Origin of the sequence: Burkholderia cenocepacia (assembly GCF_014211915.1) — a bacterium.
GTDB lineage: Bacteria > Pseudomonadota > Gammaproteobacteria > Burkholderiales > Burkholderiaceae > Burkholderia > Burkholderia orbicola.
Window position 1 is genome coordinate 1958968 of record NZ_CP060040.1, and the last position, 56544, is coordinate 2015511.

55 protein-coding genes and 3 pseudogenes (2 of these 58 cut by a window edge) are annotated in these 56544 nt (G+C 66.9%); 32 read left to right on the top strand and 26 right to left on the bottom strand.

Annotated features, from left to right (window positions below; all coding sequences use genetic code 11):
- The 3 genes from SY91_RS25140 to SY91_RS25150 all read left to right on the top strand — a co-directional run.
- Positions 1 to 305: the end of a class I SAM-dependent methyltransferase gene (locus tag SY91_RS25140; RefSeq protein ID WP_006480435.1), read on the top strand. Its footprint begins 553 nt before the window's first position; the window shows 305 of its 858 coding nt (coding positions 554-858); the start codon falls outside the window, past its left edge; its stop codon occupies positions 303 to 305.
- A complete protein-coding gene (locus SY91_RS25145; protein ID WP_006480434.1) occupies positions 302 to 862 on the top strand; it encodes a GNAT family N-acetyltransferase in 561 nt (186 codons plus the stop codon). The genes SY91_RS25140 and SY91_RS25145 overlap by 4 nt, the downstream gene beginning before the upstream one ends.
- 84 nt (positions 863 to 946) lie before the next feature.
- Positions 947 to 1474 carry a DUF523 domain-containing protein gene (locus SY91_RS25150; protein ID WP_249209735.1) on the top strand — a complete coding sequence of 176 codons (528 nt, stop codon included), beginning with the start codon at positions 947 to 949 and terminating at the stop codon, positions 1472 to 1474.
- A 100-nt stretch (positions 1475 to 1574) separates the two neighbouring features.
- Here SY91_RS25150 and pcaF read toward each other — a convergent pair whose 3' ends face one another.
- Positions 1575 to 2777 carry a 3-oxoadipyl-CoA thiolase gene (gene pcaF / locus SY91_RS25155; RefSeq protein WP_185921214.1) on the bottom strand — a complete coding sequence of 401 codons (1203 nt, stop codon included), beginning with the start codon at positions 2775 to 2777 and terminating at the stop codon, positions 1575 to 1577.
- A gap of 227 nt (positions 2778 to 3004) precedes the next feature.
- Between pcaF and SY91_RS25160 the strand changes: the two genes are divergently transcribed.
- Positions 3005 to 3793, top strand: coding sequence for an IclR family transcriptional regulator (locus SY91_RS25160; RefSeq protein WP_027813851.1), 789 nt, complete (start codon positions 3005 to 3007; stop codon positions 3791 to 3793).
- A 210-nt stretch (positions 3794 to 4003) separates the two neighbouring features.
- Here the strand turns inward: SY91_RS25160 and SY91_RS25165 are convergent, their stop codons facing one another.
- The gene (locus tag SY91_RS25165) at positions 4004 to 5119 is read right to left on the bottom strand and encodes a succinylglutamate desuccinylase/aspartoacylase family protein (protein ID WP_023475769.1); all 1116 of its coding nucleotides are present in this window, start codon (positions 5117 to 5119) and stop codon (positions 4004 to 4006) included.
- Between the two features lie 55 nt (positions 5120 to 5174).
- Positions 5175 to 5948, bottom strand: coding sequence for a transporter substrate-binding domain-containing protein (locus SY91_RS25170; RefSeq protein WP_006480429.1), 774 nt, complete (start codon positions 5946 to 5948; stop codon positions 5175 to 5177).
- Between the two features lie 136 nt (positions 5949 to 6084).
- Here SY91_RS25170 and SY91_RS25175 point away from each other — a divergent pair, with 136 nt between their 5' ends.
- Positions 6085 to 7005 (top strand): LysR family transcriptional regulator, encoded by a 921-nt coding sequence (locus tag SY91_RS25175; protein WP_006480428.1) that lies wholly within the window; start codon positions 6085 to 6087, stop codon positions 7003 to 7005.
- Between the two features lie 41 nt (positions 7006 to 7046).
- Here the strand turns inward: SY91_RS25175 and SY91_RS25180 are convergent, their stop codons facing one another.
- From SY91_RS25180 to SY91_RS25190, 3 genes are all read right to left on the bottom strand, one after another.
- Complete coding sequence (locus tag SY91_RS25180) at positions 7047 to 8378, bottom strand: MFS transporter (RefSeq protein ID WP_006480427.1); 1332 nt, start codon at positions 8376 to 8378, stop codon at positions 7047 to 7049.
- A gap of 56 nt (positions 8379 to 8434) precedes the next feature.
- Entirely contained in the window at positions 8435 to 9634 is a 1200-nt protein-coding gene (locus tag SY91_RS25185) for a M20 aminoacylase family protein (protein WP_006480426.1), read from the bottom strand.
- 186 nt (positions 9635 to 9820) lie between these two features.
- The gene (locus SY91_RS25190; protein ID WP_023475771.1) at positions 9821 to 10429 is read right to left on the bottom strand and encodes a short chain dehydrogenase; all 609 of its coding nucleotides are present in this window, start codon (positions 10427 to 10429) and stop codon (positions 9821 to 9823) included.
- 125 nt (positions 10430 to 10554) lie between these two features.
- On the opposite strand from SY91_RS25190, the pseudogene SY91_RS25195 reads away from it, so the two are divergent.
- Positions 10555 to 11429 (top strand): annotated as a pseudogene (locus tag SY91_RS25195) (LysR family transcriptional regulator).
- A gap of 140 nt (positions 11430 to 11569) precedes the next feature.
- Here SY91_RS25195 and SY91_RS25200 read toward each other — a convergent pair.
- Both SY91_RS25200 and SY91_RS25205 read right to left on the bottom strand, forming a co-directional pair.
- A complete protein-coding gene (locus tag SY91_RS25200) occupies positions 11570 to 12490 on the bottom strand; it encodes a type 1 glutamine amidotransferase domain-containing protein (RefSeq protein ID WP_229278325.1) in 921 nt (306 codons plus the stop codon).
- Positions 12471 to 13280 (bottom strand): SDR family NAD(P)-dependent oxidoreductase, encoded by an 810-nt coding sequence (locus tag SY91_RS25205; protein WP_023475773.1) that lies wholly within the window; start codon positions 13278 to 13280, stop codon positions 12471 to 12473. Before SY91_RS25205 ends, SY91_RS25200 begins: the two co-directional genes overlap by 20 nt.
- A 314-nt stretch (positions 13281 to 13594) precedes the next feature.
- On the opposite strand from SY91_RS25205, the pseudogene SY91_RS25210 reads away from it, so the two are divergent.
- A pseudogene (locus tag SY91_RS25210) lies at positions 13595 to 14555 on the top strand (GlxA family transcriptional regulator).
- Positions 14556 to 14682: 127 nt separating this feature from the next.
- Here SY91_RS25210 and SY91_RS25215 read toward each other — a convergent pair.
- From SY91_RS25215 to SY91_RS25265, 11 genes are all read right to left on the bottom strand, one after another.
- Positions 14683 to 15078: a tautomerase family protein gene (locus SY91_RS25215; protein ID WP_034175119.1), complete on the bottom strand. Its 396-nt coding sequence runs from the start codon at positions 15076 to 15078 to the stop codon at positions 14683 to 14685.
- Positions 15079 to 15255: 177 nt separating this feature from the next.
- Entirely contained in the window at positions 15256 to 16188 is a 933-nt protein-coding gene (locus SY91_RS25220) for an amidohydrolase family protein (protein WP_023475775.1), read from the bottom strand.
- Between the two features lie 2 nt (positions 16189 to 16190).
- Positions 16191 to 17513, bottom strand: coding sequence for an MFS transporter (locus SY91_RS25225; protein ID WP_023475776.1), 1323 nt, complete (start codon positions 17511 to 17513; stop codon positions 16191 to 16193).
- An 11-nt stretch (positions 17514 to 17524) separates the two neighbouring features.
- A complete protein-coding gene (locus SY91_RS25230; RefSeq protein WP_023475777.1) occupies positions 17525 to 18763 on the bottom strand; it encodes an MFS transporter in 1239 nt (412 codons plus the stop codon).
- Positions 18760 to 20040, bottom strand: a complete 1281-nt coding sequence (locus SY91_RS25235) for an MFS transporter (RefSeq protein WP_023475778.1) — start codon at positions 20038 to 20040, stop codon at positions 18760 to 18762. Before SY91_RS25235 ends, SY91_RS25230 begins: the two co-directional genes overlap by 4 nt.
- Positions 20037 to 21083: an amidohydrolase family protein gene (locus tag SY91_RS25240; RefSeq protein ID WP_023475779.1), complete on the bottom strand. Its 1047-nt coding sequence runs from the start codon at positions 21081 to 21083 to the stop codon at positions 20037 to 20039. The genes SY91_RS25235 and SY91_RS25240 overlap by 4 nt, the downstream gene beginning before the upstream one ends.
- 10 nt (positions 21084 to 21093) lie before the next feature.
- The gene (locus SY91_RS25245) at positions 21094 to 22245 is read right to left on the bottom strand and encodes a porin (protein ID WP_023475780.1); all 1152 of its coding nucleotides are present in this window, start codon (positions 22243 to 22245) and stop codon (positions 21094 to 21096) included.
- Positions 22246 to 22294: 49 nt separating this feature from the next.
- Complete coding sequence (locus SY91_RS25250; protein ID WP_023475781.1) at positions 22295 to 23674, bottom strand: MFS transporter; 1380 nt, start codon at positions 23672 to 23674, stop codon at positions 22295 to 22297.
- A gap of 86 nt (positions 23675 to 23760) precedes the next feature.
- Entirely contained in the window at positions 23761 to 24702 is a 942-nt protein-coding gene (locus SY91_RS25255) for an SMP-30/gluconolactonase/LRE family protein (RefSeq protein WP_023475782.1), read from the bottom strand.
- A 21-nt stretch (positions 24703 to 24723) separates the two neighbouring features.
- Positions 24724 to 25671 carry an NAD(P)-dependent oxidoreductase gene (locus tag SY91_RS25260; protein WP_023475783.1) on the bottom strand — a complete coding sequence of 316 codons (948 nt, stop codon included), beginning with the start codon at positions 25669 to 25671 and terminating at the stop codon, positions 24724 to 24726.
- Positions 25671 to 26369 carry a demethylmenaquinone methyltransferase gene (locus tag SY91_RS25265; RefSeq protein WP_023475784.1) on the bottom strand — a complete coding sequence of 233 codons (699 nt, stop codon included), beginning with the start codon at positions 26367 to 26369 and terminating at the stop codon, positions 25671 to 25673. Before SY91_RS25265 ends, SY91_RS25260 begins: the two co-directional genes overlap by 1 nt.
- Positions 26370 to 26534: 165 nt before the next feature.
- On the opposite strand from SY91_RS25265, the gene SY91_RS25270 reads away from it, so the two are divergent.
- From SY91_RS25270 to SY91_RS25290, 5 genes are all read left to right on the top strand, one after another.
- Positions 26535 to 27245 carry an IclR family transcriptional regulator gene (locus SY91_RS25270; RefSeq protein WP_006480413.1) on the top strand — a complete coding sequence of 237 codons (711 nt, stop codon included), beginning with the start codon at positions 26535 to 26537 and terminating at the stop codon, positions 27243 to 27245.
- A 203-nt stretch (positions 27246 to 27448) separates the two neighbouring features.
- The gene (locus SY91_RS25275) at positions 27449 to 28087 is read left to right on the top strand and encodes a TetR/AcrR family transcriptional regulator (protein ID WP_006480412.1); all 639 of its coding nucleotides are present in this window, start codon (positions 27449 to 27451) and stop codon (positions 28085 to 28087) included.
- Positions 28088 to 28132: 45 nt separating this feature from the next.
- Complete coding sequence (locus SY91_RS25280; protein ID WP_023475785.1) at positions 28133 to 29116, top strand: MDR family oxidoreductase; 984 nt, start codon at positions 28133 to 28135, stop codon at positions 29114 to 29116.
- Between the two features lie 33 nt (positions 29117 to 29149).
- A complete protein-coding gene (locus SY91_RS25285) occupies positions 29150 to 29728 on the top strand; it encodes a peroxidase-related enzyme (protein WP_011549018.1) in 579 nt (192 codons plus the stop codon).
- Positions 29729 to 29787: 59 nt separating this feature from the next.
- Complete coding sequence (locus SY91_RS25290; protein ID WP_260632440.1) at positions 29788 to 30105, top strand: hypothetical protein; 318 nt, start codon at positions 29788 to 29790, stop codon at positions 30103 to 30105.
- Between the two features lie 27 nt (positions 30106 to 30132).
- Here the strand turns inward: SY91_RS25290 and SY91_RS25295 are convergent, their stop codons facing one another.
- Both SY91_RS25295 and SY91_RS25300 read right to left on the bottom strand, forming a co-directional pair.
- The gene (locus SY91_RS25295) at positions 30133 to 31008 is read right to left on the bottom strand and encodes an SDR family NAD(P)-dependent oxidoreductase (protein WP_023475787.1); all 876 of its coding nucleotides are present in this window, start codon (positions 31006 to 31008) and stop codon (positions 30133 to 30135) included.
- A 152-nt stretch (positions 31009 to 31160) separates the two neighbouring features.
- Positions 31161 to 31739 (bottom strand): TetR/AcrR family transcriptional regulator, encoded by a 579-nt coding sequence (locus tag SY91_RS25300; protein WP_023475788.1) that lies wholly within the window; start codon positions 31737 to 31739, stop codon positions 31161 to 31163.
- 203 nt (positions 31740 to 31942) lie between these two features.
- Here SY91_RS25300 and zwf point away from each other — a divergent pair, with 203 nt between their 5' ends.
- Positions 31943 to 33418 carry a glucose-6-phosphate dehydrogenase gene (zwf, locus tag SY91_RS25305; protein ID WP_023475789.1) on the top strand — a complete coding sequence of 492 codons (1476 nt, stop codon included), beginning with the start codon at positions 31943 to 31945 and terminating at the stop codon, positions 33416 to 33418.
- A gap of 71 nt (positions 33419 to 33489) precedes the next feature.
- On the opposite strand, the gene SY91_RS25310 is transcribed toward zwf, so the two are convergent.
- The gene (locus SY91_RS25310; protein ID WP_006480405.1) at positions 33490 to 34431 is read right to left on the bottom strand and encodes a LysR family transcriptional regulator; all 942 of its coding nucleotides are present in this window, start codon (positions 34429 to 34431) and stop codon (positions 33490 to 33492) included.
- A 101-nt stretch (positions 34432 to 34532) separates the two neighbouring features.
- Here SY91_RS25310 and SY91_RS25315 point away from each other — a divergent pair, with 101 nt between their 5' ends.
- The 7 genes from SY91_RS25315 to SY91_RS25345 all read left to right on the top strand — a co-directional run bounded on the left by SY91_RS25315 (position 34533) and on the right by SY91_RS25345 (position 40836).
- A complete protein-coding gene (locus SY91_RS25315) occupies positions 34533 to 35735 on the top strand; it encodes an MFS transporter (RefSeq protein ID WP_023475790.1) in 1203 nt (400 codons plus the stop codon).
- 28 nt (positions 35736 to 35763) lie between these two features.
- Complete coding sequence (locus tag SY91_RS25320; protein ID WP_006480403.1) at positions 35764 to 36087, top strand: MoaF-related domain-containing protein; 324 nt, start codon at positions 35764 to 35766, stop codon at positions 36085 to 36087.
- Positions 36088 to 36103: 16 nt separating this feature from the next.
- Positions 36104 to 37054 carry an LLM class oxidoreductase gene (locus SY91_RS25325; protein WP_023475791.1) on the top strand — a complete coding sequence of 317 codons (951 nt, stop codon included), beginning with the start codon at positions 36104 to 36106 and terminating at the stop codon, positions 37052 to 37054.
- 151 nt (positions 37055 to 37205) lie between these two features.
- A complete protein-coding gene (gene dkgB / locus SY91_RS25330; protein WP_043887292.1) occupies positions 37206 to 38012 on the top strand; it encodes a 2,5-didehydrogluconate reductase DkgB in 807 nt (268 codons plus the stop codon).
- 69 nt (positions 38013 to 38081) lie between these two features.
- Complete coding sequence (locus tag SY91_RS25335; RefSeq protein ID WP_006480400.1) at positions 38082 to 39197, top strand: alkene reductase; 1116 nt, start codon at positions 38082 to 38084, stop codon at positions 39195 to 39197.
- Positions 39198 to 39216: 19 nt separating this feature from the next.
- The gene (locus tag SY91_RS25340; protein WP_023475793.1) at positions 39217 to 40179 is read left to right on the top strand and encodes a cyclase family protein; all 963 of its coding nucleotides are present in this window, start codon (positions 39217 to 39219) and stop codon (positions 40177 to 40179) included.
- Between the two features lie 138 nt (positions 40180 to 40317).
- The gene (locus SY91_RS25345; RefSeq protein WP_043887289.1) at positions 40318 to 40836 is read left to right on the top strand and encodes a DUF3455 domain-containing protein; all 519 of its coding nucleotides are present in this window, start codon (positions 40318 to 40320) and stop codon (positions 40834 to 40836) included.
- 122 nt (positions 40837 to 40958) lie between these two features.
- Here the strand turns inward: SY91_RS25345 and SY91_RS25350 are convergent, their stop codons facing one another.
- Positions 40959 to 41624 carry an O-methyltransferase gene (locus SY91_RS25350; protein WP_006480397.1) on the bottom strand — a complete coding sequence of 222 codons (666 nt, stop codon included), beginning with the start codon at positions 41622 to 41624 and terminating at the stop codon, positions 40959 to 40961.
- A gap of 48 nt (positions 41625 to 41672) precedes the next feature.
- On the opposite strand from SY91_RS25350, the gene SY91_RS25355 reads away from it, so the two are divergent.
- From SY91_RS25355 to SY91_RS25365, 3 genes are all read left to right on the top strand, one after another.
- On the top strand, positions 41673 to 42350 hold the full coding sequence (locus SY91_RS25355) for a TetR family transcriptional regulator (RefSeq protein WP_023475795.1): 678 nt from the start codon (positions 41673 to 41675) through the stop codon (positions 42348 to 42350).
- Between the two features lie 529 nt (positions 42351 to 42879).
- Positions 42880 to 44268 (top strand): NCS2 family permease, encoded by a 1389-nt coding sequence (locus tag SY91_RS25360; RefSeq protein ID WP_023475796.1) that lies wholly within the window; start codon positions 42880 to 42882, stop codon positions 44266 to 44268.
- Positions 44269 to 44475: 207 nt separating this feature from the next.
- Entirely contained in the window at positions 44476 to 45069 is a 594-nt protein-coding gene (locus tag SY91_RS25365) for a hypothetical protein (RefSeq protein WP_006480394.1), read from the top strand.
- Between the two features lie 9 nt (positions 45070 to 45078).
- Here SY91_RS25365 and SY91_RS25370 read toward each other — a convergent pair whose 3' ends face one another.
- Entirely contained in the window at positions 45079 to 45480 is a 402-nt protein-coding gene (locus SY91_RS25370) for a CopD family protein (RefSeq protein ID WP_006480393.1), read from the bottom strand.
- Positions 45477 to 45785, bottom strand: coding sequence for a DUF3817 domain-containing protein (locus SY91_RS25375; protein ID WP_023475797.1), 309 nt, complete (start codon positions 45783 to 45785; stop codon positions 45477 to 45479). The genes SY91_RS25370 and SY91_RS25375 overlap by 4 nt, the downstream gene beginning before the upstream one ends.
- Before the next feature lie 106 nt (positions 45786 to 45891).
- On the opposite strand from SY91_RS25375, the gene SY91_RS25380 reads away from it, so the two are divergent.
- The 4 genes from SY91_RS25380 (at position 45892) to SY91_RS25395 (ending at position 50169) form a co-directional block, all read left to right on the top strand.
- Positions 45892 to 46839 carry a GlxA family transcriptional regulator gene (locus SY91_RS25380; protein WP_124592023.1) on the top strand — a complete coding sequence of 316 codons (948 nt, stop codon included), beginning with the start codon at positions 45892 to 45894 and terminating at the stop codon, positions 46837 to 46839.
- A 60-nt stretch (positions 46840 to 46899) separates the two neighbouring features.
- A complete protein-coding gene (locus SY91_RS25385; protein WP_006480390.1) occupies positions 46900 to 47820 on the top strand; it encodes a LysR family transcriptional regulator in 921 nt (306 codons plus the stop codon).
- A gap of 226 nt (positions 47821 to 48046) precedes the next feature.
- Entirely contained in the window at positions 48047 to 48829 is a 783-nt protein-coding gene (locus tag SY91_RS25390; protein ID WP_006480389.1) for an ABC transporter substrate-binding protein, read from the top strand.
- Positions 48830 to 49053: 224 nt separating this feature from the next.
- Entirely contained in the window at positions 49054 to 50169 is a 1116-nt protein-coding gene (locus SY91_RS25395; RefSeq protein WP_027805884.1) for a succinylglutamate desuccinylase/aspartoacylase family protein, read from the top strand.
- Between the two features lie 157 nt (positions 50170 to 50326).
- On the opposite strand, the gene SY91_RS25400 is transcribed toward SY91_RS25395, so the two are convergent.
- Positions 50327 to 51133, bottom strand: a complete 807-nt coding sequence (locus SY91_RS25400) for a MetQ/NlpA family ABC transporter substrate-binding protein (protein WP_185921215.1) — start codon at positions 51131 to 51133, stop codon at positions 50327 to 50329.
- A 499-nt stretch (positions 51134 to 51632) separates the two neighbouring features.
- On the opposite strand from SY91_RS25400, the gene SY91_RS25405 reads away from it, so the two are divergent.
- The 5 genes and pseudogenes from SY91_RS25405 to SY91_RS25425 all read left to right on the top strand — a co-directional run.
- Positions 51633 to 52790: a porin gene (locus SY91_RS25405; protein ID WP_105798274.1), complete on the top strand. Its 1158-nt coding sequence runs from the start codon at positions 51633 to 51635 to the stop codon at positions 52788 to 52790.
- Positions 52791 to 53008: 218 nt separating this feature from the next.
- Complete coding sequence (locus SY91_RS25410) at positions 53009 to 53269, top strand: DUF2866 domain-containing protein (RefSeq protein WP_011548992.1); 261 nt, start codon at positions 53009 to 53011, stop codon at positions 53267 to 53269.
- A gap of 123 nt (positions 53270 to 53392) precedes the next feature.
- Positions 53393 to 53776 (top strand): DUF6232 family protein, encoded by a 384-nt coding sequence (locus tag SY91_RS25415; RefSeq protein ID WP_034175112.1) that lies wholly within the window; start codon positions 53393 to 53395, stop codon positions 53774 to 53776.
- Positions 53777 to 53966: 190 nt separating this feature from the next.
- Positions 53967 to 54193, top strand: a pseudogene (locus tag SY91_RS35180) (hypothetical protein).
- A 227-nt stretch (positions 54194 to 54420) separates the two neighbouring features.
- Positions 54421 to 56544, top strand: the 5' portion of a protein-coding gene (locus SY91_RS25425; RefSeq protein WP_185921217.1) for a TonB-dependent hemoglobin/transferrin/lactoferrin family receptor. It continues 144 nt past the right edge of the window; only the first 2124 of its 2268 coding nucleotides appear in the window; its start codon is at positions 54421 to 54423; its stop codon lies beyond the right edge, outside the window.

A 56544-nucleotide genomic window follows, 5' to 3' on the forward strand; every position in this document is an offset into this window, starting at 1 on the left:
CAGGCGTCGGCGATTACGTCGCGGCGTCCGGCACGGGGCTCGGCGAGCAGCACGATCATCCGGGCATCGTCGATTTCGCGAACCCGCATCCGAGCTACGAGTTCATGTGGGGCATCGGCGACGTCGTGAATGCGCTGATATCGGCCGGGCTCGCGATCGACCGCCTGAACGAATATCCGTACTCGAACGGCTGGAAGGGCTTCGACGGCATGCGTGAGCTGGAGGGCCGCCGCATGGTGCCGCCCGAAGGCATGCCGCGCCTGCCGTTGATGTACGCAATCGCCGCGCACCGGAGGGCCGCATGACCCGCCGCACCGCCGCCGAGCGCGACGCGCTGTCGGCCCGCCTGTTGGCCCGCGACGACGTGCCGCTCGTGTGGACCATCGACCGGCGAGAAATCATCGAACACCTGTACGTATTGCGCGACGGCGCGCTGCATCTCGTGCCCGAGTTCTACGACGTGTCCGGCTGGCCCGACGGCGAAGCCGACCACTACACGCCGATCCTGCTCGACTGCCACGACCGCGGCGGCTGGTTTCTCGGCCGGTTCGACGGCGCGCGGCTCGTCGCGGCAGCGATCGTCGACAGCCGGCCGCTCGGCCCGCGGGGCGACATGCTGCAGTTGAAGTTCCTGCACGTGAGCCACGACTGGCGCAGTTGCGGGCTCGGCGAACAGCTCTACCGCGCCGCGCAGGTGCAGGCACGCGCGATGGGTGCCGAGCGCCTGTATGTGTCGGCGACGCCGTCGCAGCGCACGATCGACTTCTACCTGCGGCTCGGCTTCACGGTCAGCACGGCGCCCGATCCCGAGCTTTACGCGCTCGAGCCCGACGATATTCACCTCGAAGGGCCGACCGCGTGACGGCTCAACACACGGATAAAGCGTAGAATTTTCCGCCCCGCCCCAGCCGTCATCCGTTGCCATCAGCCGTCACGGAGCGCGACATTGAACAACGACCCGCCATCGCCCGCCGCGCCGAAGATCCTCGTCAGCATGTGCGTGGTCGGCCATCCGGTCCGTTACAACGGCTCGGCGAAGACCGCCGCGCACGAGGCGCTCGAACGGTGGCAACGCGAAGGGCGTCTCGTGGCCGTCTGCCCGGAACTGGCGGGCGGCTTGAGCGTGCCGCGTCCGCCCGCCGAGATCGCCGGCGGCGCATCGGGGCAGCAGGTGCTGTCGGGGCACGCACGCATCGTCGACGTGAACGGCACCGACGTGACGGCGCCATTCGTTGCCGGCGCGCAAACCGCGCTGGCCCTCGCGCAGGCACACGATTGCCGCTTCGCGATCCTCGCCGACGGCAGCCCGTCGTGCGGCAGCACGTTCATTTACGACGGAAGTTTCGCGAGCCGGCGGCAGGCGGGCGCCGGCGTCACGGCGGCGCTGCTGCGCGAGCATGGCATCGAGGTGTTCGCGGACACCGAGATCGACGCGCTCGACGCGCGCCTCAGGCAACTGTCGCAGGCCGGTTAACGACGATGGGCGGCACGAGACACCTCGTGCCGCCCATCGTGGCGGGTACAGCACAGCGGTGAAGCGGCGCATGTCCGGCCGCTTCACCGCATCACGCCGGTCACACGCGTTCGATCGCGATCGCGATGCCCTGACCGACGCCGATGCACATCGTGCACAGCGCGAAGCGGCCGTTCGTGCGGTGCAGCTGGTACATCGCGGTCGTCACGAGGCGCGCACCCGATGCGCCGAGCGGGTGGCCAAGCGCGATCGCGCCGCCGTTCGGGTTCACGCGGGGATCGTCATCGGCCACGCCGAGCATGCGCAGCACGGCGAGACCTTGCGACGCGAACGCCTCGTTCAGTTCGATCACGTCGAACTGGTCGATCGTCATGCCGAGCCGCGCGAGCAGCTTCTGCGTGGCCGGCGCCGGGCCGATGCCCATCACGCGCGGCGCGACGCCGGCCGTCGCGATCCCCAGCACGCGGGCGCGCGGCGTCAGGCCGAAGCGCTTCGCGGTTGCTTCGTTCGCCAGCAGCAGCGCGGCGGCGCCGTCGTTCACGCCCGACGCGTTGCCGGCCGTGACCGAGCCGTCCGGGCGCACGACGCCCTTCAGCTTCGCGAGCGCCTCGAGCGACGTTTCGCGCGGATGTTCGTCGCGCGACACGACGATGGCATCGCCTTTCTTCTGCGGAATCGTGACCGCGACGATTTCTTCAGCGAGCGTGCCGTCCTGCTGCGCCCGCGCGGCTTTCTGCTGGCTGCGCAGCGCGAACAGGTCCTGATCCGCACGGCTGATGTTGTAATCGACCGCGACGTTCTCGGCGGTTTCCGGCATCGAATCGACGCCGTGCAGCTGTTTCATCAACGGATTGACGAAGCGCCAGCCGATCGTCGTGTCGTAAATGTCGGCCTGGCGCGCGAACGCGCTCGCGGCCTTGCCCATCACGAACGGCGCGCGCGTCATGCTCTCGACGCCGCCCGCAACCATCAACGCGGCTTCGCCCGACTTGATCGCACGTGCGGCCACGCCGACCGCATCCATGCCGGAACCGCACAGGCGGTTGATCGTCGAACCCGGCACGCCCTCCGGCAAGCCCGCGAGCAGCGCCGACATGCGCGCGACGTTGCGGTTGTCCTCGCCGGCCTGGTTCGCGCAGCCGTAGATCACGTCGTCGATCGCCGTCCAGTCGACGTCGCGATTGCGCTCGACGAGCGCCTTGAGCGGCACCGCGCCCAGATCGTCGGCGCGCACGCCGGACAGTGCACCGCCGTAACGCCCGATCGGCGTACGAATCGCATCACACAGAAAAGCTTCGGTCATCAGTGTCTCCGGTCCCGTGAAAGGCAGGGAAATGAACAGGGCGCGCCCCTTGCATTGCCCGCCGGGATGCGCTCGAATGTTCTACATACGAACATAAGATCGTGTATCGAACGTTCAACGCATCATAGGGAGTGCGGGGACGACCTGTCAAGGGCGCGGCCCGTCGGGAGGTTGGCGTGTCGGGCCCCATGCGCTATCTTCTCGGCTGCACGACATTCCAGGCGCTCATGACAACCGACGATATTCAGACGAAACCCGGCGACTCCTATGTACAGTCGTTCGCGCGCGGCCTCGCGGTGATCCGCGCGTTCGACGCGGCGCGCCCGGAGCAGACGCTCACCGAGGTGGCATCGGCCACCGGCCTCACGCGCGCGGGGGCCCGCCGGATTCTGCTCACGCTGCAGACGCTCGGCTACGTCGAGGCCGACGGCCGGCTGTTCCGGCTCACGCCGAAGATCCTCGAGCTCGGCTTCGCGTATCTCACATCGATGCCGTTCTGGAATCTCGCCGATCCGGTGATGGAGCAACTGTCCGCGCAGATCCACGAAAGCTGCTCGGCCGCGGTGCTCGACCGCACCGAGATCGTCTACGTGCTGCGCGTGCCGACCCGCAAGATCATGACGATCAACCTGTCGATCGGCAGCCGGCTGCCCGCGTACTGCACGTCGATGGGCCGCGTGCTGCTGTCCGCGCTCGACGATGCGGCGCTCGATGAAACGCTCGCGCAGAGCACCATCCGCGCGCATACGCCGCGCACGATCACCGACCTCGGCGAACTGAAGGCGGCGATCGCGCAGGTGCGTCAACAAGGCTGGGCCGTGGTCGATCAGGAACTCGAAGTGGGGCTGATGTCGCTATCCGCGCCGATCCGCAACCGGCGTGGGCAGGTCATCGCCGCGATGAACATCAGCGGCAACGCGCAGCGGCATACCGCGAAGCAGATGGTGAAGGAGTTTCTCGGGCCGCTGCAGCAGGCCGCGCAGACGGTATCGGAGCTGGTGGCGCGGCGCGGTTGAGCGCCGGGCGAGATCGTCATATCGGCGACGCGACAAAGCGCCCAATAAAAAGACGGGCGGCACAAGGCCGCCCGCTCAAACTCTGATCTCTGCAACGTTCTTCTCACGGAACACGGAGCGCACTCCGCGTCGCACAATTTAGTGATGCGCTCCAACACGGTCAATCTGACGAGAACGAAATTGCATCGCGTCGGCAGGACACCGCCCCGCTCACGCGCCCAGCAGCATCCCCTTTCGCACCGGCACCGTGCCCGTCACGCGGCCGAGCGGCGCGCCGGCCGTCACGAAGCGGATCGCGCGGCGCATGTAGAACACGCCATCGGTCGCGCTCGAGATCGTCGTGATCGCGTCCGTCAGCGGGTCGACGATGTCGAACAGCGGATCGCCCGCACGGATCGTCGCGCCGATCGCCGCGCGGTGCACGAGGATTCCGCTCACCGGCGCATAAAACTGCTCGCTGCCCGCGAGCGGCGTGGCCGGCGCGGCCAGCGGCGGCAGCGGCGCACGTTCGCCGCGCACCGCGCCGCACCACACGAGATAGTCGACGAGCGCGTCGGCGTCGCGTTGCGCATATTCGTACGTCACGTCGCGCTGGCCCCGACACTCGACCGTCACGGCCACGGTGCCGGCCGCCATCGGCGTGCCGTCCGGCAAATGCGCGCGCAACCGCGACCACAGCAGGTGATGCGCATCATCGAACGCATGGCCGCCCGAATCCTCGGCGAGCAGCGACACCTCGGCGCCGAGATACCGCGCGAGCGGCTCGACGTCCGGCCACGCGGTATCGCTCGTGTACACGTGCATCACCGCTTCGAGCGAGCAATGCAGGTCGATCACGACGTCGGCGTCATGCGACAGCTTCAGCAGCGCCAGTTGCAGCGCATCGAACTCGGTGCGCGGCGCGATTTCATCGAGCGCCGTGCCGACGCATTCGCGCACGATCGCGCGATTGCGTGCGCCGTCGTCGCCGAGCCGGTCGCGCGCATGCGCGGCGATCTCCGCGAGCGGCAGGAAGCCGCGATTGAAGTTGCGGCCGCTCGCGAGATCGAAACGGCCGATGAACTGCCCGAGCAGATGATGATTGAGGCCGATCGGGTTCGACACCGGCACGAGCACGATTTCGGCCGCGAGCCGGCCTTCGGCGTCGAGCTGCGCGAGGCGCTGCTTGAGCACGAACGCCGCGAGCATCGCGGGCGTCTCGTCCGCGTGCAGCGCGGCCTGCAGATAGATCTTGCGGCCGCTGCCGGCCGGCCCGAAATGAAAGCTCGTCAGCGTGCGCTGCGTGCCGATCGACGGCGACAGGAGCGGCGTGGTGCGAATCTGCATCGACGGTCTCGAATGGATGAAAGCGGGGAATCGGGAGAACGGGCCGGCACGGCGCTCAGTCGCCGTACGGATTGAAATCGAAATACTGCCTCGCGATCCGGTCGTACGTACCGTCCTTCAGCATCGACGCGATCGCGCCGTCGATCGACGCCTTCAGCGCGGTATCCGACTGCCGCATGCCGATGCCGACGCCGCGATCGCCCATGTCGAGCGGCGCGCCGACGAATGCGAAGCCCTTGCCGCGCGGCTGGCGCAGGAACCCGTAGTCGGCTTCCACGGTGCCGAGCAGCGCCGCGTCGAGGCGGCCGTTCACGAGATCGGCGAACACGTCGTCCTGGCTCTTGTACGGCACCACGCCGACGCCGGCCGGCGCCCAGTGCGCGAGCGCCCACGATTCGAATTGCGTGCCCGACTGCACGCCGACGCGCTTGCCGGCCAGCGACGCCGCCGTGCCGTCGAGCCCGCTGCCGGGCCGCGCGACGAGCCGCGACTTGAAGCGGAACAGCTTCGACGAGAACAGGATCTGCTTCTCGCGCTTCGCGGTGATCGCCATCGACGACAGGATCGCGTCGATCTTGCGCGCCTGCAGCGCCGGGATCATCCCGGAGAATTCGAGCTCGACCCACTGGCAGCGCAATTGCGCGCGGCGGCAGATCTCGTTGCCGAGATCGACGTCGAAGCCCTTCAGGCTGCCGTCGGGCGCCTTCGCGTCCATCGGCGGATAGGTCGGGTCGATGCCGAGCCGCACCACGTGCGCGTCGAGCGCATATGCGGACGTGGCGGCCAGGCCAATACACAGGAAAACGAGCGGGACGAGGAAACGTTTCATGGTCGACGACGGGCAGGAAGAGGAACGAACGGCATGAGCCGGACTGCCTGCGATCGTAGGGGCCGCGCGCGGCCGCCGGAACCATCGGCTGGCTTATCATGATCGGTATTTCCGATCACCGGCCTCGCTGCTTCCCATGGCGTTCACGCTGTCCCAGCTCCGCATCTTCCAGGCCGTCGTCGAGCACGGCAGCCTGCGCGCGGCCGCCCGCGCGCTCGATCTCGCGCAAAGCGGCGTCACGCAGCAACTGCAGGGCCTCGAGGCGACGCTCGGCGCGACACTGTTCACGCGCACCAACCGCGGGATCGTGCCGACGGCCGTCGGCCAGCGGCTGCTCGCGCGCTCCGGTTCGATCCTCGGCGAATGCGAGCAGGTCGAGCGGGAAATCCGTCAGTTGAGCGGCGCCTACGAAGGCACCGTCACGCTCGGCCTCGTGACCGAACCACTGATCGACGCGTTCGCGCCGGTGCTGACCGCGTTCCGCGCGCGCTTCGACAAGGTGGACGTGCACCTGCGCACCGGCACGTCGCGGATGATGATTGGCTGGCTGCGCGAGAGTGCGGTCGATTTCGCGATCGCGCTGGTCGCGAAGCAGACCGACACGACTGACCTCGCGGTCACGCCGCTGCGCACGTCGGCGCCGGTGGTCGTCTGCCGCAACGGGCATCCGGCGATGCACGCGCAATCGCTCGCCGAGCTGGCCGACTACGGATGGGTGTCGACGCGCTCGCCGAACCTGAGCGCCGACCCGGTCGTCAACCGGCTGCTCGCGTACTTCGACGCGCACGGCCAGCCGCCGCCGAAAATTCTCGCGACCGTCGAAGGAATGTTCGAGACGCTGCAGATCGTCACGCAGACCGATTCCCTCGCGCTCGAAACCGAAGCGATCACGCGGCACGGGCCGTTCGCCGGCGCGCTCGTGAAGGTGCCCGTGCGCGAACAGGCCGAAGCGCAGGACATCTGCCTGTTGCAGCGCGCGGCCGTGCCGCTGACGCCCGCCGCGCAGGAACTCGCGACGATGCTCGCGTCGTATTTGCGGGTGGTGCGCGGGCGGTAAGCGCACAGGGCCGCGCCGCGGCCCGCATCGCGCCTCGCGCGTCAGTCCAGCGATTTCCGCGCCGTCTCGCGCAGCATCGCGACCGCGATCAGCGACAGCACCACGCACGCGGCCACGTAGCCGGCCGGCGCGAGCTTGCTGCCGGTCGTCTTCACGAGCCAGGTCGCGATCAGCTGCGCGGTGCCACCGAAGATCGTCACCGCGAGCGCATACGCGATCGAGATGCCCGTCGCACGCACGTGGCGCGGCAGCGACTCGCACATCAGCGCCATTTCCGACGCCGAGCCGAGCGAATAGAACAGCAGCATCAGCGCGGTCAGCGGCAGGATCACCGACAGCGTCGGATGATGGTTCATCAGCCAGAACGCGGGGAACAGCAGCGCGACCAGCACGCCGCGGCCGACGAAGATCGGCAGGCGCCGGCTGCCGAGCTGGTCCGACAGCCAGCCGAACAGCGGGCATGTGACCAGCATCACGCAGCCCGACGCGACGCCGACGAACATCGACAGCTTCATCGGCAGGCCGAGCGTGTGGATCGCGTAGGTCGGCATGTAGAAGGTGAGGATGTAGGTCGACACCGTGCCGCCCATCACCGTGAGCATCAGCAGCAACACCGTGCGCGTGTGCTTCGAGAACAGCTCGCGCAGCACGCCGCGTTCGATGCCGTGATGACGGTCGCCGGGCGCATCGTCCGCGAGCCGGCGGCGCAGATACATGCCGACCGGCGCGATCAGCACGCCGACGAGAAACGGCAGCCGCCAGCCCCAGCCTTCCAGCGCATCCTTCGTCATCGTGTTGGACAGCAACGCCGCGAAGCCCGAGCCCATCAGCGCGGCGCCGCCCTGCGTCGCGAGCTGCCAGCTCGCGCGGAACCCGCGGCGCGACGTGCCGCCCTGTTCGAGCAGCGTCGACGTCGCCGCGCCGAATTCGCCGCCCTGCGAGAAACCCTGCAGCAAGCGCGCGAACACGACGAGCAGCGGCGCGGCGACGCCCACCTGCGCATAGGTCGGCGCGATCGCGATCAGGCCGGTGCCGAGCGCCATCAGCATGATCGTCAGGTTCAGCGCGGCCTTGCGCCCCTTGCGGTCCGCGTAAACGCCGAGCACGACGCTGCCGAGCGGCCGCGTGAAGAAGCCGGCGGCGAACGTCGCGACCGACAGCAGCAGCGACGTGGTCGGGTCGCTCGACGGGAAGAACAGCTTGCCGATCAGCACCGCGAAGAAGCCGTACACGGTGAAATCGAAGAATTCCAGCCAGTTGCCGATCACGGCCGCCGCGATCGCGCCGCGCCGCGTGACGGCAGGCGCGCCCGGCGTGCCGGTGTCGGCGGCGCCCGCCGACGCGGGGTGCAGCGCGAGATGATCTTTCTGCATCGCTATCCTCTCCTGTCAATGCGGCCGGAAGCGCCGGCCGCGCGCCGCCGCCGCGATTACTGTCCGAGGTAACGCTCGACGAGGCGCGTCCAGAACGCCGCGCCGATCGGCAGGTTGCGATCGTTGAAGTCGTATTTCGGGTTGTGCACCATGCAGCCGTCCTCGCCTTCGCCGTTGCCGAGCCGCACGAACGAGCCCGGCCGCTGCTGCAGCATGAACGCGAAATCCTCGCTGCCCATCAGCAGGTCGGTCTGCTCGACCACGTGCGCATCGCCGACGAGTTCGCGTGCGACCTGCGCGGCGAAATCCGTTTCGGCATCCGTATTGACGACGACCGGATAGCCTTCGATGTACTCGACGTTCGCGCTCGCGCCGTAGCTCGCGGCCTGCGATTCGGCCAGCTCGGTGATGCGGCGCTTGAGCAGCGCGCGCACTTCCGGGCTGAACGAACGCACGCTGAGTTCGAGGCGCGCGCCGTTCGGAATCACGTTGTTCGCGGTGCCCGCGTGCATCGAGCCGACCGTGACGACCGCCGGCTGCGACGGGTCGACGTTGCGCGCGACGATCGTCTGCAGCGCCATCACGATGCTCGCCGCGACGACGACCGGATCGACCGTCAGGTGCGGCCGCGCCGCGTGGCCGCCGACGCCCTCGATCGTGATGATCGCCTTGTCGCCGGCCGACATGAACGGGCCGCGCCGCGTGAGAAATACGCCCGGCGCCGCGCCCGGATGGTTGTGCATGCCGAACACCGCATCGCACGGGAAGCGCTCGAACAGGCCGTCGTCGATCATCTTCTTCGCGCCACTGTCGACGCCGTGCTCTTCCGCCGGCTGGAAATACAGGTGGACGGTGCCCGAGAAGTTGCGCGTCTTCGCGAGATGCTGCGCGGCGCCGAGCAGCATCGTCGTGTGGCCGTCGTGGCCGCACGCGTGCATCTTGCCGTGCGTGCCGCTCGCATACGGCAGGCCGGTCGCCTCGACGATGGGCAGCGCATCCATGTCCGCGCGAATGCCGATGCTGCGTGTGCCATCGCCCACCCGCAGCGTGCCGACCACGCCCGTCTTGCCGACCCCGCGCGTCACCTGCCAGCCCCATTGCTCGAGCTTGTCCGCGACGAGCGCGGCCGTGTCGTGCTCCTCGTACGCGAGTTCGGGGTGGTGATGGATGTGGTGACGGATCTCGCGCAGCCCGCCGGCGGCGGGCATCAGATCCTCGACTTCGGTGAAGCGGGTATCGGGGGTATCGGTGGTCATCAAGGGGCTCCTGCTGATTGTCAGCGTGTCTCGCACGCGGCGTTTGCATGCGGGAAAGCGAGCCACTATAGCCAGCCGATATCGGTTCAAGAAGATGCGGAATTTTTCACCGTGATAAGTGTTTTTAATCAGGGTTAATACGGAGGTGTCGGGCCGGCTTGTAGCTTTCGCCGCAAACGCTTCATTTCAGTGCCCGACCCGATAGATGCGGCCGCTATGCACACCCTCCACGCTGCGCCGATACGCCATTGCCACACGTGTCGCGGGCACGCCTTCGTAACCGGGAAAGAACGGCCCGAACCGTTCCGCGGATTCGATCAGCATGGTTGGACTGACCGCATTGATTCGGATACCCCGACGAAAATCGCACGCAGCGGCACGCACGAACCCTTCGATTCCGGCATTCGATGCTGCGGCGTGAGCACCCTGCGCGATCGGATCGTCGACGGCGATGCCAGACGTCAGCGTGATCGAGCCGCCATCGCTCAGGTAATGCTGCCCCACCAGCGCGACGCGCACCTGACCGAGCAGCTTGTCCTGCAGGCCTCGATGAAAATCGGCCGCCGTCATCTTTTCGATTGGGGCGAGCACGACATTGCCTGCGGCGACGACGATGGCATCGACGCGCCCGATCTGCCCGAACAGCGAACCGACGCTGTCGTCACGCGTGATGTCGACCTGATGGTCTCCGCGGGTGCGGCCAACACGAATGATTTCGTGCTTGCCATCACGCGCAAGCTCATCTGCCACGGCACGACCGACGTCCCCGCCGGCACCGATTACGACGATCTTCATCGAACACTCCTTTTCGCGTTCAGGTTGGAACGTCGCCATTCTTCACCGAACCGGGAACCCCATAAATATGCTCTAATTTCCGACACTCCTAACCTACAGTTCGCAATATGGACAGACTGCGTGCCATGGAAACCTTCGTTGCCGTCGTCGAAGGCGGCAACTTCACCGAGGCAGCGCGGCGGCTGGAAATCTCGGCGGTCATGGTCGGCAAATATGTGCGCGAACTGGAGGAGCGTCTCGCTGCGCGCCTGCTCGAGCGCACTACCCGGCGCCAGAACCTGACCGATGCCGGTCGCGTGTTCTACGAAGACGCCAAGCGTGCGCTCGAACACATGCGCATCGCCGAAACGTCGGTCGAACGGCTACGCGCGTCGCCCTCCGGTACGTTGCGAATCAGCGCGCCGATCACCTTCGGCGCCTGTGTCATCGCGCCGCTGGCCGCGACTTTCCGGCAGCGGTATCCGCTCGTGCGTGTCGAGCTGGAATTGAGCAATCGCAACGTCGACCTGATCGACGAGGGTTTCGATCTGGCGATCCGCATCGGCGAACTGGGGATGCCGACCTCGTTGCAAGGCCGTTGACCGGGTATCGGATGGTGATCTGCGCGTCGCCGGGCTATCTCGCTCAGTACGGACGTCCACAGACGCCACAGGGCCTGAGCGCGCATCACTGCCTGTTCCACACGGTGTGGAACAGCCGAAATGGCTGGAAGCTCGGCGACGATGACGGCACGCACTTTTCGGCTGAATCGGGGTTCGCTTGCAACGACGGCAACGGCCTGCGGATGGCCGCGATCGCAGGCGCGGGATTGCTGCTGCAGCCGGAAGTCCTGGTGAGCCACGATCTGGCGAGCGGCGCGCTGGTACAGGTGCTGCAAGGTTACGAGCCGAAGCCGCACCCCGTTCATATCGTGTATCGACAAGACCGGCGCCCGCTGCCGAAGCTCACCCGCTTCGTCGCGCATTTGCTCGAGCATGTGACGGAGCGCGACGCGTCGTAGCGTGCTTTTTCGGCGCCATGTCGATCAGCGCCTTCGCGACCGGTGCGACGTCGTCGTAGGCAGCCGCGCGCCCTGCACCACCCGCTCGATGTGCCATCCGAGGTTCGCGATACGCGCGGCCGCCGCCATCGCAGACGAACTCAGTTCGTACGGGCCTTCAGTTTCGCCACGAGGACATCGCCGAATTCAGGCGCCGACATTGGCTGCTGCCCCGTGATCAGTTCGCGATCGACGACCACGTTGCTGTGCCAGTTCGCCACCGTGTCGACGTGAGCGCCGGCTTCGGCCAACGCGTTCACCGGATAGAACTGCACGTTGCCGCCGAGCCCGCTCGGACCTTCGAGCTGCTGCTCCTCGCCCGTCGAGAAGACAGTCATCCGGTAACCGGCATACGGCCAGCCAGCCGCGAAGGCATTCGCGTTGCCGTCGTTGGCGGCCATCGATGCAACGAAGGCATTCGGGTCGCGCAGCATGGACAGCAACACGATCGGCCCGTGACAGATGATCCCGGTAGGGCGCCCGCTGTCGTGGAAGCTGACCAGGATCTTGCCGAGATTCCGGTCCTTGAGCAGGTCGACCATCGGCGCGTGGCCGCCGGGGATAAACAGGCCGACATAACCGCCGGTCCCCTCCGAGACGACGGAGGCCAGCGTCTTCGGATGCTTCAGTTGCGCGATACCTTGCGCGTATTTCAGTGCATCCGCGCGCGCTGCATCGTCGCCGCCGAAAAACAGCTTGTTGTTCGAGTTCGCGTCCATCACCGGCATGTCGCCGTTCGGATTGGCGATCACCGGCTCGTAGCCAGCCTCGACAAGCTTGCGGTACGGCACGACGAATTCGTTGAGGTAATAACCCGTCGAATATTTCCTGCCGTCGCGCAAATCGAGCGCGTGAGCGCTCGACATGACAACCAGCACCTTGCCGCGCGACTGCGCCGACGCGCCCACCGGCAATGCAAACGCGGTCGCCGTGGCGAGTGCGGCAGCACCGATCTTGAGGATGTTCATCATCAATACCTTCCGAAAAATTGAGTGAGCCGGTTCAAGCGCCGGTCCCGGCATCCACCACGTAGCGCGGAGCGGCCTTGGCGTTGGCGAATTGGGGCGTGAGTGCGCGGCGCGCCGCTTCCCATTGCGTCCAGCCGTCGCCGTCGTGCAGCGTCGGGATCGTCACGAGCTCGCCCTGATCGAGGCCCGCAAGCGCGGCATCCACCAAGTCGTCGGCCGTCATCGTGCTGGCGGCCTCCTTCTGCTTCGCATAGCCGGCCACATCCCAGAACTCGGTCGCCGTCGCTGCAGGCAGCACGGTCTGCACGCGCACGCCCTTGTCCGCCAGGTCGCGCTGAAGGGCGTGACCGAAGCTCAGAACGTACGACTTCGACGCGCTGTACACGCCATTGAGCAGTTCAACCGCAATACCAACGACCGAGCTGATGTTGATGATGGTTCCCGTGCCCTTGCTGGCGAACACCGGTGCGACGGCGTAAGTCAGACGGGTGAGCGCGGTGATGTTCAGATTGATCATCGATTCCATCGTGTCGACGTCACCGTTGAGAATCGACGCGACCGAGCCGATTCCCGCGTTGTTCACCAGCATCGTGATGGTGCTGTTCTCACGCAGGATGCCTTCGATCTTCGCGAGCGCGACCTTGTCGTTCATATCGGCGGCGACGGTCTCGACCGAGCGGCCGGTTTCGGCCCTGAGGCGGCGCGCGAGCGCGCTCAGACGGTCCTGGTTACGCGCCACCAGGACGAGGTCGTAGCCGCGTTTCGCGAGGCGGTCTGCGTAAATGGCACCGATGCCAGCCGATGCGCCGGTGATCAGCGCGGTGCCTTGCGTGGAAGTGGTCATGATTTTTCCTTTCCGTGAATCGAACCGACCGGGTGTCGGTTCGTGGAACGAATTCTGGCTTCGACCGAATCCATCCTCAATGTCATATATGCAATGATTTATGCCATCCGCATGCTGACCGGAAACCTTGCGGATTCGTCCTTTGGAACAGGCGCCCGATTACCCAAAATCGGTTCTGTAGTGGGTTCCGCCCGGCGTCTTGCTTCCCGAAGGCGGCCGCGCGCAAGGCCATCTGATGACACGCCGCCGCAGCCCGTGACGATGTCCGTTTTATGCTAGATTCAATTGATCGGGACACGCACATGGCGGACGTCATGCACACGGTAGGGCTCGTTGTTTACCCAAATTTCCAGTCGCTCGCGCTCGCGGTGGCGAGCGTGTTCGAGTACGCGAATCTGCTCCGCGGCGAGGAGGTGTACCAGTTCCGGATCGTGTCCGAGCACGGCGGCGCGGTCATGTCGTCGCAGGGTTTTTCGGTCAACACCGAACCGCTGGCCAAAGCGGGATATGACACGCTGATCGTCGCCGGCGACAACGAATGCCGGCTTCCATCGGCGACGCTGGTGGACTTCCTGCATCGCGCGCCCTTCCACTCTCGGCGTATTGCGTCGATATGCACGGGAGCCTTCGTCCTCGCGGCCGCCGGGCTCCTCGACGGGAAACGGGCGACGACGCACTGGTATCACGCGCGGGACTTCAAGAAACAATATCCGAACGTGCAGCTCGACGAAGATCGCATCTTCGTCGTGGACGGTCAGGTCTGGACTTCGGCCGGCATGAGCGCCGGATCTTGCCCTAGCGATCGTCGAAAGCGACTTCGGGCTGGAAACGGCGCGCATGGTCGCGCGCAAGCTCGTGCTGTACCAACGGCGCGGCGGCGGCCAGTCGCAATTCTCGACCTTGCTGGAACTGAACGCGCGATCGGACCGCGTGCAAATGGCGCTGACCTACGCGAGCGAAAACCTGGCGAGCGATCTGTCGGTGGAGCGCCTGGCAGAGGCGGCACGTTTGAGCCCGCGCCAATTCAGCCGCGTGTTCCGGGAGGAGACGGGGCAATCCCCCGCGAAGGCGGTTGAGCGGCTGCGCGTCGAAGCCGCCCGCCTGATGATGGAAACGACGCGCCATCCGATCGAAATCATTGCGAGAGAAACCGGATTCGGCGACCGCGAGCGCATGCGCCAGGCATTTCTGCGCGCGTTTGGGCAACCCCCGCAGACCATCCAGCGCGCCTCCGGGGTTGCGCCGCTCATGAAGCAGGGCTTGTTGAACCAATAGGCGGGCAGGTACGCGCAGTCTTGCTTGCCAAAACCGTAAGCGCTCGCTTCGCCCATCGAGAATGACGAGTGGGTTTCCGTCATTGAAGCGCCAGGGCTGCAAGCAGCCAGCAATCCAGGCGAAAAATCTACTGCTCGCCGGAAGACCACTCCGGGCTATAGCCGCCAAGCGCCGGGTGGTACATTTCATCGCCGGAATGCTGCGTGAATTCGACATTGAGCCGATCCTCGCGCAAGCCGAGAATCTCCACGCAATGCGCGCAAAGTGCCTGCGCCACTTCCATGCGCTGCCCGGGCGGGCGGCCCCGGCGGATATCCAGCATCATCACGGCGACCGGGACAGGCGCTTCGCCGACCTCGGCAATACGCCAGACACCGCCTTGCCCCAGCTCGCGGATCGCGACGCTGATACGCCGAATATCGACCGACATCATCCGCGCATAGGTCTCGCTCATTTTGGCGGCGAGCAATTGCTTGGTTTCCACCGAATAGTGGTCGTTCACGTCCAGTTGCAGATAGGGCATGGTATTCAGGATTCCGGGTGATTGATCGAACGCGTGCGGCATCGGCCTGTCCAGATGCCGCCAGCCGATTCTGGCACCCGGCTCGCCGCCCTCACCATGTCGAATAAGCCACGATTCCGGACACTGGTTCAAAAACGACGCCTGTTCGCAGAGGATTCTCGCGGCATCCTCCCCGCGCTATGCAAATCCGTACAACTTCGCCGGGTTCGTGACGAATATCCGCTGCTGCCAGTCCGGACGCCCGATCCACCCGGCGATCACGTCCAGCAAGCTTGCGTCGTCCGGCTTGTCCGTCTTCTGCGTCGGGTGCGGCCAATCGGTGCCCCACAGCATGCGCTCCGGCGCCATGTCGATCAGCGCCTTCGCGACCGGCGCGACGTCGTCGTAGGCGGGCGCGCCCGTCTTGCTGTCGACGTACGGCCCCGACAACGTGATCCACGTATGGCCCTTTTCCACGAGGCGTTGCGCGGTACGAAACGCGGCCGACGACAGCCCGCCGGGCTGCGGCACATGCGCGATATGGTCGATGACGAGCGGGCAAGGCAGCGCTGCAAGATGCGGCTCCAGCTCCGGCAGCCGCGCGCCCTGCACCACCAGCTCGATGTGCCATCCGAGGTTCGCGACGCGCGCGGCGAGCGGTGCCAGCATGTCGAGCGTCGTCGCGCCCGGATAGCTGAGGTTGAACCGGATCGCACGGATGCCGCCGCGATCGAGCGCCCGAAGTTCGTCGTCGCTCACGGTGCCGTCGACCACGGCGACGCCACGCGCGTCGGCGCCGAACTGCGCGATCGCCGCCAGCGTGCAGCGATTGTCCGTCCCGTACGTCGACGGCGTCACGACCACGTTGCGCTTCACGCCGATCCGCGCCTGCACGCTCCGGTATTGCGCGACGGTCGCATTCGGCGGGCGCAGCGTCGTGCCCGGCGCGACCGGAAACCGGTCGTCGTAGATGTGCATGTGACAGTCGATCGCCCCGTCGGGCAACCGGAACGCCGGCCGTTCGGTGCCGCTCGACCACGTTTCGTCGGCCGCGGCCAGCCTCGGCAATGCAGCCGAAGCCAGCGTCGCGCCGGCGATCCGGAGGAACCCGCGTCTCGCGATGCGCGCCATGATCAGATGGTCCCCGTCTTGCCGACCAGCTTGCCGGCCGCATGATTGCGCGTGAGCAGCAGCAGCGTCGCGACGCTCACGAGCGTGAGGATCGCGAGCGGCATCAAGGCGAGCGCGTAGCTGCCCGTCGCCGCCTTCACCCACCCGTACACGTTCACCATCAGCCCGCCGCCGAGCAGGTTCGCAATCGCGTTGACCGTCGCGAGCCCGGCCGCCACGGTACTGTTGGACAGCATGTCGGTCGCGAGCGCCCAGAACGGGCCCTTGAACGAATACGCACCGACCAGCACCGCACAGAGCATGCAGACCGTGGGCAGCAGCGATCCGCTCAGCGACGTCGCGAACAGGCCCACGCCGATCAGCAGCATCGGCACGACCGTGTGCCAGCGACGTTCGCCGACGCGGTCCGAGCGCCGGCCCCAGTAGACCATCAGGATCGAGGCCACCGCGTACGGCACCGAGTTCAGCAGGCCGGTTTCCATGACGGTCAAGCCGAACGACTTCAGCAACTGCGGCTGCCACACGGACAGCGTGCTGCCTGCCGCGGAAGCACACGTGTCGACGAGCGCGAGGCACAGCACGTAGCGGTTGCGGAACAGCTGCGCAAGCGGCAGCGATGGCACCTTCTTGCGTGTCTTGTGGCCGGCGGCCAGCGCGTTCGAGAGCCACGCGCGCTCGTCGTCGTCGAGCCACCTCGCGTTCTCCGGCTTGTTCGTCAGCATGAACAGGCACGCGATGCCGAGCAGCACCGTGGGAATGCCTTCGAGGATGAACAGCCAGTGCCAGCCGCGCAGGCCCCAGACACCGTCCATCTGCAACAGCAGCGCGGAGATCGGCGAGCCGATGAAGCTCGCGGCCGGAATCGCGACCATGAACGTCGCGACGATCCGCGCCCGGTACTGCGCGGGAATCCAGTACGACAGATAAAGCAGCACGCCCGGGAAGAAGCCGGCCTCGGCCGCGCCCAGCAGGAAACGCAGCACGTAGAACGTCGTCGCGTTGTGCACGAGCGCGGTCGCCGCCGACACGATGCCCCACGTGATCATGATCCGCGCGATCCAGATCCGCGCGCCGTATTTCTGCAGCGCGAGATTGCTCGGCACTTCGAAAAAGAAGTATGAAATGAAGAACAGGCTGCTGCCGAAACCGAAGACCTGCGCCGACATCCCGAGGTCGTGGTTCATCTGCAGCGACGCCATCCCCACGTTGCCCCGGTCGATGAAGGCAAGCAGGTAGCAGATCATCAAGAAGGGAATGAGTCGCCAGACGACCTTTCGTATGGTCCGGCGCTCGATCGCGGACGCTTCCATGAAACCGGCTTGCATGTTGTCTCCGTTTATTGTGCGCCTGAGCGCGTTCCTGTGAACCGTTGCCACGCGATGACCGCCACGACGCCGCACGCCAGCACGGCGGCCATGGCGGCGAAGGTGTGTCGCACGCCGAGCGCCTCCGATGCGCTGCCGACGAGCAGGTAACCGAACGGCATCGTGCCGTTGTAGGCCATGCCGTACATCCCGACGAGCCCGCCGCGCACGTGTTCCGGACACTGCCGCTGAATCGTCGCGTTCGTCGACGTGGCCGCGAACGTGAGGCTGAAGCCGAGCGCATAGAACGCGGGAATCGAACCCGCGGCATCGGTCGTCGCGGCCAGCACGGCCAGCGCGCCGACTGCCGTCCACGGTGCATAGGCGATGAACCGGCGCGACGCGCGCGGCCCGAACGCCGACGACAGCAGCACCGCCGCGCTCAACGAGCCGGCGCCGGCGCACGCGAAGAACACGCCGGTAAAGCGCGCCGCGTCGTGAAAACCCTGGTCCGCGAGCAGCGGCACGAGCGTCTGGTAGCTGCCGGCAAACAAGCCGATGCACGCGAGAATCGGCAGATAGCGGGCCGAGAACGCATCCGACAGCACGTAGCCGACCGCGTCGCGCAGGCCGCTTTCCGTGCGCGACGGGCGGTCCACCGTCGCGGTCCGGATCGACCGCACGCACGCCGCCATGAAGCACAGCGCGAGCGCATAGATCGCAAACGACGTCCTGGGGCCCAGCGTCGGATAGACGAAGCCGGCGATGGTCGGGCCGACCATGCGCCCGACGTTGTAGACCATCGTGTTCATCGCGACCGCGTTGGACGTGTGCGTCGCATCCTGCAGGCTCGTCAGCAGCAGCACCTGCCGCGCCGGCGTTTCCACCGCGCTCGACACGCCGATCGCCAGCGCATGCGCGAGGATCAGCTTCACGCCGAGCAGGCCGAGCAGCGACAACGTGAAGAGGCTGCCCGTCAGCAGCAGCGACGTCGTCAGCACGCAGAGCGTCACGCGGCGCGCGTTGGCCGAGCCGATGCGGGAGCCCGCCACCGGTGCGACGATCAACTGCGGCCCATACAGCAGGAAGTTGAGCAGCGCGAGGATCGCCGCCGAGCCGGACAGGTGATAGATCAGAAGATTCAGCGTGACGTTCTGCGTCCAGCTGCCGAGCACCGACGCGACCTGCCCGCTCAGGTAGCGCCGCAGCGATGCCTCCGTCAGCGCGGGAAACAGCCTGTTCACCCACCCCGCTTGCGTCGCCACGTTCATGACAGCGCCTTCCCGCGCGTTTCGGGCGCGAACAGCACGACCGCGGCCGCGGCGACGAACGCGACGATCGTCGTCGCGAGCCCGAGCACGAAGCCGCCCGACGTCGACGCCAGCGCACCGATGATCAACGGCGCGATGAAGCCGCCGAGCCGGCCGCCGTTGTATGCGAGACCCATGAAGAAGCCGCGCGATGCCGTGTTGCCGATGATCTCCGCGAGGAACGGGCCGGCACCCGCGAAGATCCCGTTCACGCTGAAGCCGGTCAGAAAGATCGCGGTCATCAGCAGCAACGGATTCGCCGACACGATATACACGCCGACGGCCAGCGCGCCGACCAGCAGGTAGGCCAGGAACATCGGCCGCCGGCCGAGCCGGTCGACCCACGCCGAGAACAGCAGGAACCCGGTGATCGCGCCGAACTGCAACGCCAGCACGAACTTCAGGCTATGCACGAAGTCGAGGTGCTTCACCGTGATCAGGAACGTCGGCGTCCACGTGAATACACCCCAATAGAGATACTGCAGAAAGAAGATGAAGCAGAAGGCGGTGAGCAGGCCGCGCACGTTCAGCTTCTCGTGACCGGCGGTATCGGGCTTGCGGGCCTGCGACTTCGCGTGCCGGCGTTCGAGCCAGATCGGCGACTCCGGCGTCTTGCGCGCGACCCAGAACAGAATGAAGAACGGCGAAGCACCGATCAGGAACAGCAAACGCCAGCTGTCGCCGCCCAATCCGCCATGCGTGGCGCCGACGATGCCCGAGATCGCGATCGCGAGAATCGCGCCGATCGGCAAGCCCATCTGCATCAGCGCGCCGCCCTTGCCGCGCCGGCCCGGATGCCAGGTCTCCGCGATGAGCGCCGCGCCGGCGGTCCAGGTTCCGCCCATGCCGAGCGCGCCGAAAAAGCGCAACGTGGCGAACGCGTGCGCATCGGGCGCAAATGCGATCAGGCCGGAAAACAGCGAGTAGATGCCGACGCAGAGCAGCGCGGTGCGCACGCGCCCGATCCGGTCCGACACGAAGCCGAACAGAATGCCGCCGATGATCTGTCCGGCCGCCGTGACGCTCGTGAACATGCCGAGCTGCGCCTTGTTCAGCCCGAACTGCAGCGCGAGCGTCGGCAGCAGCAGCGACAGCAGGAACGAGTCGTAGCTCTCGAACGTCCAGCCGAGCCCCGCGAGCGACAGCGCACGCCACTCGATACCGGTCACGCGCGTGAGCCCTTTTTCCGCGGCGGCGGCTTCCATCTCCTGCGTCGCCACGGTTGCAGTCGTCTTCATGGGTTGTCTCCGGGATTCGCGATGCGATACGTCGAGGCGGCCGTCCGGCTGAACAGCGCGGCCTTTTCATCGGCCGACATCGCGGACGCGAGTCGTTTGAAGGCGTTCCACAGCACGCGATAGCCGAACATCCCCTTGTCGACGGGGAAGTTGCTTTCGAACATGCAGCGATCGACGCCGAAAAGCTCGACGCAGGTGTCGAAATACGGCTGCCACGCGGCCGCCAGTTCCTGCGACGACGGCGGCAACTCACGCGCGGCGAAATCGAAACCGAACACGGTCATGCCCGCGCCGCCGAGCTTCATGCGCGTGTTCGGCAGCACGGCGAGACGCGCGAGTTGCCGTTTCCACTGCGCATGCACTTCGGCACGCCGGCCGGCATGCGGCCCCACCCCGACAGGGCCGCCAAAGTGGTCGATGACGACGATGACGTCCTCGGACGCGCGCGCGAGTTCGTACAGGTCGTCGAGCTGCGTGTGATAGACCCACGCGTCGAGCGACAGTCCGTAGCGGCCGAGCGTCGTCACGCCCTGCCGGAAAGCCTGCTCCGACATCCGGTCGCGCGGCGGCGTCACCGGGCTCGACCGCACGTCGGGGCTCGCATGCCATGCGAGCGGATTGCGGATGCCGCGCAATTGCCCGCCGGACACCTGCAGCATCGTGTCGAGCACCGCCTCGAGTTCCGCGCCGAGCGACAGATCGGCACCGCCGACGATGGCCTCGCAGCATCGCGCGGGGCCGTATGCACCGCTGTCGAACATCGCGGCGACGCCGCTCGCGAATGCCACTTCGCCCACCGGCTTGAACGCCTCCGGCCCGCTTGCGCGCAACATCGATCGACACTGCACATAGACCGTCGACACGACCCGATGCCCGCTGCGCACGTCCGCGCCGAACTCGTCCGCGAGATAGCGCCCGGTCTGGCGGTCCCACAGGTGGTGATGGGCGTCGACGATGGCGAGTTCGGGTTCGAGCACCGGCTCGTCGCGCAATGCGAGCCACTCGGGCCTGACCGGCAGATGGGGCGCGTGAACGGTCTGCATCGCACTCGCCTCAGAACTTCTGGCGCATGCCGATCACCACGCCCGTCTGGTTGTGATCGGGCGCGACCGTGCCATAGCCGTTCACGCCGAGCGCGGAGCCGCCCTTGTTGCGCGCGAAACCCGCCGTCGCATAGATATCGGTGCGCTTCGACAGCAGATAGTCCGCACAGAGCACGGCGAGCCACGGGTCGGCACTGGTCGAATGCACGTCCTGGTAATAGGCCGTCGCCGTGACCACGAACGCGGGCGACACCGCGTATTGCGCGCCGGCCCAGTACAGGTTTGCCGCGCTGGCTTCGGCGCCGTTCGCGACACGGATCGGGTTCGCCGGCAGGAACGCATTCGACGCACGAAGGTAGCGATAACCGGCGAATCCCTTCACCGGTCCGATCGCATACGACGCGGCGGCCGTGGCGCGCCGCTCGGTGCCCGTGTTGGTCGCGACGGTGTTGCTGTTGCGCTGCTCGTACGACACGCTCGCGGCGAGCGGCCCTTGCGAGAAAGTCAGCGCCCCGCTGAAGAAGCGGCCAGTGAGTTGCGCGCCCGGCACCTCGGCGCCGTACCCGGTGTCGTAGCGGGTGCTATACATGGCCTGTGCCGTCAGTGGGCCGAACACGCCGGTGTACTTCACCGAGTTGTCGATGCGCGCGGCCGCCGCGTAGTCGACCGACAGCACCGAGTATCGCGACGACGCGCCCATCGGGTCGAAGGCCACGGCCTGTTCGTAAAAGAGCGCGTTCTGGCGGCCGAACGTCAGTTGCTGACCCCGGTACGCCAGCCCGACCCACGCCTGCCGGCCGAAAATCCGCGACGTCGTGGCGGCGTTCGAACCGAGACCTTTCGTCGACTGCGCGGTCGTGCCGTCATTGATGTTGAAGCCGTTTTCCAGCTGGAAAATGGCCTTCATGCCGCCGCCGAGATCCTCGACGCCCTTCAGTCCCCAGCGCGAACCGGACAGATTGCCCGACGCTTCGCGCGTCTGCGCGCCGCCGGTATTCGTATTGTTGATGTGTTCGACGCCGACATCGGCAATGCCGTACAGCGTGACGCTGCTTTGCGCATGCGCGGCAGCGCACCACGAGGCCGCGCTCGCGACGGTGACGGCGCCGAGCATGAAGCGGGGTTTCGGGCGGGAATGCTGGCTGGCCTGATTCGACAACATGAAGTTTCCAAACTGTTTTTTGTGGGTGGGTGTTCTGGCGAAAGAAAATTCACGCCTCGCGGGTGACAGGCGCTTCGCCGGCGCCCGAGCCCGGATCGCCGAGCCATGCGATGGTCAACGCGCCGAGCAGCAGCACACCCGACACGGCGATGAGCGGCGCGGTGAAGCCGCCCGAGAATTGCTTGAGCGCACCGATCATCGACGGCCCGACGAAGCCGCCGAGATTGCCGACCGACACGATCAGCGCGAGTCCTCCCGCGGCGGCCCGGCCGGTGAGGAATCCCGACGGGATGGCCCAGTAAGTCGCCTGGAACGCGAGGATTCCGCTCACCGTGACGCACAATGCGATCAGCTTGAAAACCGGCGCATGAATGAAGGCGCTCGCACACAACGCCGCCGCGGCGAGTGCGAGCGCACCGGCGACATACGGAATACGGTTGGCCGCGCGATTGGCGAGACGCGCCCACCAGAGCATCGCACCGGCGCCGATCGCATACGGAATGGCCGTCAGCCAGCCGACCACCGCGTGTTCGACGCCGAACTGCCTGATGATCTGCGGCATCCACAAGCCGACGCCGAGCGAGCCGACGATCCCGCAGAAGTTGACGAACGCGAGCACGAACACGCGCCAGTTCGTCATCGCGTCGCGCAGTGTGCTGCCGTGCTTCGCGCCGATGTCGCGCTGCTCGAACGCGAGGCGCTTCGCGAGCGACGCCTTTTCTTCGTCACTGAGCCACGCGGCTTTCTCGGGACGGTCGGCCAGCACGAACAGGCACGCGATGCCGAGCATCACCGCAGGGACGCCTTCGATCAGCAGCAGCCACTGCCAGCTGCGCAGCCCATGCAGGCCGCCGAGTTCGAGCAGCGCGCCCGAAATCGGCGAGCCGACCATGTTCGCGACGGGAATGCCGACGAGAAAGGCGGCCGTCACCTTCGCGCGCCACTTGCCGGGAAACCAGTGCGTGAAATACAGGTAGATGCCGGGCGTGAACCCCGCCTCGGCGAGCCCGAGCAGAAAACGCGCGGCCGCAAAGCTCTTCGGTCCGACGACGAATGCCGTCGCCATCGAGAACAGGCCCCACGTGATCATGATTCTCGCGATCCATACGCGCGCCCCGACCTTCTGCATGATCAGGTTGCTCGGAATCTCGAACAGGAAATAGCCGATGAAGAAGAGGCCGGCGCCGACACCGAACTGCTCGGCCGTCAGACCGAGATTCTTGTTCATCGTGAGCGCGGCGAAACCGACGTTGGTCCTGTCGAGATAGCTGATCACGTAGCAGACGAAGATGAACGGCAGAATGCGCCGGAACGCCCTGGCGAGCGTGCGCTCGCTGGCCGCGTAATCGTCGCCGGCAAGCTGCGCCGAGGACGGCGCGTCGGCGCGCGGTGCATCGTCGCCGGCACGCAGCGCGTGCGAAATGGTCATGCTTGTCTCCTTCGTCGCGCGGCTGGCGGCGCGATCTTTCGGCATGCGGGCGGGAAGCCGATGCGCGGCTTCCCGGCTCGTGGGTCTCAGTCCTGCTTCACTGCCCGTTTCGCTGCCTGTTTCGGCAGCGCTCCGGCAATACTCATGTCCGCTTTCAGGACGGAACCGGACGTCGATTCGGTGATGAAGAGCGTCTTCATGTCCGGGCCGCCGAAGCACACGCTCGTGAGCGACGCCCCTTTCGGCCCGGTCAGGATCTCGACGGGCTCCGCGCAATGGTCGAGCACCCACACGCGGCCGAGCCCCGGATTCGCGACGAACAGGCGGCCTTCGAGATCGACGGTGAGGCCGTCGGGGCCGCTCGCTCCGTAGGAGGTAAAGAACTGGCTGACCTTGCTGACCGACCCGTCGGCCTGCAACGGCATGCGCCACACGGCATTGCCGCGCGTCATCGCGACGAACAGCACCTTCTCGTCGCGCGACAGGACGAGCCCGTTCGGGCTCGGGCAGGTGTCGAGCAGCATGTCGAGCTTGCCGTCGGGCGACAGCCGATACACGCGGCCCGTCGGATCGTGCAGCCCGGTCTGCCCCTGGTCGGTGAAATAGAGGTTGCCGGCCGAGTCGAACGTCAGGTCGTTCACGCCCTTGAAGCGTTCGGTGTTGCGGCGCTCGAGATGCGGGCGAATTTCACCGCGCTCGATATCGAGCAGCATCAGGCCGTTCCGGTAATCGGTGATGATCAGGTGCGATGCGTCGAAGCGCTTCATCCCGTTGGGCTCGCCGTCGTATTCGACGACGAGATCCCAGTCGCCCGACGGCGAAATGCGGAAGATGCGCCCGTGCGGAATGTCGGTGACGAACAGATAGCCGTCCGGATCCCACACCGGCCCTTCGAGAAAGGAATCGGTGACCATGCCGCCGCGATTCGCGCGCGCCCATTCCGTGCGGACGTCCGGCTTGCGAAACTTCTCCGGCATGCGCGTGAATACTTCGGCTTCGCGCACGTCGGGACTCGTCAGATAAAACATGCGTACCTCGATGTCCAGGGTTCAAGCCGCGCTGTGCGCGCGTTCGTCGAGCACCGCGAGAACGTTGGCGGCCGCGCCCTTCCCCATGTTCACGTACGCGGCATCGCTCACGCCGCCGACATGCGGAGACAGAATCACGTTGGGAATCTGCTGGAACGGGTGCGGCACCGTCATCGGCTCGACATCGAAGCTGTCGAGGCCCGCCGCGCGCAATTGGCCGCTCGCCAGCGCGTCGGCAAGCGCGGCTTCGTCGATCAAGCCACCGCGTGCGGTATTGACGAGAATCGCTCCGCGCTTGAAACGCGCGAACGTGTCGCGGTTGAGCATCCGGCGGTTGTCGGCCGTCAACGGACAATGCAGCGACACGACGTCCGACTCCGCGTACAGCGTGTCGAGCGCCACGCGCTTCACACCGACCGGCGCTTCCTTCGCGAACGGATCGAACGCGAGCACCTTCATGCCGAACGCCGCGCCGATCGCGGCCACGCGCCGGCCGATCGCGCCGAGTCCGACGAGGCCGAGCGTGCGCCCGTCGAGTTCGACGGACTTGTGCGTCGCCTTGTCCCAATGGCCCTCGCGCATGCGGATATCGAGCTGCGGAACCGACTTCGCGCACGCGAGCAGCAGCGCCCATGCGTGCTCGGCGACGGCGGCCGCATTCGCGCCGACCGCGGCGCGCACCGCGATACCGCGTGCGGCAGCCGCGTCCTGATCGATCACGTCGATGCCGCTGCCGTGCTTCGAAATCACCTGCAGGTGCTCGGCGGCGTCCATGATGCGGGCGTTGATCTTGCCGTACCGGACGATGATCGCGACCGGCTTGTGCCGGGTGCAGAGCGCCACGATGTCGCCTTCGGTCGGTTGCTTGCCGGCGAACACGACGTCGAACTGCGCAAGCATCTCGAGCGCTTGCGGCGCAAGGTCGGCGGCGGTCACGAGGACCACGGGCCTGTGCGAAGCGATCCGCATCACAGTGCCTCGCCTTCGGCCAGCATGCCGGCTGCACGCAGCTCCTTCTCGATCCAGCCCGGACGAAGGTCGCCCTTGTGGATCGCCGCGATACGCGCGGTTTCGAAGTCCAGTTTTTTCTGCGCGAGATCGACGATGCGCGCGACGTCGGCGCGGGGAACAACGACGACGCCGTCTGCGTCGCCGACCACCAGGTCGCCCGGATTCACCGTCGTGCCGCCCAGCGAGATCGGCGCATTCACGCGCCCCGCGATGCTTTTGGTCGGGCCGCACGGATTGAGGCCGGCCGAGAAGATCGGGTAGTCGCCGTTGGCCAGTTCGTGCGCGTCGCGCACCGCGCCGTCGATGACGATGCCGGCGATGCCGCTCGCCTTCGCCTGCGCCGCCATGATTTCGCCGAGCAGCGCGCACGAGATGTCGCCCTTGCCGTCGACCACGACGACGTCGCCCGGCTTCGCGACGGCGAGCGCCGCATGGATCGCCAGGTTGTCGCCCGGACGGACTTCGACCGTGACTGCGGGGCCGGCGACCTTCATCTTCGGCGACAGCGGCCGCACGCGGCCATGCACCGTGCCGCGGCGGCCCGCGACGTCGGCGAGGATCGCGGCCTGGTAACGCGCGGCCGCCTGAACGAGTTCCGGCGAGATGCGTTCGATGTCGCGATTGATCGGAGAAGTGCTGACGGATGGCTTGCTCATGACTCGACCTCGGGTTGTGCGTTGTACTCTGTACAACACTGGTGTACATAGTGAAATCACTATAACGAGACAACCCATACCAGGGCACTGGCGTTTACCCTTTTACGTGGTAAACCAGTGTTTTACTCTGTACAATCCCTGTTGTGAGTCGACGGGAGAGAAGGAATGGGAAATGACGGCGTGGTTGCCGTGGAAAAGGCGCTTTCGCTGCTGGACTGCTTCAAGCCGGGCGCCGAATCGCAGTCGCTCGCGACGCTGTCGCAAGCCTCCGGCATGCACAAGACGACGGTCTATCGGCTGATGAACTCGCTGGAGCGAATGGGCTATGTCGTGCGCGCGCAGTCCGGCAACTATTCGCTTGGGCACCGCGTGCTGTACCTCGGCAAGCTGTACGAGCAGTCCTTCCATCTGTCCACGGTGGTCGAACCGGCGCTGCATGCGCTGGCCGCGCTGACGAAGGAAAGCGCATCGTACTACGTGCACGACAACGGGCAGCGGCTTTGCCTGTTTCGGGTCGAGCCGTCCGAAGGCCTGCGTGAAACGCGGCTCGCGGGCACGATGCTGCCGCTCGACGACACGGCCATCAGCCAGGTGATCCGTTTCTGGGGTCTCGGCGAACCGATCTATGACAAGCCGCCCGCACTGCCCCTCTTCACCGCGGGTGCACGCGATGTGCACACCGCAGCGTTCGCGGTGCCGATCTTCGGCGCCGGCGACAAGTTCATGGCGGCGCTGACGCTGTCCGGTCCAGCGTCGCGCCTCAGCGTCGCGCACGAATCGGGTGAACTGGATCGACCGCAGCTGGATGCGGCCGCCGATCTATCGCGGAAGCTGGGCGCGAGTGTCGCGCTCTGCGAGAGTCTGTACGGCACCTGATCGCCGCTTTGACCAAGGCGTGGTTCAGGTCGACGAACCGTTCGTCGCCTGACCGCGGACACGTTCGCACCATGCCCCGCCCGGCCCCCGGGAGCGCAACGCATGCGTCGCCGCACCGACGCGACGGCCCGCCCAATCGGCCTGTCCAATCGGCTCGGCACGCGGGCCCTTGATTTTCGAGACGAACGGTCTATTATTCCGCCATGGACGCTCGAACCGATCCGCCGCGCCGCCGCGGCAGGCCACCCAAACAGCACGACGACCTCGTCGCCACGCGCGACATGCTGCTGCGCACCGGGCTCGAGATCCTCACCGAAAAGGGCTTTTCCGCCACCGGGCTCGACGAGATCCTCGGGCGCGCCGGCGTGCCGAAAGGCTCCTTCTATCACTACTTCGACAGCAAGGAAGCGTTCGGTCTCGAACTGATCGACCGCTACGCCGAGTTCTTCGCCCGCAAGCTCGACCGCCATTTCAGCCAGCTGGAACGCTCGCCGCTGGCGCGCGTGCGCGCGTTCGTCGACGACGCCCGCGAGGGCATGGCCCGCCATGCGTACAACCGCGGCTGCCTGATCGGCAACCTCGGCCAGGAAATGGGCACGCTGCCGGAAAGCTTCCGCGCCCGTCTGCGCGCCACGTTCGAAGATTGGCAACGCCGTCTGGCCGAATGCCTGGGCGCCGCGCAGCAGGCGGGTGAGCTGGCGGAGTCCGCCGACCCCGCCGCGCTGGCCGCGTTCTTCTGGATCGGCTGGGAAGGCGCAGTGCTGCGCGCGAAGCTCGAACGCAGCGACGGGCCGCTCGCGCTGTTCGCGCAGTTTTTCTTCAATGGATTGCCTCGCCGCTGAATTTTTTTACGATTAATTAGACGATCGGTCTAGAAAGGAGGACGCATGTTCCAGGGCATCGTGATCGACAAGGACGAAACCGGCCAGCACGCACGGCTGCACACGCTGGACGACGCGCAGTTGCCCGCCGGCAACGTGACGATCCGCGTGAGCTATTCGACGCTGAACTACAAGGACGGGCTGGCGATCACCGGCAAGAGCCCGGTCGTGCGCAAGTTCCCGATGGTGCCGGGCATCGATCTGGTCGGCGAAGTCGAAGCGAGCACGCACCCGGATTACCGCGCCGGCGATCAGGTCGTGCTCAACGGCTGGGGCGTCGGCGAAACGCACTGGGGCGGCCTCGCGCAGAAGGCGCGGGTCGACGGCGACTGGCTGGTGCCGCTGCCGTCCGCGTTTTCGCCGCAACAGGCGATGGCCATCGGCACGGCCGGCTACACGGCGATGCTGTGCGTGATGGCGCTGGAACGGCACGGCGTGCGCGCTGGCGACGGCGAGATCGTGGTGACGGGCGCGGCCGGCGGCGTGGGCAGCGTCGCGACGGCCCTCCTCGCGCGGCTCGGGTATCGCGTCGTCGCCGTGACGGGCCGCCCGGCCGATGCCGACTACTTGCGGCAACTCGGCGCGGCGGAGATCCTGGATCGCGCTCAATTCAGCGCACCCGGCAAGCCGCTCGGCAAGGAACGCTGGGCGGGCGCCGTCGACGTGGCCGGCAGCCACGTCCTCGCCAACGTGTGCGCGACCACGCGCTACCGCGGCGTGGTGACGGCCTGCGGCCTCGCCGCCGGCATGGATTTCCCCGCGACCGTCGCGCCGTTCATCCTGCGCGGCGTCACGCTCGTCGGGATCGACAGCGTGATGTGCCCGCGCGCCGAACGGCTGGAGGCCTGGCGCCGGCTCGCGTCCGACCTCGACGTCGAGCAGCTGGGCGCCATCGGCCGTCGGGTCGGCCTGAGCGAGGTCATCCCGCTGGCCGCGGAACTGATCGACGGCAAGGTGCGCGGCCGCATCGTCGTCGACGTGAACGCGTGATCGCCATTCGTGCCGCTTTATCGAGGAGACGTCATGACCGCTTCAGACAACGCGCCCGTCAGCCGCTTTCCGGTGCCGGCGCTCGAAGACCTGCCCGACGACATTCGCGCACGCATCGCGGCCGTCCAGGAGAAATCGGGCTTCATCCCGAACGTGTTCCTCACCCTCGCGCATCGCCCGGACGAGTTTCGCGCGTTCATGGCGTACCACGACGCGCTGATGGACAAGCCGGGCAATCTCAGCAAGGCCGAACGCGAAATGATCGTCGTGGCCACCAGCGCCGCGAACCAGTGTCAGTACTGCGTGATCGCGCACGGGGCGATCCTGAGGATTCGCGCGAAGGACCCGCTGATCGCCGACCAGGTCGCCACCAACTACCGCAAGGCCGACATCACCGCCCGGCAGAAGGCGATGCTGGACTTCGCGATGAAGGTGTCGCAGGCCGCGCATCAAGTGGGCGAGCCGGACTTCGACACGCTGAAGACGCACGGCTTCACCGAGGACGACATCTGGGACATCGCGGCGATCTCGGCCTTCTTCGGAATGTCCAACCGCATCGCGAACGTGACCAACATGCGGCCCAACGCGGCGTTTTACGCGCTGGGGCGCTGAGAGCGCCGGACGTGTCGCCGGTCAAGGTCCCCGCGCGCGCCGCGAAGCCGCAAGTGGTAATGCACCGGTCGCTGAGCACGCAGTTCGCGCAACTGCTGCAGGTTTCGGACCGGCTCGTGTACGCGAACGAACTCGAAACGGTGCGTCACCTGCTCCAGCACGGGCATGGCTGGGGCTTCCTGCCGACGCATTTCGACGATAACTGCTGGCCGTCCGTCACGCGCATCGACACGGAGGTCAGGCACGGCAGCCTCGTCCATTCGATCGTCGCGGTGTGGAATCCCGGCGCGTGGAACCCGTCGCCGATCATCGAAGCGATCGACGCCGCCAGCGAGGCATGGGAGAAAGTCGCGCAGCGGCAGCACGGCGCACGCTGAACGCAGCGGCCATGCTGCCGGCCGCCGTTACTCGATCACCTTCAACGCATCGAGCCCGTCCGGCAGCTTCGCATCCGGAAACTGCGTCGACAGCGTGGCGTCCCGCCACCGCGCCGCCTCTTCCGCACGCTGCCGCTCCGCCTGCTCGCAGACGAACAGCGCATCGCCGCCGAGCAGCAAACGCAGCGGCACGTCGTCGCGGCGCGACAGGTCGACGATCAGCGCCGCGATGCGTGCGGGGTCGCCGATCTCGTGGCCGCCATACGCACCGAGCAGGTCGAGAATCTTGCCGACCGACGGCTGATAGTCGGGCAGCAGATCGTCGACGCCGCGCTTCGCCTGCGCGGCCCATTCGGTACGCATCCCGCCCGGCTCGAGCGTGCACACGCGCACGCCGAACGGTGCCGCTTCCTTCGCGAGCACGTCACTGAACCCGCCGACCGCCCACTTCGCGGCCTGATACGCGGACAATCCGGGCGTCGACGTGCGCCCGCCGACCGACGACACCTGGAAGATGTGCCCCGCGCGTTGCGCGCGCATCGTCGGCAGCACCGCGCGCGTGAGGTTGATCACGCCGAACAGGTTCGTTTCGATCTGGTCGCGGAAAGCGTCGGCGCTCATCTGCTCGAACGGCGCCGTGTGGCCGTAGCCCGCGTTGTTCACCAGCACGTCGATGCGGCCGAACGCCGCGCGTGCCGCCGCGACGGCCTGCGCGGCCGCCGCTTCGTCGGTGACGTCGAGTTCGACCGGCAGCAGCCGGTCGCCATACCGTTCGGCCAGATCGGCCAGTCGCGCCGGATCGCGGGCGCCCGCCACCAGCCGGTCGCCCGCCGCCAGCACCGCTTCCGAAATCGCTCGCCCGAGGCCGCGCGCGGCCCCCGTTACCAACCAGACTTTCGACATTTTCCACTCCTTGATCGTGGTGAAACGATGAAATGACTGATTACTCACTCATTAATATGGGCGACGTATCGATCGTTCATGACCTGCATCGCCCTGCCTGAAACGCCCTGCCCGTCGTCGCGGCACACGCCGCCACGACGGCCATCCCTGACTCACACCGTGTGCAACACGGCCCACATCGCGCGAAATCCCGCTTCCCGGTATGCGTCGGCCCGCGCTGGATCGCGTGCGATCGACTCCATCGCGGTTTCCGCGATCGACGTGAACAACGCCGAGCAGAATGCATGGGCCTCGTCGCGGTTCAGGCCGCCCGACGCGGCAACCTGTTCACGCAGCAGCGAGCCGATCCCGCCGAAACCTTCCGCGCCGGCTGCCCGATGCGCGTCGTCGATGCGGCCGCTCACGCCGAGCTGCTGCAGCGCGCGCCGCCCGTCCGGATTCGCGACGCCCCACGACACGTAGCCATTCCACGCATGCCGCACCGCCTGCTCGGCCGGCGCGTGTTCCGGAAACCCGGTCATCATCGCCTCGCGCAGGCCGGCCTTCAGGCTCAGGTACAGCGCGTTCAGCAACGCATCCTTGGTCTCGAAGTACGTGAACACCGTGCCTTCCGCCACGCCGGCGAGCTTCGCGATACGCGCGGTCGTCGCGCTCGCGCCGTCCTCGGCGAGCGCACGCGCGGCCGCGGCGAGGATGGCGTCGTGCTTGTCGGGACTGCGCGGTCGGGCCACGTTCGATTCCTTTAATGAGTGAGCGCTCAATCATAATCAACCCGGTATCCGGAACGCAAGCCCTGTTACATCCGGGGGGAACGCATACGCAAACCATCAAAACGGTGCACTATTGCGTTTTGCCGTACCGGCGCCCGAGCATACGGCGCCTCATTGCCCTCGACGTTCGTTTCACGTTCACCGTTTCAAACCGCGAACCTCCCATGACGAATCAGCCTTCCCAGACGGCGGCCGACCGGCCCGTCGACATGATCATCTTCGGCGGCGGCGGCGACCTGGCCGCCCGCAAGCTGTTGCCCGCGCTGTACATGGCGCACCTGCACTGCAATCTTCCGCCCGAGACGCGCATCATCGCCGTCGGCCGCCGCGACTGGGGCATCGACGGCTATCGCAAGTTCATGGACGAGCAGTCGCGCCCGTTCATCGACGAGAAGGCGTTCGACGCCGACGCGTGGAGCCGCTTCCTCGACCTGTTCAAGTACGTGCTGATCGACGTGAACGCGCCGGACGACTATCTGCGCCTCGCCGCAGCGGCGCGTAGCGACGCCGTGCGCGTGTTCTACCTGTCGACGTCGCCGGAGCTGTTCACGACGATCTGCGACAACCTGTCGGCCGCGCACCTCGTCGACGCGCACTCGCGCGTCGTCCTCGAAAAGCCGCTGGGCCACGATCTCGCGTCCGCGAAGGCGATCAACGACGCGGTCGGCAAGCACTTCGAGGAATCGCAGATCTACCGGATCGACCACTATCTCGGCAAGGAAACCGTACAGAACCTGATGGTGCTGCGCTTCGGCAACCCGATCTTCGGGCCGCTGTGGCAGGCGCCGAACATCCGCAGCGTGCAGATCACCGTTGCGGAAACGGTCGGCGTCGGCAGCCGCGCGGGTTTCTATGACCATACCGGCGCGCTGCGCGACATGGTGCAGAACCACCTGCTGCAACTGCTGTGCATCGTCGCGATGGAGCCGCCGGTGTCGCTCGACCCGGACGCGGTGCGCGACGAGAAGCTGAAGGTGCTGCGCTCGCTGCGGCCGATGTCGCTGTCGGACGTCGCGCGCGACACTGTGCGCGGCCAGTACACGGCCGGCGCGGTCGACGGCCAGCCGGTCAAGGGCTATCTCGAGGAAGACAACGTGCCGGCGGACAGCCGCGCGGAAACCTTCGTCGCGCTGCGCGCGCACATCAACAACTGGCGCTGGGCGAACGTGCCGTTCTTCCTGCGCACCGGCAAGCGGCTACAGCGCCGCCAGTCGGAAATCGTGATCGAATTCGCGGACATGCCGTTCTCGATCATCCCGACCGGCCCGCGCAATTACGGCAACCGCCTCGTGATCCAGCTCCAGCCGGAAGAATCGATCCAGCTGCAGATGCTCGCGAAGGAGCCGGGCAGCGGCATGAACATGGTGCCGGTGAGCCTGAACCTCGATCTGCAGCAGGCGATTCCGGAACGGCGCGCGGAAGCGTACGAACGGCTGCTGATCGACGTGATCCGCGGCCGCCTCACGCACTTCATGCGCCGCGACGAGCTCGAAGCCGCGTGGTCGTGGGTCGAGCCGATCCTCGACGGCTGGAAGCAGCTCGGCGACCGGCCGCGCCTGTACACGGCCGGCACGTTCGGCCCCGCGGCTTCGTCGGCGCTGCTCGCGCGCGACGGGATGTCGTGGGCCGAAGAGGCGTAATCGCAGCACGACGGGGTGCCGCCATGCGGCACGCCCGCTCCCGAAGGGGCAGCGCCGCCTGCGCTGCGCCGCTACTGCGGCTCCATCCACGCGGCCTTGCGCCGCGCCGGCGCATCGCCGCCGCTGCCGCCGCCCAGCACCTCGATCAGGTAGTCGACGAACGACGCGATCCGCGACGAGATCGCGGTATTGCGGTAGTACACCGCGTGAATCGGCTGCTGGACGTCGAGCGTGTGGCGCGCCAGCACCTGCACCAGCCGCCCCGCGTCGCGATCCTGCGCGGTCACGAAATCCGACAGGCAGACGACGCCCGTGCCCTCCAGCGCAAGCTGCCGCAGCGTTTCGCCGCTCGACGAATACACGTCCGGCTCGATGCGGTACGCTTCGCCGTCCGTGCCGAGGATCGGCCATACGTTCAGCGATTCGGGCTGCGTGAAGCCGAGCAGCGTGTGCTTGTCGAGATCCTCGACCTTGCGCGGCTGGCCATGCGCTTCGATGTAGTCGGGGCTTGCCAGGATGCGCACCCGGCTGTTGCCGATGCGCCGGCTGTGCAGCGTCGAATCCTTCAACCGGCCGATCCGGATCGCGACGTCGGTGCGCCGCTCCAGCAGATCGATGATGCCCTCGTTGCTGTTCAGCTCCAGCTCGACCTTCGGGAAGCGTTCGCGGTAGCCGCGCACGAGCGGCACGATCACGTGCAGCATGAACGGCGTCGCGGCGTCGACGCGCAGGCGCCCGGACGGCATCTCACGCCGCGCGAGCATCTGCTCTTCCGCGGTCTCGACCGATTCGATGATCGCGCGCGCGTTCTGCAGAAATGCGCGCCCTTCTTCCGTCAATTCGAGCCGGCGGGTGGTCCGGCGCAGCAGCGTGGTCTTCAGCTTCTCCTCGAGCCGCGCGAGCGTGCGGCTCGTCGCCGACACGGTGAGGTCGAGCTGCTGGGCGGCGGCGGTGATCGAACCGGTGTCGACCACGGCGGCAAAGGCCTGGAGTTCGTCGAGGGTGATCTTCATTGTTGATTTGAAATCAAAACAATTTGGTTTATAGACCAGTTTTTCAGCAAAAGTAAAGCCGGCACACTGCGATCCATTCCTACTGAAACCCGGATCCCGTCATGCCACTCGCGTTGCTTGCGCTGACCATCAGCGCCTTTGCCATCGGCACCACCGAATTCGTGATCGTCGGCCTGATCCCGACGATCGGCGCCGACCTCGGCGTCAGCCTGCCGTCCGCCGGCCTGCTCGTCAGCCTGTACGCGCTGAGCGTCGCGATCGGCGCGCCGCTCCTCACCGCGCTCACCGGCCGCGTGCCGCGCAAGGCGCTGCTCGCCGGGCTGATGGCGCTCTTCACCGTCGGCAACCTCGTCGCATGGCAGGCGCCCGGCTACGAATCGCTGATCGTCGCGCGCATCCTCACCGGCCTCGCGCACGGCGTGTTCTTCTCGGTCGGCTCGATCATCGCGACCACGCTCGTGCCGAAGGACAAGGCCGCCAGCGCGATCGCGACGATGTTCAGCGGGATGACCGTCGCGTTCGTCGCCGGCATTCCGCTCGGCACCTTCATCGGCCAGCACTTCGGCTGGCGCGCGACGTTCCTGATCGTCGCGCTGTTTGGCCTCATCGCGTTCCTCGGCGCCGTCGCGTTCGTGCCGCGCGGACTGCCGCAGACGCCGCCCGCGCCGCTCGCCCGCCAGCTGCGCGTGCTGGCCCAGCCGCGCCTGCTGCTCGTCTATGCGATGACGGCCGTCGGTTACGGCGGCTCGCTGATCGCGTTCACCTATATGGCGCCGCTGCTCGAACAGATCGCTGGCTTCACGCCGTCGCAGGTCAGCCTCGTGCTCGTCGGCTACGGCGTGTCGGTCGCGGTCGGCAACGTGTGGGGCGGCAAGCTCGCGGACGCCGTCGGCCCCGTGAAGGCGCTCAAGCGGATCTTCCTGCTGCTCGCGATCGTGCTGCTCGCGCTGACCTTCACGATCCACGTGAAATGGCTCGCGGTGCTGACGATGCTCGCGTGGGGCGCCGTGGCGTTCGGCAACGTGCCGGGGCTGCAGGTGTACGTCGTCAAGCAGGCGCGCCACTTCGCGCCGGACGCCACCGACGTCGCATCGGGCTTCAATATCGCCGCCTTCAACCTCGGCGTGGCCGGCGGCTCGTCGCTCGGCGGCCTGATCGTCGCGAACGTCGGCCTCGGCCACACGCCGTGGATCGCCGCCGTCGTCACGCTCGGCGCGTTTGCGCTCACCGCATTGAGCGGCCGTCTCGACAGCCGTCAGGGCCTGCCGGCACGCACGGCCGAACCCGTCGAACTCGCCCATTGAACGTCACCTTTTCACAGGAGCCACCAGCATGAACGCATCGACCCAACGTCCGCCGTTCGCCGGCAAGACTTTCGAAGTCCGTTACGACGGCCTCACCGCGCTCAACGCGTACGACGAGGACGGCCGCCACATGCGCTACGAGATCACCGAAGGCCCGTACGCGGGCGCGAAGGGCGAAGTCGAATACACGTGGCAGCCCGTCGCCGGCGAGACCTACGCGATCTCGTGGCAGGAAGCCGATCGCGCCACCGTCGTGCACATCGACGATTTCGCCGCCGGCACGTCGCGCTCGTTCTTCACCGCGTCGTCGCTCGATTTCTACCGGCTCGACGGCAGCCTGCGCGCGGTCTGAACGGAGCAACCCGATCATGTCCCCCTCCCTCGACAAGCTCGCCGCCGGCGGCTTCAGCATCGGCATCGAACTGCCGCTCGACAACGACTGGACCCCGTCCGGCAACGCGAAACGCCGGCATGACGGCCGCCACCCCGGCGAGCCCGACCTGGAAATCCACGCGGAGCTCGCGCAACTGGCCGACACGCTCGGCTTTCGCGCGCTCTGGGTGCGCGACGTGCCGGTGTACGACCCGTCGTTCGGCGACGCCGCTCAGGTGTTCGAAACGTTCTCGTATCTCGGCTACCTCGCCGGCATCACGCGCGACATCCTGCTCGGCACCGCAGCCGTCGTGCTGCCGCTGCGCGAGCCGCTGCTGACGCTGAAATCGGCCGCGACGATCCAGGAACTGAGCGGCGGGCGCCTGCTGCTCGGCGTCGCGAGCGGCGACCGGCCGGTCGAATATCCGCTGTTCGGCCGCGACTTCGCGTCGCGCGGCGCGAACTTCCGCGACCAGATCGCGCTGCTGCGCGACGGCGCGCGCGGACATCTGCCGCCCGGCCTGGAAGTGCTGCCCGCCGCCCGCTCGCCGGTGCCGCTGCTCGTCGCGGGCCTCGCGCAGCAGACGCCCGCGTGGATCGGCGAACACATGGACGGCTGCCTCGCGTATCCGGGCACGCCGGCCGACCATCTGCAGCGCGCCGCGAACTGGCGGGCGGTGGCGGGCGACAAGCCGTACGTCAGCTTCATCCACCTCGACCTCGCGGAAGATCCGCACGAACCGCTGCAGCGGCACCGCTTCGGCGCCCGCGCGGGGCGCATCGCGCTGACGGAGGAACTCGCGGCGATACGCGACGCGGGCGTGCGGCACATCGGCCTGCATTTCCGCCGCAACCGGCGGCCGCTCGACGAGACGATGGCCGAAATCGCAGCGGACGTGCTGCCCGCGTTCCATCCGAAAACGACTCCGCAGACGCTCGCCGCATAAGGCCGACGAGCGTCTTCCAATAGGCGAATTGCCGGCCAATATTTGATTTCAAATCAAATATATTTGACCTCTACAGGCGTTTATTTCATCAGTCTCAAGCGCCAGAATGACGTCCATACCGCAATCGTTCCCCCTCTTTCAGGAGCACATGATGAGCAAGATTCCCGCATTCGGCCTCGGTACCTTCCGCCTGCAAGGCCAGGTCGTCATCGACTCGGTCCGCAACGGCCTCGAAGTCGGCTACCGCGCGATCGACACCGCGCAGATCTACGGCAACGAAGCCGAAGTCGGCGAAGCGATCGCCGCATCGGGCGTGCGCCGCGAGGACCTGTTCCTCACGACGAAGATCTGGGTCGACAACTACGCGCCGGAGAAGCTGGCGGCCAGCCTCGAGGAAAGCCTGCGCAAGCTGCGCACCGACGTCGTCGACCTGACGCTGATCCACTGGCCGGCGCCGGGCAACGGCGTGTCGATCGACGCGTTCATGACCGCGCTGGCCGATGCGAAGGCGAAGGGCCTCACGCGCCAGATCGGCATCTCGAACTTCAACATCGCACTGACGAAGGAAGCGATCGCGGCGGTCGGCAAGGATGCGATCGCGACGAACCAGATCGAGCTGAGCCCGTACCTGCAGAACCGCAAGCTGGTCGAGTTCCTGAACGCCGAAGGCATCCACGTGACGTCGTACATGACGCTCGCGTACGGCAAGGTGCTCGGCGACCCGGTGATCGGCGCGATCGCGCAGCGTCACGACGCGACGCCGGCGCAAGTGGCACTCGCGTGGGCGCTGCAGCTCGGCTACTCGGTGATTCCGTCGTCGACCAAGCGCGAGAACCTCGCGAGCAACCTGCTCGCGCAGACGCTGCGCCTGACCGACGAAGACATGGCGCAGATCGCCGCGCTCGAACGCAACGGCCGCGAAGTCGACCCGGCCGGCCTCGCGCCGAAGTGGGACTGAGCACGCGGCGGCTTCATCCGATATGACCTATCCGCGGCCCGCCGGCCGCGGCACCGACAGGACACCACCATGACCCAGGATCCGCTTTTCCAACCGCTGCGACTCGGCGCGCTGACGCTGCCGAACCGCATCGTGATGCCGCCGATGACGCGTTCGCGCGCAAGCCAGCCCGGCGACGAAGCCAACGAACTGATGGCCGCGTACTACGCGCAGCGCGCGAGCGCGGGCCTGATCGTCAGCGAAGGCACCTACATCGCACCGCTCGGCAAGGGCTACGCGTGGACGCCCGGCATCCACACGCCGTCGCAGGTCGCCGGCTGGCGCAAGGTGACGGACGCCGTGCATGCCGCGCACGGCCGCATCTTCGCGCAGCTGTGGCACGTCGGCCGGCTGAGCCACACGAGCCTGCTCGGCGGCCAGCAACCCGTATCGTCGTCGCCGCTCCAGGCGAAGGGCGTGAACGTGTTCATCGCCGGTGAAGACGGCAGCACGCCGGGCTTCGTGCAGGCGTCCGAGCCGCGCGCGCTGTCGATCGACGAGATCCGCGAGATCGTCGACCAGTACCGCACCGCCGCCCGCCATGCGATCGAAGCCGGCTTCGACGGCGTCGAGCTGCACGGCGCGAACGGCTACCTCGTGAACCAGTTCATCGACTCGAACGCGAACACGCGCACCGATGCGTACGGCGGCTCGCTGGAGAACCGGCTGCGGTTCCTGCGCGAAGTCACGCAGGCGCTGATCGAAGGGACCGGCGACGCGTCGCGCGTCGGCATCCGTCTCGCGCCGCTGACCACGCTGAACGGCTGCGTCGACGACGACCCGGAAACCACCTACCTCGCCGCCGCGAAGCTGCTCGGCGAACTCGGCGTCGGCTATCTGCACATCGCGGAAGCCGACTGGGACGACGCGCCGCTGATGCCGGTCGCCTTCAAGCAGCAATTGCGCGCCGCGTTCCCGGGCGTGCTGATCTATGCCGGCGCGTACACCGCCGAGCGCGCACGCGAAGCGATCGCCGCCGGCTGGGCCGACCTCGTCGCATTCGGCCGCCCGTTCGTCGCGAACCCCGATCTCCCCGAGCGGCTGCGCACCGGCGCCGCGCTCGCGCCGCACGATCGCAACACGCTGTTCGGCGGCGGCGCCCACGGCCTGACCGACTACCCGACGCTCGCGCAAGCCGCGGCATAACGATCGACAGGAGTCTCGAATGAAAGCGACGCTCGCCCGGCTCGCGCTCGCCACGATTTTGCCGTTCGCGGCAGCCCAGGCGGCGCACGCCGCGCCGGCCGCCCCGGCGGCCGACTGGTATCCGTCCGTGTATGGCGCCGATGACGAAATCGGCGCGGCCAACCTGCTGACGCCCGACGTTGTCAAGCAGGCGGTCGGCCTCGTGAAGGCCGGCAAGACCTATCCGCTGGCCGTGCCGGTGGACAAGCGCCTGCCGGCGTTCCGCCATCGCAGCTTCCGGCTGTACAACGTGCAGGTCGGCCAGCAGGCCGGCAAGAGCCTCGGCCCGAACAAGTTCACGTTCAACGACGAACTCGTCAACGCATGGACCGGCGTCGGCACGCAACTCAACGGAATCGGCCACATCGGCATCGACAACGTCTACTACAACGGCAACAAGGCGGCCGATTTCGTGACCGTCGACGGCGTGAAGAAGCTCGGCGTCGAGAAGGTGCCGCCGATCGTCACGCGCGGCGTCGTGCTCGACATGACCGCCTACTACGGCAAGCCGATCGTGCCGGGCGGCACCGAATTCACGGTCGCCGACATCCAGGCCGTGCTGAAGAAGCAGAGGCTGACGCTGCGCAAGGGCGACGTCGTGCTGTTCAACACCGGCTGGCTCCAGCTGATCGGCAAGGACGACAAGCAGTTCCTCGACGTCGAGCCCGGCATCGGCATGGAAGCCGCGCAGTGGCTGGCCGACCAGGGGATCGTCGCGTTCGGCGGCGACACGTGGGCGTCGGAGGTCTATCCGAATCCGCATACGCAGGACGAATTCCCGGTCAACCAGTACATGCTCGCGAAGCGCGGCATCTACAACCTGGAACTGATCGACAGCCGTGCGCTGGTGCGCGACAAGGCATGGGAATTCCTGTTCGTGCTCGGCCAGCCGCTGTACGTCGGCTCCACGCAGGTCAATATCAACCCGGTCGCGATCCGCTGATCGCGCGCCTGCCCTGCGGCAATCGCGGCGACTATCGCCGCGATTGTCATTTCCGCATTGCAGCCTGTGCGATCGGCGTCTAACGTTGACGGGATCGACGCCGTACGACCGTCACCCGACCTGAAAGGACGCCCCGTCATGCCAAGCCGCTCCCCGACACGCGACATGCTGCTGGCCCTTGCGGCCGGCCTTTCCCTGGCGGCTTTCACCGCGCCCGCCCACGCCGACGAGGCCGCCGGCCTCGCGCCGCCGGCACCGGCCACGCCGGTGCTGACGACTACCGCGACCGGCGTGCAGATCTATGCGTGCGAATACGATGCCGACCACCGGCTCGCGTGGGCCTTCAAGCGCCCGGAGGCGATGCTGTTCGATGAAAGCGGCGCGCTCGTCGTGCGGCACGGTGCGGGGCCGTCGTGGGAAGCGCTCGACGGCAGTCGCATTACCGGCAAGAAGCTCGCGGAAGTGCCGAGCGCAAGCGCGGCCAGCGTTCCGCAACTGCTGCTCGCGGCGACGCCGGCCGCAACCGGCACGCTCGCCGGCGTGCGCTTCGTGCAGCGGCTCGACACCGCGGGCGGCACGCCGCCGGCCGCGACCTGCACGACCGAGCATGCGGTCGGCCGCTTTCCGTACTTCGCGCGCTACGTGTTCCTGAAGTGACGCGCACGGTGTCGCAAGCGACGGGCATCATTCCGTCGCCTTTCGTCATGCGTCGATTTAATCAGCCATCCTATATTTGATGCGGGGAAGCGTGAAATCACCGGCACCCTCGTTCCGTCTGGTCAGCGCGTCCGCATCGACAATTCGACGTCGCCGCCGAACGGCACCGACAGATAGCCGTTTTCCGGCGCACGCACGTAAGCAAGGTAGTCGGGGCTGTATTCCGCGTTGTCGGCCACGACGAACGCGCCCGCCCTGAGCCGCGGCTCGACCCGCGCGAGAATCTCCGGATACAGCGCCTTCGCTCCGTCGAGCAGCAGCAGATCGACCGCATCCGGCAGATCGTGAGCCAGCGTACGCAGCGCATCGCCTTCGCGGATCTCCACGAGATCGGCCAATCCGGCCGCCGTCAGGTTCGCCCGTGCGCGCACGACCTTCGACGGCTCGAACTCGCTCGTGATCAGCCGCCCGCCGCCGTTGTCGCGCAGCGCGGCCGCGAGATGCAGCGTCGAAATGCCGAACGACGTGCCGAATTCGACGATTGCCTTCGCGCCGCCACTGCGCGCGAGCATGTATAGCAGCATGCCCGTCTCGCGCGACACGGGAAGCGGGTAATCCTTCAGGCGCGCATACAGATCGGCGTAGTCCGTCTTGCTGCGCATCAGCCGCGCTTGCTCGTCGCGCGACACGTTGGCGAAGGCCGGGCTCGTCGCGGGCGACGACGCGTCGGCTTCGTCGAACAGGCGCGCCAGCAGCGAAGCCAGCGGGTCGAGCATCAGGGTGGTCATGCGATATCTCCGGTAGCAGTTGAGTGCGTCAGTGCACCCGACTAGAATATGACGAACCATTCAGGTTTTACTATTCGCATTGGCAAACCGCTCATGACCGACCGCCGAAACGCCCCGATCGCCACGCGCAAGCAGCCTCGGCAGGCGCGCTCGACCCGCCTCGTCGAGGACGTCCTGCAGGCGGCTATTCAGGTTTTGGCAAGTGAAGGCGCGCAGCGCTTCACGATGGCGCGCGTGGCCGAGCGGGCCGGCGTGAGCGTCGGCTCGCTGTACCAGTACTTCCCGAACAAGGCGTCCGTGCTGTTCCGGCTCCAGCACGACGAGTGGCGGCAGACGCACGACATGCTGTGCGCAATCCTGCAGGACACGCGGAAGACGCCGCCCGAGCGGCTGCGCACCGCCGTCCACGCGTTCATCCGTTCGGAATGCGACGAGGCGCCGATGCGCATCGCCCTCGACGATGCGGCCCCGCTCTATCGCGACGCCCCCGAGGCGCAGGACGTGAAGGCCGAGGGCAACCGGGCGTTCAGCGCGTTCATGCGCGAAGCGCTGCCCGACGTGTCCGACGCCACGCATGCGCTCGCGTGCGAGCTGATCCTGACGACGCTCACCACGGGCGGCAAGGCATTCTCCGAAACGGCGCGCACGCCGACGGAAATCGACGCCTATTCGGCCGCGATGGCCGACATGTTCTGCGCGTATCTCGCGCATCTCGTGCACGATTGAGGCCCGCGCCGACACGGAAACCGCGCACGCGTGCCAGCCGTATCGTCCGGATGCAGGTTGTGCGCGGCGATGAATCCCGTCACCCGCCCCGGTTCGCACCGGCTTCCCGGCCCCATTCCGAAAGCAATTCGTAAAATTCAGTGCCTTGCCTGCTTGCGCGCTGCCCGCCGACCCTGCATCAAATAGTCGCCTTAACGGATTCGAACTAGGCGTATACACGCGGGCCGGCGCGACGGAGCCCCGTCGCACGCCGATATAAGCGCTGCGACATGCGCTGCATGCTCTTCCCCCGATGGGACGTGATGGGCGGCTCGCCTAACCTTCGCTACGGCAAAGCACACGTGACGGGGTCGACCACACCACGCGTCGTCCGACGCGACACCCTCGCGATCGTTTCGACTCGCCCGTAACGACACACACCACGCGTCATGCGTCCCCACGACGTTGCCGATCAATCCAACCAGATACGAGACACCCTGACGACGGTTCGCGACGAGCCGTTTCAGCATGCTGATAAAGGAGCAAGCTCATGAGTGATACCCCGGTGCAGCCGACGGTCGGCGTCGGCGCGGAGGAAACCGGCCTGGGCGCCAACGGCGCCATCGACCGGTACTTCGGCATTTCGTCGCGCGGCAGCACGCAGCGCCGCGAGATCATTGCCGGCGTGACCACCTTCCTCGCGATGGTCTATTCCGTGTTCGTCGTGCCCGGCATGTTCGGCAAGGCCGGCTTCGACACGAGCGCGGTATTCGTCGCGGTGTGTCTCACCACCGCGTTCGGCTCGCTGCTGATGGGCCTGTGGGCGAAGCTGCCGATCGCGATCGGCTGCGCGATCTCGCTGACCGCGTTCACCGCGTTCGGGCTCGTGCTCGGCAAGGGACTGCCTCCGACGGTCGCGCTCGGCGCCGTGTTCCTGATGGGGCTCGTGTTCACCGGCATCTCGGTCACCGGCGTGCGTTCGTGGATCCTGCGCAACCTGCCCGCGGGCGTCGCGCACGGCACCGGGATCGGCATCGGCCTGTTCCTGCTGCTGATCGCGTCGAACGACGTGGGCCTCGTGATCAAGAACCCGGGCGCCGGCCTGCCGGTCTCGCTCGGCCAGATCACCGCGTTCCCGGTCATCATGTCGGTCGTCGGCCTCGCCGCGATCTTCGGCCTCGAAAAGCGTCGCGTGCCGGGCGGCATCCTGCTCGTCGTGATCGCGATCTCGGTGTTCGGCCTGATCTTCGACCCGGGCGTGAAGTACCGCGGCATCTTCGCGCTGCCTTCGCTCAGCGCACCGGGCCACGCATCGCTGATCGGCGCGATGGACCTCAAGGGCGCGCTGTCGATGGCCGTGCTGCCGAGCGTGCTCGCGCTGGTGATGACCGCCGTGTTCGACGCGACCGGCACGATCCGCGCGGTCGCGGGCCAGGCCGGCCAGCTCGACGGGAACGGCCGCATCATCAACGGCGGCCGTGCGCTGACCGCCGATTCGATCAGCTCGATCTTCTCCGGCTTCCTCGGCGGCGCACCGGCGGCGGCCTACATCGAGTCGAGCGTCGGCGTGGCCGCCGGCGCGAAGACCGGCCTCGCGGCGGCCGTGGTCGGCCTGCTGTTCCTCGTCGTGATGTTCTTCTCGCCGCTCGCGGGCCTCGTGCCGTCGTACGCCACCGCACCGGCGCTGATGTACGTCGGCCTGCTGATGCTCGGCAGCGTGAGCAAGCTGCACATGGACGACATGGTCGACGCGATGTCGGGCCTCGTGTGCGCGGTGTTCATCGTGCTGACCGCGAACATCGTGACGGGCATCATGCTCGGCTTCTCGACGCTCGTGATCGGCCGCGTCGCCAGCGGCGAATTCCGCAAGCTCAACGTCGGCACCGTGCTCATCGCGGCCGTGCTCGTCACGTTCTATCTCGGCGGCTGGGCCATCTGAGCCCGAGACATGCGCGACGTCGCCGGCAGAAGGACGGCGCGCATCGGGACGACATCGTCTCCTCCACCATCATCGTTGATGGTCTCCAGCCTGGGAACGCGAGTTTCCAGGCTTTTTTTATCGACGAGACGCGACGCGACGCGCGCAAACGGCGCGACACCCGTTCGCGCCCGGTGCTACGATCGCGTTTTGCCTTCAGGAGTCGCGATGAACACACTCGGCATCGTCTCCGAATCGAGCACCCGGGCCTCGGCGCGCAAGCCGCCGTTCATTCCGTCGTTCGGCTTCCACGAAGTGCACGAATCGCAGCCGATCGGCGCGCCGCCCGCGCGCATCATCGACGTCGTCGCGTCGCTCGACATGCGCGCCGATCCGGTCATCGACACGCTGCTGACGGTGCGTGAATTCCCGGCGGCCATCGCCGGAGCGCTACGCCACGCGCCGGCCCGCCCCGAACGCGCGCGCTTCGGCTTCGACACCTTCACGCCGCTCCATCGAGACGACACGTCGCTGTCGCTCGGGCTCGTCGGCCGCTTCTGGCGCCCGACGCCCGACGTGCGTCCCCTCGCGGACGCCGACGCCTTCGTCCGGCACGACGACCCGCGCGATGCGAAGCTGGTACTGCGGTTCGAGGTGGTCGGGCTCGCGTCGGGCGCGCACATCCTGCGCACCGAAACCTTCGTCCATTGCCCGAGCGCGCGCACGCGCGCGCTGTTCACGCCGTACTGGCTCGCGATCCGGCTTGGGAGCGGCTGGATTCGGCGTCGTACGCTGGCGGCAGTGGAAATCGCGCTGGCGTGATTCGCGCCATCAGAACGGCTTGATCACGGCCAGCCCGACGACGAGCGCCATCGCGACGATCACCACGCCGGCCGCCTGCCCGAGCCACGGCGCCGGTACGACGACGAGGTCGTCGCGCTCCATGCGCCGCAGCGTGCCGGCCAGGACCCCGTGCAGCACCGACAGCGCGACGACGAGCACAAGCTTCACCGACAGCCACGCGGCGCCGAACCAGTGACCGCTCAGCGCGAGCGCGATGCCGGCGATCCAGACGATCGCGAGCGCGGGCGCCGTCACCGTGCGATCCCAGCGCCGCACCGCGCGATGCACGGCGAGATTCGCAATACGCACCGCGACGGACGACAACAACAGCCCGCCGACGAACGTGACGATGGCGGCCAGATGCACGGCCTTCAGCATCAGGTAGATCATCGCGCGTGCCGCCTGCGCGCGATCCAGCCGGCGCTCGCCAGCCCCGCGAACGGCACGACGGCCGACAGCACCAGCCGCGCGACCTCGGCCTTGCTCCACAGCCCGCTCGACGCGGTGCCGACCACCGCCCACACGTACATCGCGAACGCGATGCCGTGAACCGGGCCCATGATCGATACCGCCACCGGATAGCCGGCCAGATGCTTGAGCGGCACGGCCACGCACACCAGCACGACGAGCGTGGTCGCCTCCAGCAGCGACAGGTATTGCAGGTTCCGCAACGCGTTGCGATCGTCTTGTTTCATCGGCAGGCCTCCAGGTGGTCCGCCGCGATTGTCGCGTGTGGCGCCGGGTCGAGCCATTGGCTAGAATGACATCTTTCAACGGATTCTGGCCACGGCCGCGAATACCATGCACACGGTCGCCGTTCTCGCGTTGCCCGATGTCGTGCCGTTCGATCTGGGCGTCGCCTGCGATACGTTCGCGCGCGTGCGGGCGCCGAATGTCGAGCCGGCGTACCGCGTGCGCGTGTGCAGCGAGCAGCCGCGCGTCGGCGGCGACCTGTTCGAGCTGCGCCCGCCGTTCCGCCTCGATGCGCTGGCCGACACCGACACGATCATGGTCCCCGGCACGTCGGTGCCGCTCGCGCCCACGTCGCGCCGCGTGCTCGACGCGCTGCGCGCGGCGGCCGCGCGCGGATGCCGGATCGCATCGATCTGCAGCGGCGCGTTCGTGCTCGCGGAAGCCGGGCTGCTCGACGGCCTGCGCGCGACGACGCACTGGCTCGCGGCCGCCGAACTCGCGCGCCGCCATCCGAACGTCGACGTCGATCCGAACGTGCTGTTCGTCGACAACGGCCAGATCCTGACTTCGGCCGGCGCGGCGGCCGGCCTCGATCTGTGCCTGCACATGATCCAGGCCGACTATGGCGCGGCGGTCGCCGTCGACGCCGCCCGCAGCGCGGTGGCGCCGCGCGTGCGCGAAGGCGGGCAGGCGCAGTTCATCGCGCCCGAATGGCCGGCCGGCGGCGACGGGCTGCACGACCTGATGGACTGGCTGCACGCGAACCTGCGCCAGCCGCTGACGCTCGACACGATCGCGCGCAAGGCGTCGACGAGCGTGCGCACGCTGACGCGGCGCTTCCAGGAACAGACGGGCACGTCGCCCGGGCAATGGCTGCAGACCGCGCGCGTGCGGCATGCGCAGCAGTTGCTGGAGGTGACCGAGCTGTCGATCGAACACGTGGCGACGGAAGCCGGGTTCGGTTCGGTCACCGCGTTTCGCGAACGCTTCGCGCGTATCGTCGGCACGTCGCCGCAGCGCTATCGGCAGGCATTCCGCGCGCGCGCCGATGCGTGACCTTCAGCGGGCTCGGCCCCCGAACCCACCGCTCCCGCTCGCGCCAACCGGACCCGACCGATGACCCGCATCCGCAATCCCCTGAACATCGCGCAGCTCCAGGCATTCGTCTCCGCCGCGCACCTGAAGAGCCTGCGCGCCGCCGCGCGCGAGCTCGGTGTCACGCAGCCGGCAATCACGCACACGATCCGCGAGCTCGAAACGGCGCTCAACGCGGAGCTGCTCGTGCGCAGCGTGCGCGGCGTCGAGCTGACCGCCTGCGGCGCGGCGCTGCTGCCGCGCGCCGAGCAGTTGCTCGGCGACGTCCGCCGCACGGTCGAGGCCGTCGAGCAGGTGAAAGGCGAGATGTCGGGCCGCGTCGCGGTCGGCACGATGCCGTCGATCGCGCTGACCGCGTTGCCGCACGCGGTGACGGCGTTTCGCCGGTCGATGCCGAACGTCAGCCTGCATCTCGAGGAAATGACGGTGCCGGACGCGCTCGCGCAACTGCGCAACGGCACGCTCGACATCGCTGCGATGCACCATGTGCCCGCGCTCGACCGCGATTTCACGCAATTGCCGCTGCTGTCGACCGAATTCACGATCGTGATGCGCGACGGTCATCCGCTCGCGCAGGCGCGCCGGTTAGAGGAATTGCTCGACGCGGAGTGGATCGTCACCGTCGGCGCCGAGCAGTTCCCGCACAGCGTGATGGTCGGGATGTTCGAGGCGCACGGGCTGCCGCTGCCGAAACGTCTGCTGCGCTCGCCGATGTCGTTCGCGGTGACGCTCGGGCTCGTCGCGCGCTCGGACGTGATCGGCTGCTTCACGCGCCCGCTCGCCGCGATGGTCGCGCCGCTCGGCATCCGCACGGCCGAACTCGACGAAAGCATGCCGCGCTTCGACCTGTCGATCATCGCGCGGCGCGACCTGCTGCCCACGCCCGCCGTGTCGCACTTCGTCACGTGCCTGCAGCGCGCGGTCAACGAAACGCTCGGCTGAATCGTTCCTGTGTGTGAAACGGCGGCGCATCCGACGCGCCGCCGCCGGGCCCGGTATCGGGGCTTGTCCTAGGCGCCCTGCCGGTATTTTGTCTTGATAATCTTGCGCACGTCGCGCGCCCCCATCGGGCGGGCGAAACGGACTGTCCGACGCGAAGCCGCGGCGGGCCGAAGGCTTACGGCGCGGCACAACCGCGCACCCATCGAACAAAACGAGGAGTCACCGAGTGAAAAAGATTCTTGCGGCTGTGACCGTGGCCCTGCTCGCCGTATCGGCCGGCAGTGCATACGCGAAGGACTGGTCGACCGTGCGGTTCGGCGTCGACGCAAGCTACCCGCCTTTCGAATCGAAAGGCGCCGACGGCAAGGTGGTCGGCTTCGACGTGGATCTCGGCAACGAGATCTGCCGCCGCATCAACGCGAAATGCGTGTGGATCGAAAACGACTTCGACGGGATGATCCCGGCGCTGAAGGCCCGCAAGTTCGACGGCGTGCTGTCGTCGATGTCGATGACGCCGGCACGCGCCGAGCAGATCGCGTTCTCGTCGAAGCTGTTCAACACGCCGACGCGCCTCGTCACGAAGAAGGGCGCCGGCCTGCAGCCGACGGCCGAATCGCTGAAGGGCAAGTCGGTCGGCGTCGAGCAGGGCACGATCCAGGAAACCTACGCGAAGGCGCACTGGGCGTCGAAGGGCGTGAACATCGTGCCTTACCAGAACCAGGACCAGGTCTACGCCGACCTGATCTCCGGCCGTCTGGACGGCGCGCTGCAGGACGCGGTGCAAGCCGAGATCGGCTTCCTGAAGACGCCGCGCGGCGCGAACTTCGACTTCGCCGGCAAGGACCTCGACGATCCGAAGACGCTCGGCAACGGCGCCGGCATCGGCCTGCGCAAGGAAGACACCGACCTGAAGGCGAAGATCGACGGCGCGATCGCCGGCATGCGCAAGGACGGCACGTACGACAAGCTCGCGAAGAAGTACTTCGATTTCGACGTCTACGGCAAGTAATCCGGCCGACCGACGCACGATTCGGCATGATGGAAACGGGCTCCGCAAGGAGCCCGTTTTTTTTGCGCGCGGCGCGGACGACGTTATTTTTTCCGCGCCAACCTGATGATTCTCAACGGAAAACTGCGTGCTCTGGCGCCGGTTTGATGGCGGCGAGGAAGGCAACGTACAATCGATCTTCCACGCACACGGATCATTCGCGGCTGCGCCGCACTCTCCTCATCATGCAAACGCAGACCCATCCGCTGATTTCCCCCGCCGTCGGTACCGAACGCCAGATCACCAGCTTCCACTACGGCCCGCGCGGCGGCAAGAAGGTCTACATCCAGTCGTCGCTGCACGCGGACGAGCTGCCCGGCATGCTGGTCGCCACGCTGCTGCGCCGCAAGATCGCCGCGCTCGAGACGGCCGGCAAGCTGCAAGGCGAAGTCGTCATCGTGCCGGTGCCCAACCCGATCGGCCTGTCGCAACACGTGTTCGGCGATCACCTCGGCCGCTTCGAGCTCGGCTCGATGCAGAACTTCAACCGCAATTTCTACGATCTCGCGGCGCTCGTGCTGCCGCGCGTCGAACACCACCTCACGAACGACGCGCAGCGCAATCTGGCCGTCGTACGCACCGCGATGCGCGAAGCGCTCGACGAACAGAAGCCGCGCACCGAACTCGACTCGCAGCGCCTCGCGCTGCAGAAGCTGTCGTTCGACGCCGATATCGTGCTCGACCTGCACTGCGACAGCGATGCGGTGATGCACCTGTACACGAATCCCGATCTGTGGGCGGACGTCGAGCCGCTGGCGCGCTATCTCGATGCCAAGGCGTCGCTGCTCGCGCTGAACTCGGTCGGCAACCCGTTCGACGAAATCCACAGCTTCTGCTGGTCGGATCTGCGCAACCGCTTCGGCGACCGCTTCCCGATCCCGAACGGCGCGATTTCCGTCACGGTGGAACTGCGCAGCGAACGCGACGTGTCGTACGAGTTCGCCGAAAAGGATGCGCAGGCGATCGTCGAATACCTGACCGAGCGCGGCATCGTCGAAGGCACGCCGGCGCCGCTGCCGCCGCTCGCGCATCCGGCCACGCCGCTCGCGGGCACCGATCCGCTCGTCGCGCCGGTGTCGGGCGTGATCGTGTTCCGCACGCCGGTCGGCGCGATGATCGAGGCCGGCCAGGCCGTGGCCGACATCGTCGATCCGCTGACCGACCGCGTCGTCACGCTGAAGAGCAGCGTGTCGGGCGTGCTGTATGCGCGCCAGGTCGTGCGCTTCGCGACGGCCGGCATGGAAGTCGCGCGCATCGCCGGCGCGACCGCGATCCGCACTGGGTCGCTGCTGTCGGCCTGAACCGGCTGGGCGCGGCCCGCACGCCGGGCCGCGGCGCGCATCGCACGTCATCGGCTGCATCAAACGAAATCGCCCGCTTACGCGGGCGATTTGCTTTCCGGAGCGCGCGTCGGCGGCCGATACCGCGCCGCCGGCCGCTGCCACGTGCGAAGAAAGTTCAGAACGCCGGCACGATCGCGCCGCCGAACTTCTGGTCGATGAACTTGCGCACGTCGTTCGATTCATAGGCCGCGACGAGCTTCTTCACCCACGGCTTGTCCTTGTCCTGCGCGCGCACCGCGATCAGGTTCGCGTACGGGCCGCGCAGATCCTCGATCGCGATCGCATCCTTCACCGGCGTGAGTCCGGCCTTCACCGCGTAATCGGTGTTGATCGACGCGGCGTCGACATCGGGCAGTGCGCGCGGCAACTGCGCGGAATCGAGCTCGACGATCTTGATCTTCTTCGGGTTCTCGGCGATGTCGAGCGGCGTCGCGTTCACGCCGTTCGCGCCGACGCCCGGCTTCAGCTTGATCACGCCGTATTTCTGCAGCAGCAGCAGCGCGCGGTTGCCGTTCGACGGATCGTTCTGGATCCCGACTTTCGCGCCGACCGGCAAATCCTTCAGCGACTTGATCTTCTTCGAATAGAAGCCCATCGGGGCCGTATAGGTCAGCCCGACGTTGACGATCTTGTAGCCGCGCTGCTTGATCTGGCTGTCGAGGAACGGCTGGTGCTGGAAGCCGTTCGCATCGAGGTCGCCCGCATCGAGCGCCGCGTTCGGCTGCACGTAGTCGTTGAATTCGATGACCTTGATCGCGAGGCCTTCGCGCGCGGCGACCTTCGTCACTTCGGTCCAGATTTGCGCGTCGGGGCCGCTCATCGTGCCGATCTTCAGCGTTTGGGAGTCGGCGTGCGCGCCGGGCGCGGCGAATGCCAGCGCGGCGGCGAGTGCGCCGAGGCCGGTCAGGATCGAACGTCGCATGTGGTGTCCTCTTGTCCCGTGTCAATTGTTGGAGGACGGATCGTGGCATAGGGCCCCGAACGCGATCAACCAAGCTTATTTCATGTGCATATTCCTGTTCGGAATCGAATCTCAGCCGAAATCGGTATAACCCCCGCTATACAACCCGGGCAGAATTTAGGGCCTGCTTGCATAGGGAACGTGCATGCGAATGCCTGAAATCGCTCGCGGGGCCAGGAGTGAGGAGCGCCGTTTGGCCGCGCCAAACAAGCGACGAACGACGCCGCCATGCGGGCGATTTCAGGCATTCCCGTGGATTGAATTTTTAGTTTGGGGTTGCATGCACGTTCCCTATGCAAGCAGGCCCTAATGTCGCATCGGCACCACACATTCTTCATATGACAGTCGCTGTCATATTCATTACGTGGCCCGCCGATAAAGTTGCGCCGGTCCGTGAAAGCGCCCATAGAGAGCGCCGGAACCGCAACTGGACACGCCATTCATTCGCTCGGAGAATCCTTTGAACAAGAAACTGTTGACCATCGCCGCCCTGGCAGCAACGGCCGGCACGGCGCACGCACAAAGCAGCGTGACCCTGTACGGCGTCATCGATGCCGGTATCAGCTACGTGAACCACAGCAAGACCGCCAACGGCGGCACGGGCAAGCTGTTCAAGTACGACGACGGCGTGGCCCAGGGCAGCCGTTGGGGCCTGCGCGGCACCGAAGACCTCGGTGGCGGCCTGAAGGCGATCTTCGTGCTCGAAAACGGCTTCAACAGCGGCAACGGCACGATCGGCCAGGGTGGCGCGATCTTCGGTCGCCAGGCCTACGTCGGCCTGAGCCAGTCGCAATACGGCACGGTCACGTTCGGCCGCCAGTACTCGTTCTCGACCGACATCCTCGGTTCGAACTACTCGACGGGCGGCAACACGGTCGCGGGTAACTACGCGTACCACGTGAACGACATCGACCAGCTCACGTCGAGCCGCATCAACAACGCCGTGAAGTTCCAGAGCGCGAACTACTCGGGCTTCACGTTCGGCGCGTTGTACGGCTTCTCGAACTCGACCGACTTCGCTGGCGCACCGGCCACGACGACGGGTACGACGACGACCGCGGGCTCGTCGCGCGCATACAGCTTCGGCCTGAACTACGCGAACGGCCCGATCTCGGTCGGCGCGGCGTACACGGACATCCGTTACCCGAGCCAGTCGACGCCCGGCTTCTCGACGACGATCGCGAACCTGAGCACCGGCAACGTCCGCGACCTGCGCACGTACGGCGTGGGTGGCCGCTACGTCTGGGGCCCGGCAACGGCATGGCTGCTGTGGACGCGTACGCAGTTCTCGACCGTGTCGGGCGCGGGCGGCACGTTCTACAACGCGTATGAAGCAGGCGCGAAGTACGCGTTCACGCCGGCACTGTCGGGCGGTCTCGGCTACACGTACACGAACGCGACGCAGAACGGCAACTCGTGGCACTGGAACCAGGTCAACGGTATCGCCGACTACGCACTCAGCAAGCGTACGGACGTGTACGGCCTGGTCGTGTACCAGCAGGCTTCGGGCAAGGGCGTGCAAGCGCAGATCGGTTCGAGCACGAGCTACTTCAATACGTCGGGCACGGGTTCGAAGAACCAGATCGCCGCACGTATCGGTATCCGCCACAAGTTCTAAAGCATCTGCTTAACTGTCCGCGTCACGCGCGGATCACGACGGCAAGAAGCGCCCCGCTCCACGCGGGGCGCTTTTTTATAGGCTTTTAAGTTTCGCTTAATTCTGGGCTGAGAGGATGCTCTCACCCCCCCTGTTGGCCGCCTGAGCATCGGCGGCTTTTTTTTTAAACGCCGACGGCGCCGCCATCGATTGCCCACAAGACAGGATCGGAGGCCATGATGATCGAAGATACCGTTTTCAGCCATCTGCACGCGATTCTGACGTGCCAACACTCGCTGCCGGTCCAGAGCTGCCGCGTCTCGGTTGAAATGCAGCGCCCCTGGGGCCGCCCGTATCGCCTCGTCGAATGGACGATGCATCTCGACGCCCCCGCGCGGCGTCAGATCGTGCCGGCCGAATCAACCGACGAAGAGATCGCCGAGGTCGTCGCGTCGCACGTACCCGGCCGCCTTTACGGCGACGGCCGGCTGCAGTTCTGAACGCGTTTCCGCTCCCCCGCTTCCCGTCTGTCAGCCACGCCGCACGCATCGTGCGGCAGTCGGTCTCGTTTGACGCGGCAACGAAACCTGCTACGCTGCGCGTTTTCGTCCACGCAACACACGATGGAAAACGCATTCAACGAACGTGGCGTCATGGTCACGCGCAACGGCCTGTCGGCCGCCGGGCAGGTATTCGCGCTGCGTGACATCCGCCACGTCGACGTCGTCAAGATTCCGAAGAACCGTCTCGTGCCGTCGCTGATCTCGCTGATCGGCGCGGCCATTGCCGTCGCCGGCGGCATCGGCGCATCGAGCGCCGCGCTGGTGGTCGGCGTGATGCTCGTCGTCGTCGGCTATCTCGCGTGGGCCACGCAGGACATCACGTACCGGCTGATGGTCGAGATGCCCGACGGCAAGCGCGAAGCGCTGTCGAGCGTCGACGCCGAATTCGTCGAACGCGTCGCGCAAGTCGTGCGCGATGCGCAGTCCGCCACCGCGGCCGGCTGATTTTCCTTCGCATGCGTGCCCGCGCCGGTTCGCGCGGGCCGCACACATTCGCGGCGAATATCGGCTCGCGCGGCGTTCGCGTCGCACCGCATACCGCCCGCCGCCCCGCACGCACCTCGCCTCCACGGCGGACGCCGACCGCCTAGTATGGAAAGAGCGGCTCGCCGCCGCATCGTCCGAGGAGGCCCGCATGAACGCTCAATCGCTGTCCGGCATGCTTCGCGCGCAGGAACTGCTGATCGTGTCGATGATCCGTGCGCTTCCCCCGACACGCGCCGTGCGCTCGTCGAGCTCTACACCGAACAGATCGCGTTCGCCGAACAGGCCGGGATCGAGAGCCATGGCGATCGCGCCACGCACGACGCGTTCATCGCGCATGCGCGCAACCTGCTGATCCGCATCGAAGCGCTGGCCTGAGTTTCTCGAAGCGTTTCCCCACGGCTCGCCCGAGCCGCGCAGGCGAGCGCTCACTCGCACGAGCCGTTTTGTTTCCTTGTGTTGATAATGATTCTCATTTACACTGGTAAAGTTGTCAGTTGCCTTTCAAATCGCCGTTTGCCGCATGCCGCGCGCAAACGGGCCAGCCAGGTGAACGCGTCACCCAGCCAGCCTTCGGGCTTGTTATCGTCAATGGGAGACCACCTGTGCATTGCTATACGCTGGCGCGGCGGCCGATCTGTGCCGCGCTGTTCGGCGCGTTCGGCCTGTCCGCCGCCCCGGCTCACGCCGATTCGTCGCCGCAAGGCGCCACCCCGCCTTCCGCCGTCCTGACCACCGCATCCGCGCGCGGCGAGGCGGCGCTGCTCGATCCCGTCACCGTCACGGCCACCCGCACCGCCACCGCGGCGAGCCGCACGGCGGCGTCCGTATCGGTGATCACCGACGAGGATCTCGAAGAGCAGCAGGCCACCAACATCAAGGACGCGCTGCGCTACGAGCCGGGCATCACGGTACGCCGCACCGCGTACCGGCCCGGCAGCGCCGCGCTCGGCGGCGGCCGCGACGGCGATTCGAGCATCAACATCCGCGGCCTCGAAGGCAATCGCGTGCTGCTGATGGAAGACGGCATCCGCCTGCCGAACGCGTTCTCGTTCGGGCCGCTCGAAGCGGGCCGCGGCGACTACGCCGATCTCGACACGCTCAAGCGCATCGAGATCCTGCGCGGGCCGGCGTCGGCGCTGTACGGCAGCGACGGCCTGACCGGCGCGGTGAACTTCATCACGAAGGACCCGCGCGACCTGCTGTCGATCTACCACAAGCCTTACTACTTCTCGTTCCGGCCGAGCTACGACTCGACCGACCGCAGCATCGGCGCGACCGTATCGGCCGCGGGCGGCAACGATCGCATCCAGGGGATGATCATCGCCGACGGCCGGCGCGGCCACGAGGTCGACACGCGCGGCGACAATAATTCGGCGAGCACGCTGCGCACGACGTCGAATCCGCAGAACGTGTATTCGGAATCGCTGCTCGGCAAGCTCGTGCTGACGCCGACCACGCGCGACACGATCAAGTTCACCGCCGAAACGGTGCAGCGGCGCGTGAGCACCGACGTGCTGTCGGCGATCAATGCGCCGGCCACGCTCGGCCTCACGACCCACGACCGGCTCGAGCGCAACCGCTTCAGCGTTGACTACGACTTTCGCGACGACGCGTTCCGCTGGTTCCAGACCGGGCACGTGCAGTTCTACTACCAGGACGCGAAGCAGGACCAGTACGCGTTCGAGACGCGCGGCAGGCTACCCTCGCGTTCGCGCGACAACCAGTACAAGGAACGCACGTTCGGCGGCGCCGCGTTCGCCGAAAGCGGCTTCGCGACCGGCCCGCTCGCGCACAAGCTGCTCTACGGCGTCGACGGCAGCCTGTCGCGCGTGACGAACCTGCGCGACGGCACGGTGCCGGGCGTCGGTGAAGCGTTCCCGAACAAGGCGTTTCCCGACACCGACTACACGCTGTTCGGCGCGTTCGTGCAGGACCAGATCGGCTACGGCCGCCTGCTCGTCACGCCGGGCCTGCGCTTCGACACGTACCGGCTGAGCCCGACCGAAAACGATCCGCTGTTCACCGGCAAGGCCGTGTCGACGAGCGCGAACGAGCTGTCGCCGCGCGTCGCCGTGCTCTACGAGATCACGCCCGCGGTCATTCCGTACGTGCAGTATGTGCACGGCTTCCGCGCGCCGACGCCCGACCAGGTGAACAGCAGCTTCTCGAACCCGGTGTACGGCTACACGTCGATCGGCAATCCGAACCTGAAGCCCGAAACAAGCGACACGTTCGAAGCCGGCCTGCGCGGCAAGGCCGGCACCGGCTACGGCGTCGTGCGCTACAGCGCGGCCGCCTTCACCGGCCGCTACCGCAACTTCATCTCGCGCACGACGATCGCCGGCAGCGGCCGGCCGGTCGACCCGTTCGTGTTCCAGTACGTGAACTTCGCCGACGCGCGCATCCACGGCCTCGAAGGCCGCGCCGAATGGGTGATGCCGAACGGCATCACGCTGAAGACGGCGATGGCGTTCACGAAGGGCTCGACGCAGAACGACGGCGCGGCGAGCCAGCCGCTCAATACCGTGAACCCGTTCTCGGCCGTGTTCGGCGTGCGGTACGAGCCGACCGAACGCTGGTTCGTGCAGACCGACCTGCTGTTCCAGGCCGCCAAACGCGACAAGGACGTCGACAAGTCCGACTGTTCGAACAAGGCGTGCTTCACGCCACCGTCGTCGTTCGTCGTCGACCTGCGCGGCGGCTATCGCTTCAACAAGCACGTGAGC

Coding starts and splice junctions, on each gene's coding strand:
- SY91_RS25400 (WP_185921215.1), bottom strand. CDS start 51,133: ATGCGACGTTCGATCCTGACCGGCCTCGGCGCACTCGCCGCCGCGCTG.
- pcaF (WP_185921214.1), bottom strand. CDS start 2,777: ATGACCGAAGCTTTTCTGTGTGATGCGATTCGTACGCCGATCGGGCGT.
- SY91_RS25270 (WP_006480413.1), top strand. CDS start 26,535: ATGGGAAATGACGGCGTGGTTGCCGTGGAAAAGGCGCTTTCGCTGCTG.
- SY91_RS25320 (WP_006480403.1), top strand. CDS start 35,764: ATGAACGCATCGACCCAACGTCCGCCGTTCGCCGGCAAGACTTTCGAA.
- SY91_RS25370 (WP_006480393.1), bottom strand. CDS start 45,480: ATGATCTACCTGATGCTGAAGGCCGTGCATCTGGCCGCCATCGTCACG.
- zwf (WP_023475789.1), top strand. CDS start 31,943: ATGACGAATCAGCCTTCCCAGACGGCGGCCGACCGGCCCGTCGACATG.
- SY91_RS25235 (WP_023475778.1), bottom strand. CDS start 20,040: ATGAAGACGACTGCAACCGTGGCGACGCAGGAGATGGAAGCCGCCGCC.
- SY91_RS25310 (WP_006480405.1), bottom strand. CDS start 34,431: ATGAAGATCACCCTCGACGAACTCCAGGCCTTTGCCGCCGTGGTCGAC.
- SY91_RS25295 (WP_023475787.1), bottom strand. CDS start 31,008: ATGTCGAAAGTCTGGTTGGTAACGGGGGCCGCGCGCGGCCTCGGGCGA.
- SY91_RS25415 (WP_034175112.1), top strand. CDS start 53,393: ATGGAAAACGCATTCAACGAACGTGGCGTCATGGTCACGCGCAACGGC.
- SY91_RS25340 (WP_023475793.1), top strand. CDS start 39,217: ATGAAAGCGACGCTCGCCCGGCTCGCGCTCGCCACGATTTTGCCGTTC.
- SY91_RS25365 (WP_006480394.1), top strand. CDS start 44,476: ATGAACACACTCGGCATCGTCTCCGAATCGAGCACCCGGGCCTCGGCG.
- SY91_RS25255 (WP_023475782.1), bottom strand. CDS start 24,702: ATGTTTTATCTGACGAGTCCCGACGTGCGCGAAGCCGAAGTATTCACG.
- SY91_RS25335 (WP_006480400.1), top strand. CDS start 38,082: ATGACCCAGGATCCGCTTTTCCAACCGCTGCGACTCGGCGCGCTGACG.
- SY91_RS25350 (WP_006480397.1), bottom strand. CDS start 41,624: ATGACCACCCTGATGCTCGACCCGCTGGCTTCGCTGCTGGCGCGCCTG.
- SY91_RS25180 (WP_006480427.1), bottom strand. CDS start 8,378: ATGCAGAAAGATCATCTCGCGCTGCACCCCGCGTCGGCGGGCGCCGCC.
- SY91_RS25375 (WP_023475797.1), bottom strand. CDS start 45,785: ATGAAACAAGACGATCGCAACGCGTTGCGGAACCTGCAATACCTGTCG.
- SY91_RS25190 (WP_023475771.1), bottom strand. CDS start 10,429: ATGAAGATCGTCGTAATCGGTGCCGGCGGGGACGTCGGTCGTGCCGTG.
- SY91_RS25230 (WP_023475777.1), bottom strand. CDS start 18,763: ATGAACGTGGCGACGCAAGCGGGGTGGGTGAACAGGCTGTTTCCCGCG.
- SY91_RS25220 (WP_023475775.1), bottom strand. CDS start 16,188: ATGGCGCGCATCGCGAGACGCGGGTTCCTCCGGATCGCCGGCGCGACG.
- SY91_RS25225 (WP_023475776.1), bottom strand. CDS start 17,513: ATGCAAGCCGGTTTCATGGAAGCGTCCGCGATCGAGCGCCGGACCATA.
- SY91_RS25185 (WP_006480426.1), bottom strand. CDS start 9,634: ATGACCACCGATACCCCCGATACCCGCTTCACCGAAGTCGAGGATCTG.
- SY91_RS25360 (WP_023475796.1), top strand. CDS start 42,880: ATGAGTGATACCCCGGTGCAGCCGACGGTCGGCGTCGGCGCGGAGGAA.
- SY91_RS25290 (WP_260632440.1), top strand. CDS start 29,788: ATGCACCGGTCGCTGAGCACGCAGTTCGCGCAACTGCTGCAGGTTTCG.
- SY91_RS25325 (WP_023475791.1), top strand. CDS start 36,104: ATGTCCCCCTCCCTCGACAAGCTCGCCGCCGGCGGCTTCAGCATCGGC.
- SY91_RS25280 (WP_023475785.1), top strand. CDS start 28,133: ATGTTCCAGGGCATCGTGATCGACAAGGACGAAACCGGCCAGCACGCA.
- SY91_RS25145 (WP_006480434.1), top strand. CDS start 302: ATGACCCGCCGCACCGCCGCCGAGCGCGACGCGCTGTCGGCCCGCCTG.
- SY91_RS25410 (WP_011548992.1), top strand. CDS start 53,009: ATGATCGAAGATACCGTTTTCAGCCATCTGCACGCGATTCTGACGTGC.
- dkgB (WP_043887292.1), top strand. CDS start 37,206: ATGAGCAAGATTCCCGCATTCGGCCTCGGTACCTTCCGCCTGCAAGGC.
- SY91_RS25205 (WP_023475773.1), bottom strand. CDS start 13,280: ATGACCACTTCCACGCAAGGCACCGCGCTGATCACCGGCGCATCGGCT.
- SY91_RS25345 (WP_043887289.1), top strand. CDS start 40,318: ATGCCAAGCCGCTCCCCGACACGCGACATGCTGCTGGCCCTTGCGGCC.
- SY91_RS25355 (WP_023475795.1), top strand. CDS start 41,673: ATGACGAACCATTCAGGTTTTACTATTCGCATTGGCAAACCGCTCATG.
- SY91_RS25175 (WP_006480428.1), top strand. CDS start 6,085: ATGGCGTTCACGCTGTCCCAGCTCCGCATCTTCCAGGCCGTCGTCGAG.
- SY91_RS25160 (WP_027813851.1), top strand. CDS start 3,005: ATGACAACCGACGATATTCAGACGAAACCCGGCGACTCCTATGTACAG.
- SY91_RS25395 (WP_027805884.1), top strand. CDS start 49,054: ATGCAAACGCAGACCCATCCGCTGATTTCCCCCGCCGTCGGTACCGAA.
- SY91_RS25240 (WP_023475779.1), bottom strand. CDS start 21,083: ATGCAGACCGTTCACGCGCCCCATCTGCCGGTCAGGCCCGAGTGGCTC.
- SY91_RS25200 (WP_229278325.1), bottom strand. CDS start 12,490: ATGCCGGGACCGGCGCTTGAACCGGCTCACTCAATTTTTCGGAAGGTA.
- SY91_RS25265 (WP_023475784.1), bottom strand. CDS start 26,369: ATGAGCAAGCCATCCGTCAGCACTTCTCCGATCAATCGCGACATCGAA.
- SY91_RS25245 (WP_023475780.1), bottom strand. CDS start 22,245: ATGTTGTCGAATCAGGCCAGCCAGCATTCCCGCCCGAAACCCCGCTTC.
- SY91_RS25275 (WP_006480412.1), top strand. CDS start 27,449: ATGGACGCTCGAACCGATCCGCCGCGCCGCCGCGGCAGGCCACCCAAA.
- SY91_RS25380 (WP_124592023.1), top strand. CDS start 45,892: ATGCACACGGTCGCCGTTCTCGCGTTGCCCGATGTCGTGCCGTTCGAT.
- SY91_RS25285 (WP_011549018.1), top strand. CDS start 29,150: ATGACCGCTTCAGACAACGCGCCCGTCAGCCGCTTTCCGGTGCCGGCG.
- SY91_RS25165 (WP_023475769.1), bottom strand. CDS start 5,119: ATGCAGATTCGCACCACGCCGCTCCTGTCGCCGTCGATCGGCACGCAG.
- SY91_RS25385 (WP_006480390.1), top strand. CDS start 46,900: ATGACCCGCATCCGCAATCCCCTGAACATCGCGCAGCTCCAGGCATTC.
- SY91_RS25170 (WP_006480429.1), bottom strand. CDS start 5,948: ATGAAACGTTTCCTCGTCCCGCTCGTTTTCCTGTGTATTGGCCTGGCC.
- SY91_RS25250 (WP_023475781.1), bottom strand. CDS start 23,674: ATGACCATTTCGCACGCGCTGCGTGCCGGCGACGATGCACCGCGCGCC.
- SY91_RS25315 (WP_023475790.1), top strand. CDS start 34,533: ATGCCACTCGCGTTGCTTGCGCTGACCATCAGCGCCTTTGCCATCGGC.
- SY91_RS25260 (WP_023475783.1), bottom strand. CDS start 25,671: ATGCGGATCGCTTCGCACAGGCCCGTGGTCCTCGTGACCGCCGCCGAC.
- SY91_RS25215 (WP_034175119.1), bottom strand. CDS start 15,078: ATGCCCTATCTGCAACTGGACGTGAACGACCACTATTCGGTGGAAACC.